This window comes from uncultured Methylovirgula sp. (genome assembly GCF_947646745.1).
Classification (GTDB): Bacteria; Pseudomonadota; Alphaproteobacteria; order Rhizobiales; family Beijerinckiaceae; genus Methylovirgula.
The window spans coordinates 1-41,334 of sequence record NZ_CANSHK010000032.1; the positions used below are offsets into that span (position 1 = coordinate 1).

At 61.7% G+C, this 41,334-nt stretch carries 41 protein-coding genes; 36 read left to right on the forward strand and 5 right to left on the reverse strand.

The annotated features are described in order from the left end of the window. The 10 genes from Q0025_RS10490 to phoB form a co-directional block, all read left to right on the forward strand. A partial coding sequence (locus tag Q0025_RS10490; RefSeq protein ID WP_297298755.1) for a TIGR02302 family protein occupies positions 1-2,451 on the forward strand: 2,451 nt, incomplete at its 5' end. Between the two features lie 61 nt (positions 2,452-2,512). Beyond that, on the forward strand, positions 2,513-2,701 hold the full coding sequence (locus tag Q0025_RS10495) for a twin transmembrane helix small protein (protein ID WP_297298757.1): 189 nt from the start codon (positions 2,513-2,515) through the stop codon (positions 2,699-2,701). Between the two features lie 4 nt (positions 2,702-2,705). Further along, positions 2,706-3,287 carry a cob(I)yrinic acid a,c-diamide adenosyltransferase gene (locus Q0025_RS10500; RefSeq protein WP_297298759.1) on the forward strand — a complete coding sequence of 194 codons (582 nt, stop codon included), beginning with the start codon at positions 2,706-2,708 and terminating at the stop codon, positions 3,285-3,287. A gap of 29 nt (positions 3,288-3,316) precedes the next feature. Next, a complete protein-coding gene (locus tag Q0025_RS10505; protein ID WP_297298840.1) occupies positions 3,317-4,375 on the forward strand; it encodes an ATP-binding protein in 1,059 nt (352 codons plus the stop codon). Between the two features lie 138 nt (positions 4,376-4,513). Continuing rightward, positions 4,514-5,560 carry a phosphate ABC transporter substrate-binding protein PstS gene (gene pstS, locus Q0025_RS10510; protein ID WP_297298761.1) on the forward strand — a complete coding sequence of 349 codons (1,047 nt, stop codon included), beginning with the start codon at positions 4,514-4,516 and terminating at the stop codon, positions 5,558-5,560. Between the two features lie 210 nt (positions 5,561-5,770). Further along, entirely contained in the window at positions 5,771-6,736 is a 966-nt protein-coding gene (gene pstC / locus Q0025_RS10515) for a phosphate ABC transporter permease subunit PstC (protein ID WP_297298763.1), read from the forward strand. Positions 6,737-6,738: 2 nt separating this feature from the next. Continuing rightward, complete coding sequence (gene pstA / locus Q0025_RS10520) at positions 6,739-7,578, forward strand: phosphate ABC transporter permease PstA (RefSeq protein WP_297298765.1); 840 nt, start codon at positions 6,739-6,741, stop codon at positions 7,576-7,578. Then, a complete protein-coding gene (gene pstB / locus Q0025_RS10525) occupies positions 7,575-8,369 on the forward strand; it encodes a phosphate ABC transporter ATP-binding protein PstB (RefSeq protein ID WP_297298768.1) in 795 nt (264 codons plus the stop codon). The genes pstA and pstB overlap by 4 nt, the downstream gene beginning before the upstream one ends. 26 nt (positions 8,370-8,395) lie before the next feature. Then, positions 8,396-9,109, forward strand: coding sequence for a phosphate signaling complex protein PhoU (gene phoU, locus Q0025_RS10530; protein ID WP_297298769.1), 714 nt, complete (start codon positions 8,396-8,398; stop codon positions 9,107-9,109). Between the two features lie 7 nt (positions 9,110-9,116). Then, positions 9,117-9,905, forward strand: coding sequence for a phosphate regulon transcriptional regulator PhoB (gene phoB / locus Q0025_RS10535; RefSeq protein ID WP_297298771.1), 789 nt, complete (start codon positions 9,117-9,119; stop codon positions 9,903-9,905). Positions 9,906-9,992: 87 nt separating this feature from the next. Here the strand turns inward: phoB and Q0025_RS10540 are convergent, their stop codons facing one another. Next, positions 9,993-10,508, reverse strand: coding sequence for a GcrA family cell cycle regulator (locus Q0025_RS10540; protein WP_297298773.1), 516 nt, complete (start codon positions 10,506-10,508; stop codon positions 9,993-9,995). Positions 10,509-10,963: 455 nt separating this feature from the next. Between Q0025_RS10540 and Q0025_RS10545 the strand changes: the two genes are divergently transcribed. The 3 genes from Q0025_RS10545 to Q0025_RS10555 are packed head-to-tail and all read left to right on the forward strand — an operon-like array spanning position 10,964 to position 14,087. Next, a complete protein-coding gene (locus Q0025_RS10545; protein WP_297298775.1) occupies positions 10,964-12,169 on the forward strand; it encodes an aspartate aminotransferase family protein in 1,206 nt (401 codons plus the stop codon). Continuing rightward, positions 12,169-13,119 (forward strand): ornithine carbamoyltransferase, encoded by a 951-nt coding sequence (gene argF / locus Q0025_RS10550; protein WP_297298778.1) that lies wholly within the window; start codon positions 12,169-12,171, stop codon positions 13,117-13,119. The genes Q0025_RS10545 and argF overlap by 1 nt, the downstream gene beginning before the upstream one ends. Continuing rightward, the gene (locus tag Q0025_RS10555) at positions 13,116-14,087 is read left to right on the forward strand and encodes an Hsp33 family molecular chaperone (RefSeq protein ID WP_297298781.1); all 972 of its coding nucleotides are present in this window, start codon (positions 13,116-13,118) and stop codon (positions 14,085-14,087) included. Before argF ends, Q0025_RS10555 begins: the two co-directional genes overlap by 4 nt. Here Q0025_RS10555 and Q0025_RS10560 read toward each other — a convergent pair. Both Q0025_RS10560 and serB read right to left on the reverse strand, forming a co-directional pair. Further along, entirely contained in the window at positions 14,074-14,655 is a 582-nt protein-coding gene (locus Q0025_RS10560; RefSeq protein WP_297298783.1) for a glutathione S-transferase family protein, read from the reverse strand. The genes Q0025_RS10555 and Q0025_RS10560 overlap by 14 nt on opposite strands. A gap of 16 nt (positions 14,656-14,671) precedes the next feature. Then, positions 14,672-15,553 carry a phosphoserine phosphatase SerB gene (serB, locus tag Q0025_RS10565; RefSeq protein WP_297298784.1) on the reverse strand — a complete coding sequence of 294 codons (882 nt, stop codon included), beginning with the start codon at positions 15,551-15,553 and terminating at the stop codon, positions 14,672-14,674. 11 nt (positions 15,554-15,564) lie between these two features. Between serB and miaA the strand changes: the two genes are divergently transcribed. The 17 genes from miaA (at position 15,565) to Q0025_RS10650 (ending at position 32,701) form a co-directional block, all read left to right on the forward strand. After that, positions 15,565-16,488, forward strand: a complete 924-nt coding sequence (gene miaA / locus Q0025_RS10570; RefSeq protein ID WP_297298787.1) for a tRNA (adenosine(37)-N6)-dimethylallyltransferase MiaA — start codon at positions 15,565-15,567, stop codon at positions 16,486-16,488. A gap of 82 nt (positions 16,489-16,570) precedes the next feature. Next, positions 16,571-17,410, forward strand: a complete 840-nt coding sequence (locus Q0025_RS10575; protein WP_297298789.1) for an aldolase/citrate lyase family protein — start codon at positions 16,571-16,573, stop codon at positions 17,408-17,410. 9 nt (positions 17,411-17,419) lie between these two features. Beyond that, positions 17,420-18,160, forward strand: a complete 741-nt coding sequence (locus Q0025_RS10580) for an SDR family oxidoreductase (protein WP_297298791.1) — start codon at positions 17,420-17,422, stop codon at positions 18,158-18,160. Continuing rightward, complete coding sequence (locus tag Q0025_RS10585) at positions 18,144-19,247, forward strand: 3-dehydroquinate synthase family protein (protein WP_297298793.1); 1,104 nt, start codon at positions 18,144-18,146, stop codon at positions 19,245-19,247. The genes Q0025_RS10580 and Q0025_RS10585 overlap by 17 nt, the downstream gene beginning before the upstream one ends. Continuing rightward, positions 19,244-20,998: a thiamine pyrophosphate-binding protein gene (locus Q0025_RS10590; RefSeq protein WP_297298795.1), complete on the forward strand. Its 1,755-nt coding sequence runs from the start codon at positions 19,244-19,246 to the stop codon at positions 20,996-20,998. The genes Q0025_RS10585 and Q0025_RS10590 overlap by 4 nt, the downstream gene beginning before the upstream one ends. Before the next feature lie 56 nt (positions 20,999-21,054). Beyond that, the gene (gene rfbF, locus Q0025_RS10595) at positions 21,055-21,870 is read left to right on the forward strand and encodes a glucose-1-phosphate cytidylyltransferase (protein WP_297298842.1); all 816 of its coding nucleotides are present in this window, start codon (positions 21,055-21,057) and stop codon (positions 21,868-21,870) included. Next, complete coding sequence (gene rfbG, locus Q0025_RS10600; RefSeq protein WP_297298797.1) at positions 21,867-23,021, forward strand: CDP-glucose 4,6-dehydratase; 1,155 nt, start codon at positions 21,867-21,869, stop codon at positions 23,019-23,021. The genes rfbF and rfbG overlap by 4 nt, the downstream gene beginning before the upstream one ends. Next, positions 23,018-24,376 (forward strand): lipopolysaccharide biosynthesis protein RfbH, encoded by a 1,359-nt coding sequence (rfbH, locus tag Q0025_RS10605; protein ID WP_297298799.1) that lies wholly within the window; start codon positions 23,018-23,020, stop codon positions 24,374-24,376. Before rfbG ends, rfbH begins: the two co-directional genes overlap by 4 nt. After that, the gene (locus Q0025_RS10610; protein WP_297298802.1) at positions 24,376-25,356 is read left to right on the forward strand and encodes an NAD(P)-dependent oxidoreductase; all 981 of its coding nucleotides are present in this window, start codon (positions 24,376-24,378) and stop codon (positions 25,354-25,356) included. The genes rfbH and Q0025_RS10610 overlap by 1 nt, the downstream gene beginning before the upstream one ends. A gap of 17 nt (positions 25,357-25,373) precedes the next feature. Beyond that, complete coding sequence (locus Q0025_RS10615; protein WP_297298803.1) at positions 25,374-26,480, forward strand: hypothetical protein; 1,107 nt, start codon at positions 25,374-25,376, stop codon at positions 26,478-26,480. A 672-nt stretch (positions 26,481-27,152) separates the two neighbouring features. Beyond that, the gene (locus Q0025_RS10620) at positions 27,153-27,335 is read left to right on the forward strand and encodes a hypothetical protein (RefSeq protein ID WP_297298805.1); all 183 of its coding nucleotides are present in this window, start codon (positions 27,153-27,155) and stop codon (positions 27,333-27,335) included. 119 nt (positions 27,336-27,454) lie between these two features. Further along, entirely contained in the window at positions 27,455-28,609 is a 1,155-nt protein-coding gene (locus tag Q0025_RS10625; protein ID WP_297298808.1) for a hypothetical protein, read from the forward strand. A gap of 104 nt (positions 28,610-28,713) precedes the next feature. Beyond that, on the forward strand, positions 28,714-29,880 hold the full coding sequence (locus Q0025_RS10630) for a glycosyltransferase (RefSeq protein ID WP_366939450.1): 1,167 nt from the start codon (positions 28,714-28,716) through the stop codon (positions 29,878-29,880). Positions 29,881-30,016: 136 nt separating this feature from the next. Then, positions 30,017-30,685: a phosphoribosyltransferase gene (locus Q0025_RS10635; protein WP_297298812.1), complete on the forward strand. Its 669-nt coding sequence runs from the start codon at positions 30,017-30,019 to the stop codon at positions 30,683-30,685. Between the two features lie 117 nt (positions 30,686-30,802). Continuing rightward, a complete protein-coding gene (locus Q0025_RS10640; RefSeq protein WP_297298814.1) occupies positions 30,803-31,279 on the forward strand; it encodes an NUDIX domain-containing protein in 477 nt (158 codons plus the stop codon). A gap of 89 nt (positions 31,280-31,368) precedes the next feature. Next, positions 31,369-31,782 carry a DUF3775 domain-containing protein gene (locus Q0025_RS10645; protein ID WP_297298816.1) on the forward strand — a complete coding sequence of 138 codons (414 nt, stop codon included), beginning with the start codon at positions 31,369-31,371 and terminating at the stop codon, positions 31,780-31,782. A gap of 82 nt (positions 31,783-31,864) precedes the next feature. Next, the gene (locus tag Q0025_RS10650; RefSeq protein WP_297298818.1) at positions 31,865-32,701 is read left to right on the forward strand and encodes a universal stress protein; all 837 of its coding nucleotides are present in this window, start codon (positions 31,865-31,867) and stop codon (positions 32,699-32,701) included. 91 nt (positions 32,702-32,792) lie between these two features. Here the strand turns inward: Q0025_RS10650 and Q0025_RS10655 are convergent, their stop codons facing one another. Next, positions 32,793-34,001 (reverse strand): YbfB/YjiJ family MFS transporter, encoded by a 1,209-nt coding sequence (locus Q0025_RS10655; RefSeq protein ID WP_297298820.1) that lies wholly within the window; start codon positions 33,999-34,001, stop codon positions 32,793-32,795. Positions 34,002-34,029: 28 nt separating this feature from the next. Next, the gene (locus Q0025_RS10660; protein ID WP_297298824.1) at positions 34,030-35,088 is read right to left on the reverse strand and encodes a nitronate monooxygenase; all 1,059 of its coding nucleotides are present in this window, start codon (positions 35,086-35,088) and stop codon (positions 34,030-34,032) included. A 381-nt stretch (positions 35,089-35,469) separates the two neighbouring features. Here Q0025_RS10660 and Q0025_RS10665 point away from each other — a divergent pair, with 381 nt between their 5' ends. The 6 genes from Q0025_RS10665 to groES form a co-directional block, all read left to right on the forward strand. Then, on the forward strand, positions 35,470-36,450 hold the full coding sequence (locus Q0025_RS10665; protein ID WP_297298826.1) for a catalase family peroxidase: 981 nt from the start codon (positions 35,470-35,472) through the stop codon (positions 36,448-36,450). A gap of 143 nt (positions 36,451-36,593) precedes the next feature. Continuing rightward, positions 36,594-37,106: a dihydrofolate reductase gene (locus tag Q0025_RS10670; protein ID WP_297298829.1), complete on the forward strand. Its 513-nt coding sequence runs from the start codon at positions 36,594-36,596 to the stop codon at positions 37,104-37,106. Between the two features lie 58 nt (positions 37,107-37,164). Continuing rightward, positions 37,165-38,274: an FtsH protease activity modulator HflK gene (gene hflK / locus Q0025_RS10675; RefSeq protein WP_297298831.1), complete on the forward strand. Its 1,110-nt coding sequence runs from the start codon at positions 37,165-37,167 to the stop codon at positions 38,272-38,274. Beyond that, a complete protein-coding gene (gene hflC / locus Q0025_RS10680; RefSeq protein WP_297298833.1) occupies positions 38,271-39,173 on the forward strand; it encodes a protease modulator HflC in 903 nt (300 codons plus the stop codon). Before hflK ends, hflC begins: the two co-directional genes overlap by 4 nt. Positions 39,174-39,281: 108 nt before the next feature. Continuing rightward, positions 39,282-40,793, forward strand: a complete 1,512-nt coding sequence (locus Q0025_RS10685; protein WP_297298835.1) for a Do family serine endopeptidase — start codon at positions 39,282-39,284, stop codon at positions 40,791-40,793. Positions 40,794-41,051: 258 nt separating this feature from the next. Next, positions 41,052-41,334: co-chaperone GroES (gene groES, locus Q0025_RS10690; protein WP_297298837.1), on the forward strand; the 283-nt coding region annotated here is incomplete at its 3' end.

The following is a 41,334-nucleotide window of genomic DNA, read 5'->3' on the forward strand; positions in this document are numbered from 1 at the left end:
GGCCTCTGGCTCGAACTCGGCCCCCTCTGGCGCGAGATCGGCGTCGGGCTCTTCGCCATTGCTTTTGTTGCCTCGCTCGTCCCGCTTTTCGGCCTGCGCAATCCGGCCCGCAAGGCCGCCCTCGCGCGGATCGACAAAAGCTCGGACTTCACCCATGGCCCCGCCTCGGGCCTCGATGACGCATTGGCCAATGCCAATGCCGATCCGGCGACGCAGGCGCTGTGGGCCCTGCATCGCAAGCGGCTCGCGGCGCGGATCGGAGCGCTTCACGTCGGCGCGCCCTCGCCGCGCGTTGCCGATCTCGATCGCTATGCTCTTCGTGCCGCCGTCCTCGTCCTGCTCGTCGCAAGCGCCTTTATGGCGGGGCCGGAGAAATATGCGCGGATCGCCGCCGCCTTCGACTGGCGCGGTGCGTCGCCTGTCGCGGCGAGCTATCGCATCGATGCTTGGCTCGATCCGCCAGCCTATACTGGCAAGCCGCCGGTGCTGCTGCAACTCGGTCGGCCCGATCAGGCCACCAAAGTCGAGGCGCCGATCAATTCGACGCTGATCGTCCGCGCGGCGGGGGGTGATGTCGGCATCGAGACGCAAGGCGGCCTCCAGGCGGCGCCCAAAGAGGCCAATGCGCCGCAAGCGCCGGGCGAAAGCGAGCATCGGCTTACCCTTCGCGGCGATTCCGAACTCACATTGAAGCACGCTGGCACGCCGGTCGGCGTCTTCGACATCGCCGTCATTCCCGACCGTCCACCGCAGATCGAACTGACCGATGCGCCGCGCTTCAACGTCCGCGGCTCGCTGACGCTTGCCTATAAAATCGACGACGATTACGGCGCCGTTGCCGCCGAGGCCGTGTTTGCCGATCCGCATGTCGACGGCGCGAGCGGGACGGTGCGCTCTCTCGTGGCGCCGCCGCGGCTTTCGCTGGTTCTGCCGGCGGGCGGCGTCGGCACGGCGGAGACGACAGGCGACCTTTCCGACCATCCATGGGCCGGGGCGCGGGTCAAGATGACCCTCGTCGCGCGCGACGAAGGCGGCAATATCGGCCGCAGCGATCCGATCGAGATCACGCTGCCGCAGCGGCCTTTCGTCAAGCCGGTTGCCAAGGCGCTGGTCGAACAACGCCGCAATCTCGTGCTCTACCCTGAGTCGCGGGACAGGGTTCAGACGGCGCTCGACGCCTTGATGATCGCGCCCGACATGTTCGGCGTTTCGAATTCGATCTTCCTGGGCCTCTCCTTCGCCGCCAATCTGCTGCAGGACGCGCAGAGCGACAAACAGCTCGTCGGCGTCGCCGATTTTCTCTGGGCGATGGCGCTGCAGATCGAAAACGGCAGCCTTGCCGATGCCGAGCGCGATCTGCGCGCCGCCGAACAGCATTTGCGCGAAGCCTTGCAGCGCAACGCCTCGCCCGACGAAATCCGCAAGCTGACCGATAGCCTGCGCGCCGCTCTGGACAAGTTCCTGCGCGAATTCGCCGCCCGCCAGGCGCAGCGGCACGCGCAGGAAGCGCCGCGTTCACCCAACGCTCCGCAATCCGTCACACGGCAGGATCTGCAATCGATGCTCGACCGCATGGAGCAGCTGGCCAATGCCGGCGACCGCGAAGATGCGCAGAAAATGCTCGAGCAATTGCAGAACACGCTCGAAAATCTGCAGATGGCCCAGCAGAACCAAAGTCCTGCAAACCAGGCCATGGCCCAGGCGATGCGCGATCTCGACCGGCTGACGCACGATCAGCAGAAACTGCGCGACGAGACGCAGCGGCTGGCGCATGCGCAGGATTCCGATCAGCCGGACCAGAGCGGTGCGCAAAAGCCGATGACCGCGCAGCAATTGCACGATCTGCAGCAAGAGCTGCGGCAGCGTCTGCAAGACCTGCAGAAGCAGCTTCAAAAACTCGGTCAGGATCAGCCCGGCCTGAAAGATGCGCAAAAGGCCATGCAGGAGGCCGAGAAGTCGCTGAACGCCGGCCGCCAGCAGGGGCAGGATCAGCAGGGCGAGAGCCAACAACAAGGCCAGGGCCAGCAGCAAGGCCAGGAGGGACAGGGCCAGCAGGGCGGAGCGGGACAGGGCGACCAGCAAGGTCAGCAGCAAGGCCAGGGCCAGAGCCCCGGCGATTCCGCGGTCGCGGCGCAGGGCCGGGCTTTGGAGGGTCTGCGCAAGGGCGCAGACCAGCTTGCGCAGGCGATGCAGCAAGGCCAGGGGCAGGGTCAGCAGGCCGGCAATCAGCAGGGTCCGGGCCAGGCTGAAGGCGCCGGCGACGAGGACCCGCTTGGCCGGCCGATGGCCGACGATCCGGTGCTCAATCCGAATTCGCGGCTGAATATGGAAGGCTTGCCGGCGGCCGAACGGGCGCAGCGCGTGCTTGAGGAACTGCGCCGGCGGCTCAGCGACCCCTGGCGCTCGCAGGAAGAACTCGATTATCTCGAGCGGCTGCTGAAGCCTTATTGAGCGGAAACAAAGTTTGTGACGCGCGGTTGACATCGCGCCCCGGCAAGCTCAAGAGGCAAATATGCATAGGTTCGGCAATGCGCTTGTAGGCGTGGCGGTTTTCGCTGTCTTCGCGGTGCTCGTCGCCGGCCTCGTGAACATGCTGCGCGGCGGCAGCCCGAATTTGTCGCAGAAGCTGATGCGCTGGCGCGTCGGTTTGCAGTTCGTTGCTATTCTGATCATTCTCGGCGTACTGTTGCTTCGGAAGTAGGCCGATGGTCACGCTCAGTAAGATTTATACACGCGGCGGTGACGCGGGTATGACCTCGCTCGGCGACGGCGCGCGCCGTCGCAAGGACGATCTGCGCATCGAGGCCTATGGGACGGTCGACGAAGCCAATAGTTTCATCGGCCTCGCGCGCGCGGCGTTGAGCGAGGCTCCGAACGAACGCAGGCTCGCCGCGTTTTTTGCCGCGATCCAGAATGACCTCTTCGATCTCGGCGCCGATCTTTGCGTGCCGGAGCAGGCGCAGGCGCCGGCGCGTTTGCGGATGCGGCAAGATCAGGTCGACCGGCTGGAGCGCGAGATCGATGCGCTCAATGCCGATCTTTTGCCGCTGACCTCCTTTGTCTTGCCGGGCGGTTCGCAAGCTGCGGCGGCCGTGCACGTCGCGCGCGCCGTGGCGCGCCGGGCCGAGCGGCTGATGGTGGCGCTTGCGGCCGAGCCGGGCGAGACGGTCGGCATGCCGGCCTTGAAATATATCAACCGTTTGTCGGATTTTCTCTTCGTCGCGGCGCGGCATCTCAACCGCTTCGGCGAGGGCGATGTGCTTTGGACGCCGGGCGGCGCGCGATGACTTTCGAAGAAGATCAATTTCGAAACCTGATGGACGAGAAGACGCGCAATCGCGACCGTTCGCTCATCCGCAGTTTTGCTGAAGCGATGCCGCAGGCGGTCGTCGTCATCAACCGGCACGACCGCATCGTCGCCGCCAATTCCGCCGCGCATGCGATCCTGCCCGGTCTGCAGACCGATATTCCTTTGGCGCGCACGCTGCGCTCGCCCGACGTGCTCGATGCGATTGACCGGGTGCGCGACGCCGGCCGCAGCCAGCGCGTCGTCTGGTCGGAGAAATTTCCGGTCGAGCGCCTGTTCGAGGTCAATATCGCCCCGCTCGCCGACGAGATGTTCGAACAGGCGCTGATCCTCTCGCTGCACGATCTCAGCGATGCGCGGCGGCTTGAGCGCATGCGCGTCGATTTCGTCGCCAATGCGAGCCACGAATTGCGCACGCCGCTCGCCTCGCTGCTCGGCTTCGTCGAAACGCTCGAAGGGCCGGCTAAAGAAGATGCCGAGGCACGCACCCGCTTTCTTGCCATCATGCGCGAACAGGCCCAGCGCATGTCGCGCCTCGTCGACGACTTGCTCTCGCTGTCGCGGATCGAGCAGCACCTGCACGTGCGGCCGGAGACGCCGGTCGATCTCGTCGGCATTTTCCGCCATATCGCCGATACGCTCTCGCCGGTCGCCGAGGAACGCGGCGTCGAACTTGTCATCGAAGCGCCGACCGAAATCGTTGTACCGGGCGACCGCGACGAGCTTCTGCGTGTCGCCGAAAACCTGATCGAGAATTCGATCAAATATGGCGCCTCCGACTCCGGCACCGTCGATCGGCGCGTCGTCGTCGATTTGAGCGAGCATGGCCGGCAGGCGCATATCGCGGTGCGCGACTTCGGCCCGGGGATCGCGCCCGAGCATCTGCCGCGGCTGACCGAGCGCTTCTATCGCGTCGATGCCGGGCAAAGCCGCGCCAAAGGCGGGACCGGCCTCGGCCTGGCCATCGTCAAACATATTGTCGCACGTCATGGCGGCCGCTTAAACATTGAATCCAAATTGAAAGAGGGCGCGACCTTTACGGTCACGCTGCCGCTTTTCGAAGGTTGAGCGGGACCGTTTATGGTCCGTCATGTAAACGTCATCCAGCTGTCGTAAATGCGTTGCTCGCCGTTTCTAGGGTGCGGCCCGCGTGCTCCGGCAAAGGCCGGGATGCAGTGCTATTTCCTCAGTTTCGAGAGGCTAAAGATGAGTTTCAAGACCCTCGTTAGGACGGGTTTGATTGCTGGCGCGATTGTTGGCGCCGTCGTCGCCGCCCGCGCCACCGACATCTCCGGTGCCGGGGCCACGTTTCCCTACCCGATCTATTCGAAATGGGCGGCCGCCTATAAAGCCGAGACCGGCGACGCGCTGAACTATCAGTCGATCGGTTCCGGCGGCGGCATCAAGCAGATCGAAGCCCGCACGGTGACTTTCGGCGCGAGCGACAAGCCTCTGTCGGTCGCCGATCTCGACAAGAACGGCCTCATCCAGTGGCCGCAGGTCATGGGCGGCATCGTCGCCGTCGTCAATCTCGATGGTATTACGGCCGGCGCGCTCACCCTCGACGGTCCGACCCTCGCCAAGATCTTCATGGGCGAGATCAAGACCTGGGACGATCCGGCGATCGCCAAGCTGAACGCCGGCGTCAAGCTGCCGTCGACGGCGATTGCGGTCGTTCACCGCGCCGACGGTTCGGGCACGACGTTCAACTTCACCGACTACCTGTCGAAGGTTTCGCCGGATTGGAAGGCGAAGGTCGGTTCTTCGACGGCCGTCCAATGGCCGGCTGGCATCGGCGCCAAGGGCAATGAAGGCGTTGCCAATAACGTCATCCAGACCAAGGGCGCCATCGGCTATGTCGAATATGCCTATGCGTTGCAGAACAAGCTGACCTACACCAAGCTCATCAACAGCGCCGGCAAGGTCGTTGCGCCGACGTCGGATGCTTTCGCTGCCGCGGCGGCGAACGCCGATTGGGCGCATGCCCCAGGCTTCCACCTGATCCTCACCAACCAGCCGGGCGATGCCTCTTGGCCGATCACCGCCGCGACCTTCATCCTGCTGCCCAAACAGCCGAAGGATGAGGCGGCTACGAAGGCGGCGCTGAAGTTCTTCGCTTGGGCGTTTGAAAAGGGCGGCGCGGCGGCCGAATCCCTCGACTACATCCCGATCCCGGCTTCGGTCGTGACGCTGATCGAGAAGACCTGGGCGGATCAGGTCAAGGGCGCCGACGGCAAGGCTTTGATGAACTAAGCCGTTCCGTTCGCGGAAATTCCGGCGCGGCGGTCGCCGTCGCGCCGGCAGGACGATAGACTGCTGGCCGGTAAAGGCCGGATTGACGGACTGAGCTGCTGACGCGGCGGCCAAGCCTGCCTCATTGATAAACGGAGTGCGGTCCGCAGATGATCGCGCTCTCAGTGGCGGAGACGACGTTTGGCGGACATAGCGGTAAAGGGTGGCCGAGTGGCCTATGATGATGCCGCGCGCCGCGCGCGCGCGCTAAGCGGCTTCAAAGTCCGCGATGCCGCGTTTCACTGGCTGACGTTCGCCGCGGCCGTCGCTGTCCTGCTGCTCCTCGGCGGGGTTATCGCGTCGCTGATCCACGGTTCTATTCCGGCCTTCCGGGCCTTCGGTTTCCGCTTCTTTGTTACGAATGTTTGGAATCCGGCGATCGATCAATACGGCGCTTTAGCTGCCGTCTACGGGACGCTGGTCACATCTTTTATCGCGATGATCATCGCCATCCCCATCGGCCTCGGCGTGGCGATCTTCCTGACCGAACTTTGCCCGCACGCTCTGCGCCGTCCGATCGGCACGGCGATCGAGCTTCTCGCCGGCATTCCCTCGATCATCTACGGCATCTGGGGCCTGTTCATACTCGCGCCCTTCCTGCAAGCGCATGTCCAGCCCGGATTGATTGCGCTCTTCGCCAAGGTGCCCGGCCTCAATATCCTCTTCGCCGGACCGCCCTATGGCATCGGCCTGCTGACCGCCGGGTTCATCCTGGCAATCATGGTCCTTCCCTTTGTCTCCGCGGTTGCGCGCGACGTCTTCGATACGGTGCCGCCGCTGCTCAAGGAGGCAGGCTATGGCATGGGTTTCACCACCTGGGAGGTGATCAAGAATATCGTCATCCCCTATACACGGGTCGGTGTCTTGGGCGGTGTGATGCTCGGCCTCGGCCGCGCGCTCGGCGAGACCATGGCGGTCACCTTCGTGATCGGCAATGCCGATACCATCCCCAGCTCGCTGCTGGCGCCCGGCACGACCATTTCGGCCGCCATCGCCAACGAGTTCACCGAGGCGGTCGGCGATCTCTACACCTCTTCGCTGATCGAGCTCGGCCTCATCCTCTTCATCATCACCTTTGTCGTCTTGGCGATCTCGCGGCTGATGCTGATGCGGCTCGAAAAGCAAGGGGGGCGATAGCCGTGGCGCTGTACAATACCCGCAAGCGCGCCAACGCGATCTGGCTCAGCCTCTGTTACGCCTCCGTGGCCTTCGGCCTCGTGTTTCTGGCATTCATTCTCATCACTCTGTTTTGGAACGGCTTTGCCGGCCTTTCGCTCAAGGTCTTCACGCAGAACACGCCACCGCCTGACAGCGTCGGCGGGCTCCTCAACGCCATCGTTGGCAGCCTGATCATCACGGTGCTCGGCGTGGCGATAGGAACACCGCTCGGCATTCTCGCCGGCACCTACATGGCCGAATATGGCCGCAACTCGAAGCTCACCACCGTCGTGCGCTTCATCAACGATATTCTCCTCAGCGCGCCTTCGATCGTTATCGGCTTGTTCGTCTATCAGGTGATGGTGACCCAGATGGGCCATTTCTCCGGCATCGCCGGCGCCGTTTCCCTGGCGGTGATCGTCATCCCGATCGTCGTGCGGACGACCGAGAACATGTTGCTGCTTGTGCCCGGTGCCTTGCGCGAGGCGGCGAGCGCACTCGGGCTGCCGCGCGCGACCGTCGTGCAGCGGATTGCCTACAAGGCGGCGCGCGCCGGCCTCATCACCGGCGTGCTGCTCGCGATCGCCCGTGTCAGCGGCGAAACCGCGCCATTGCTCTTCACCGCGCTCAACAATCAGTTCTACTCGACCAATCTCAACGCGCCGATGGCGAGCCTTCCGGCGATCATCTTCCAATTTGCGATGAGTCCCTACAAGACCTGGCAGGGCCTGGCTTGGACGGGTGCGCTTCTCATCACGCTTGCCGTGCTTGGCCTGTCGATCCTGGCACGGTCCCTCAGTTCTGAAGGACGTACACGATGACCGCCGTGGCGACGACAGTATCGGCCAGAAACGAGCTTCCGACGAAGATCGCCGTCAACAACCTGCAATTTTACTATGGCCAGAATCATGCGGTGAAGAACGTCAACATTCCGCTCTACACCAACAAGGTGACGGCGCTGATCGGCCCCTCCGGCTGCGGGAAATCGACTCTGCTGCGCGTGTTGAACCGGATGTATGATCTTTACCCGGGCCAGCACGCCGAAGGTGAGGTGCTGCTCGACGGCGAGAATATCCTGGCGCCGGGGCAGGATCTCAATCTGCTGCGCTCGCGTGTCGGCATGGTGTTCCAGAAGCCGACGCCGTTTCCGATGTCGATCTATGACAATATCGCTTTTGGCGTGAAGCTTTACGAGCGTATGTCGCGGGCCGATCTCGATGCCCGCGTCGAGACGGCGCTGCGCGGCGCGGCGCTTTGGGACGAGGTGAAAGACAAACTCACGGCGAGCGGCCTGTCGCTCTCCGGCGGCCAGCAGCAGCGCCTGTGCATTGCCCGCACGGTCGCCATCCAGCCGGAAGTGATTCTCTTCGACGAGCCCTGCTCGGCGCTCGATCCGATTTCGACAGCAAAAATCGAAGAACTGATCGACGAGCTCAAGGAGAAATATACGATCGCCATCGTCACGCATAATATGCAGCAGGCGGTTCGCGTCTCGGAATATACGGCGTTCATGTATCTCGGTGAGCTGGTCGAATTCGGCACGACGACGCAGATTTTCACCGCTCCCGAACAGAAGCGGACACAGAACTATGTCACCGGCCGTTTCGGCTGACGTTTCCGATTTCAGGGCCTTTCGCAATGACCGATCATACCGTCAAAGCTTACGACAACGAGCTCGAAGTCCTTGGCCGCAAGATTGCGGAAATGGGCGGCATTGCCGAGCAGATGTTGAGCAATGCAATGGATGCGCTCGCATCGCTCGATTCGGACCTCGCCCGCACGACCGTTGCCATGGATGTACGGCTCGACGTGCTGCAGCGCGATGTCGAAGAGCATGCCATCATGACCATCGCCAAGCGCCAGCCGCTGGCCGCGGATTTGCGCGAGATCGTTGCCGCGATCCGCATTTCGGGCGATCTCGAGCGCGTCGGCGACCTTGCCAAAAACATCGCCAAGCGGGCGCTGAAACTTTCCGGCGAGACGCGTTTGCCGCGCGCTATCGTCGGTTTGAAGTCGATGCACGAAGCGGCGGCCATGTTGTTGAAGGACGCGCTCGATGCCTATGCGCTGCGCGACGTTGAGCGGGCGCGCATGGTCTGGACCCATGATGTCGAGCTCGATGCGCTGGAAGATTCGGTTTTCCGCGACCTGCTGACCTTCATGATGGAAGACCCGCGCAATATCTCGTTCTGCGCCCACCTCTTATTCTGCTCGAAGAACATCGAGCGGATCGGCGACCATTCCACCAACATCGCGGAGACGGTGGTTTATCTCGTCACGGGCGAAACCCTGCCGATGGACCGGCCGAAAGGCCCTTCACCCGCAACAGATTATTTGCCCCTTCCCAAGTGAGCCATAGATGAACAACCAGATCATCTCTGTTCCGGATTCCCGACCCGCGCAGGAGGCCCGCAATGCGCCGCCGCGGCCGAATTCCGCGGCGGTGGCGCCGCCGCGCATTCTCGTCGTCGAGGACGAGGCGGCGCTGAGCCTGCTGCTCAGCTATAATCTCGAAGCCGAAGGCTTTGTCGTCGAGCGTGTCGAGCGCGGCGACGAGGCGGAATTGCGGCTCGTCGAATCGCCGCCCGATCTTGTCATTCTCGATTGGATGCTACCCGGCGTCTCCGGCCTTGAAATCTGCCGCCGTATGCGGGCGCGCGACGCGACGCGCAGCCTGCCGGTCATCATGCTGACGGCGCGCGGCGACGAGAGCGAGCGGGTGCGCGGCCTCTCGATCGGGGCGGACGATTATATCGTTAAGCCGTTCTCCGTGCCGGAATTGATGGCGCGCGTGCGCGCTCTGTTGCGGCGGGCGCGGCCGGATCGGGTTGCGGCGCTGCTCGTCGCCGGCGATCTGGCGCTTGACCGGGAAAATTGGCGGGTGAGCCGCGGCGATCGCAACGTTCACCTCGGGCCGACCGAATTTCGCCTGCTCGAATATCTGATGGGCAAGCCTGGCCGAGTCTTCTCGCGGTCGCAATTGCTCGACTCGATCTGGGGCTTCTCCGCCGAGATCGACGAGCGCACCGTCGATGTTCATGTCGGCCGCCTGCGCAAGGCCTTGTCGCTTGCCGGCGAGCGCGACCCGATCCGCACGATCCGCGGCGCCGGCTATTCTTTCGACGAGACCTTCGGCAAGAACGAATGATCGCCCCGCTCTGCGAGCGGCAGCGTGCAACGCATCGGCAATGAAGCAATCCGGAACGGATTGCTTCGCCTAGTCCCCGATGGCCGATTAGGCCGATTGCGAGCGCCGCTCACGGCGCCGGTCCTGGACCGGCTGGTACGCGATGCGGCTGTGATAGGTGCAATAGGGGCCGCTCTGATTGGCGTTCTTCTTGCCGCCGCAGAAACGGAATTCGCCGGAGGCCGGATCGCCCATTGGCCAGCGGCACATGGATTCCTTCAGATCCATGATCGTGACCATTTCCGACATCGGGATCACCACGTCTTCCTCGGGCGTCGGCAAAAGTGCTTCGACCGGTTGTGATCTTATGGCGAGCGCCGTATTGCCGCGCACGATCGGGGCGCTCATGCGCTGATGTGCGGCGGCCCGGGCCGTCTTCACCCGTGGCCGGGCAACAGCCGGGGCGGCGGCCTTGACCCGCCCGGACATGCCGAGCCGGTGGACCTTGCCGATCACCGCATTGCGGCTGATGCCATTGGAAAGCTCGCGCGCGATTTGGCTGGCGCTGAGCCCTTCAAGCCAGAGTTTGCGTAGAAGCTCTACCCGTTCATCGGTCCAGGACATTCAGTCCTCCTCGATTTGGATCGGAAAATTAGCCTGAACGCGGCTGACGCGACCTGGTGCCGGCGGCGCGATCGATGGAATCCGGAATCGACGCTGCGCCGGAAAACCGGCGTCGTATAAAAGGTTACGCATTTTGAATGGCCCGCCGCACGAGATGTCGTAGTCGACGTCTGAAAGGCTACACTAGCCGTTGAATCTTGCGCAAGAGTCGCCATGTCTTGCGCGGCCGCGTTTTCAACAGTCCATCGGGTTGGTCCACAGGCCGCGTCATTGTGACTCGGGGGTAATCGTGGCCGTTGGGTCCTCGGCGCAGTATTTGACCGCCGCGCCTGTGCCCCCTACAATAGATTTTCTTGTTGCCGCTCCCGCCGGAGCGGCACTTTTCGTTGGGGGATCGCCCTGTGCCGGCTGCGGGCAAAATCGCCGCTGCCGGGCTATTTGCTGGAGCTTTTGCCGTGACTTCGTCGCTTCTGCCCACCTATGCGCGTTTCAACCTCGCTTTCGAGCGCGGCGAGGGCGCTTGGCTCTATGCGGCGAATGGCGACAAATATCTCGATTTCGGGGCCGGCATCGCCGTCGTCAGCGTCGGCCATTCGCATCCGCATTTGGTCGGCACGCTGATCGATCAGGGCCGCAAGTTGTGGCATGTCTCCAATCTTTTCGAGATTCCGCAGGCCGAAAAGCTCGGCGCGCGGCTGGTCGCGGAAAGCTTCGCCGATCTCGTCTTTTTCACCAATTCCGGCACCGAGGCGATGGAAGGGGCGATCAAGACGGCCCGTCGCCATCAATTCGTCAGCGGCCATCCGGAGCGTACCCGGATCATCACCTTCCAGGGCGCCTTTCACGGCCGCACGCTCGCCGCCGTCGCGGCCGGCGGCAATCCGAAATATCTCGAAGGCTTCGGCCCGCCGCTCGATGGTTTCGATCAGGTCCCCTTCGGCGATCTTGCCGCCGCCGAGGCTGCGATCACGCCGCAGACGGCGGCTATCCTCATCGAGCCGGTGCAGGGCGAGGGGGGCATTCGGGTTGCGGCCCCGGACTTCCTCGAAGCGCTGCGCGCACTCTGCGACCAGCACGGACTGCTGTTGATTTTCGATGAGGTGCAGAGCGGCATGGGCCGCACTGGCAAGCTGTTCGCTTATCAGCACTCGCGCGCCACACCCGACATTATGGGCCTCGCCAAGGGTATCGGCGGCGGCTTCCCGCTCGGCGCCTTTTTGACGACGCGCGCCGTCGGGCTGTGCATGACGCCCGGCACGCATGGCACGACCTATGGCGGCAATCCGCTGGCGACCGCGGTCGGCAATGCCGTGCTTGATGTCATCCTCGCCGCTGGATTCTTGGGCCACGTGGCGGAGACGGGCGCGGCGCTCGGCCGGGGCCTCGGCGAATTGCAGACGCGCTACCCCGATGTCATCGAGGCGGTGCGCGGGCAGGGTCTGATGTTCGGCCTGCGGGTGGTCGGTCCCGTCGGCGAATTCGTCAAGGCCGCGCTGGCCGAGAAGCTGATCACCATCCCGGCGAGCGATAATGTGGTCCGCCTTCTGCCGCCGCTGACGGTCGACGAGGCCGAGGTGGCGCTGGCGCTCACCCGCCTGAATGCCGCCGCGGAAAAACTCTCCGCCGAGCGGGCGAAGGCGGCGCAGCGGGGAGCTGCCTGATGAGCACGGGCTTACGCAACGTGGCGCCACCGAAGCATTTTCTCGACCTATCGGAAGTCTCGGCCGAAGAACTGCGGCGGATTCTATCGCTTGCCGGCACGATCAAGAGCCACCGCCGCAAGGGCCAGCTCGCGGCGCAGCGGCCGCTGACCGGCAAGATGTTGGCGATGATCTTCGACAAACCTTCGACCCGCACGCGCGTCTCCTTCGACGTCGCGATGCGCGAGCTGGGCGGCGAGACGATCATGCTGACCGGCAAGGAAATGCAGCTCGGCCGTGGCGAGACGATCGCCGATACGGCGCGGGTACTGTCGCGCTTCGTCGATGCCATCGTCATCCGCATGCTCGACCACAACGAGCTGAGCGAGTTGGCGCGGAACGCGGAAGTACCGGTCGTCAACGGCCTGACCAAGAAGTCGCATCCCTGTCAGGTGATGGCGGACGTGATGACCTTCGAAGAGCATCGCGGCCCAATCAAGGATCGGATCGTCGCCTGGGCGGGCGATGCCAACAATGTGCTCGCGAGCTGGATCCACGCGGCGCAGCGCTTCGACTTCACCATCAATGTCGCGACGCCGGCGGAACTCGATGTTCCGTTGGAGATTAAGTCTTGGGCCAAGGCCAATCAGGCGCGGCTCAACATCACGCGCGATCCCTATGAGGCGGTGCGCGGGGCCGATGCGGTGATCTCCGATTGTTGGGTGTCGATGGGCGACAAGGACGAGAATTTCCGTCACAATCTGCTTGCGCCTTATCAGGTCAATGCCAAGCTGATGAAGGCAGCGGCCAAGGACGCGATCTTCATGCATTGCCTGCCGGCGCATCGCGGCGAGGAGGTCACCGACGAGGTGATTGACGGACCGCAGTCGGTCGTCTTCGACGAGGCCGAAAACCGGCTGCATGCGCAGAAGGGCATTCTGGCCTGGTGTTTCGATGCGGTGGCCGGATGAGCGAGGCGGATACGCCTCTGCGCCCGGTCTCCGACCAAGTTCACGACGACATGGTTCTGCCCTTTGCTGTCGAGCCTCTCGATGTGCGCGGCCGCATCGTGCGGCTTGGGCCGGCGGTCGATGAAATTCTCACGCGCCATGCTTATCCGCCGGCCGTCGCACGCCTCGTCGGCGAGGCGGCGGCGCTCACCGTCCTGCTCGGTGCGGCGCTGAAATCGGAAGGCCGGCTGCAATTGCAGACGCGCAGCGATGGCGTCGTTGATATGATCGTCGTCGATTTCGATGCGCCGGACCGGGTGCGCGCCTTCGCTCGGTTCGATGAGGCGCGTCTCGCCGAGACGGCGCCGGGCGCCGAATTGCTCGGCCGGGGCCATTTGGCATTGACGATCGAGCAAGGCAGCGATGTCGCGCGTTATCAGGGCGTCGTCGCGCTCGATGGCCAAGGGCTGGAAGAAGCCGCGCATCAATATTTCCGCCAGTCCGAGCAGATTCCGACCTTCGTCCGGCTGGCCGTCGCCGAAAGCCTGACGGGCGCGGCGACGAACTGGCGTGCCGGCGGCCTGATGCTGCAATTCCTCCCCGCCTCGGTCGAGCGCCAGCGGCGCGCCGATCTTGCGCCGGGTGACATACCAGAGGGCGCGTCTGTCCCCGAGATTCTCGAGGACGATGCTTGGGCGGAGGCGAAGGCGCTCGCCGGTACGCTCGAGGACCATGAACTGGTCGATCCGAACCTTTCGAGCGAACGCCTGCTTTACCGGCTGTTCCACGAGCGTGGCGTCAGAGTCTTCGCGCCGCAGCCGATCCGCGCAGCCTGCCGCTGTTCGAACGAACGCATCGCCGCCATGCTGCGCAATTTTACCCAGCAGGAGCGCGACGACATGGTCGGCGACAACGGCAAGATCGGCGTCACGTGCGAATTCTGCTCGACCTACCGCGAATTCGATCCGGACGATTTCAAGGCAGAGTGAGGCCCGCCTTTTCCGCGATGGCCGATTCGACCGCGAGCGTTTTGATGACGGCGGGGCGCGCCAGCATCCGCGCGCGATGCGCTTCGAGATTTGGGAATTCGTCCGGCGTGAATTGGAACCGCGCGGCGAAGCGCCAGAAGAGCCGGAAAAGAAAAATATCGACGACGGAATAATCGCCCAGCGCCCATTCGCCCGCGCCGAGCCTCTGCGCCGCCAAAGCAAAGGCGGCCCGTCCCTGCGTCGCATCGGCGCGAGCGCCATGCACGGTCGAGGCGAGAAACGACATCCAAGACAGCGCTTGCGCTTCGCCTTCGATGTCTCCGGGCAAGAGCTTCGCCTGCGGGTAGGCCCGGCCCAAGTAAAAGAGAATGGCGAGCACTTCGGTCAAAAGCCGTCCGTCGATCAGCAGACTCGGCACTTTGCCTTCGGGATTGATCGCCAGAAATTCCGGCTTGCGGGTTCCTGTGGCGACGAGAACCGGCCGCGCCTCGAAAGGCGCGCCGGTCTCATTGAGTGCGATATGCGCGGCGAGCGAACTTGAACCTGGAGAGAAATAAAGAACGAGCACGAAATTCCCCTTTTGATCAGATTGAAAAGTCTTCGCGCCGGAAACCTTGCGCATAGAGCAAGGCCGTGAGGTCGGCGTAGTCGAGGCGGGCGGCGACCTTCTCGGCGAGCACAGGCTTTGGCCGGAAACCGACGCCGAGGCCGGCCTCCATCAGCATGTCGATATCGTTGGCGCCGTCGCCGACGGCGAGCGTCTCGGCCGGCCGCAAGGCGTGCTGCCGCCGCAGAGACAGAAGGGTCATCCGCTTGGTTGTCCCGTCATGGATCGGTTCGGCCACCTCGCCGGTGAGCCGCTCGTTCTCGACCACAAGCTCGTTGGCGACGCTTTCGTCAAATCCGACCTGTTCCGCGACGGGCGCGGCAAAATGGGAAAAGCTGCTGGAGACGAGAGCCGTGTAGGCGCCATGGTCGCGCATGGTCTTGACCAATGTCTTTGCGCCCGGTGTCGGACTGATGCGCTCGGCGAGGATCTTGTCGAAGACGCCGATATGAATGCCGGCGAAATGCGCGACACCGGCACGCACGGCCGGAGCGACCGCAACCTCGCCGCGTACGGCACGCTGCGCCGCCGCCGCAATCTCCGCCCGTTTGCCGGTGAAATCGGCCAGTTCGTGGACGCTTTCTTGCGCGATGATGGTCGAGTCCATGTCCGCGAGAAGCAGCTTCTTGCGGCGGTCGGCGACGGGCTGGGCGATCATATCGATTGGCCGATCCGCGATCAGTTCGATTAAAATCCCGCCGATATCGGAATCTCCGGGCGCGAAGAAAATATCCGCAGCGATCTCCGGATCGAGCCATTCCGCCCGCACGCCCGAGAGCCGCCGGACGATGCGCGCAAGCAAAGCCTCGTCCAGCGCCGGCCGCAGGGGATCGCAGACAAGTGTCGCGACATGAGTCATAGGAATATCGTATGGCCGACAACAGGATTTCCGCACTTCTCATTGCAGGCCCGACGGCGAGCGGCAAGTCGCACCTTGCGCTCCGCCTCGCCGAGCGTCTCGGCGGCACGCTTGTCAATGCTGATTCGATGCAGGTCTATCGCGACCTCACCATTTTGACGGCGCGGCCGGGGGCCGCGGAATTGGCACGCGCGCCGCATTTGCTCTTTGGCCATGTGGACGGCGCGGTCAATTATTCCGTCGGCCGTTATGTGGAGGACGTGTGCAGAATTCTCGGAGAATTGCGTGACGAGGGCCGATTGCCGATCATCGTCGGCGGCACCGGGCTTTATTTCAAGGCGCTCACGCAAGGGCTTTCGGAGATGCCGCGGGTGGCCGAGCCGATCCGCGCCGAATGGCGGGCGCGGGCCCAGACAATGTCGGTCGCCACGCTTCACGCCGAGCTTGCAGCGCGCGATCCCGTCATGGCGGCGCGGCTCCGGCCGAGCGATCCGCAACGTATCTTGCGCGCGTTGGAAGTCCAGGCGGCGACGGGCCAAAGTCTTGCCTTCTTCCAGGCGGCAAAGGCAAAGCCTCTGCTCGATAGTGACACTTTTATGGCAATTTTCCTGGCGCCCGATCGCGCCGCCCTGAACGCGGCGATCGACCGTCGCTTTGATATGATGCTCGAATCGGGGGCTCTTGACGAGGTCGCAGCACTCGGTCGCAGAGGCCTTGATCCGGCCCTGCCGGTGATGCGCGCACTCGGCGTGCCGCAAATTCTGCGCCATCTCAGAGGCGAAATCGATCTCGCGACGGCGGCGGAACACGCCAAGCGTGATACGCGCGCCTATGCCAAGCGGCAATTCACCTTTGCGCGGCATCAATTGCCGCGCTTTAAGTGGATGACGTCTGACGAGGCGGAAGAATTTTTGCAAGCAAGTAAACTGACGTGAGCAAAGCCTGTCCCGATTCAGCTTGCCAAGTTTGCGGTACGTTGTTTAGATGACAGACCCCTCCAGCCACATGGATCTATGTATGAATCAGCGCGAACGGCAGATGCTCGAAATCCTGAAACGCGGCCGTGATGAATCCGGTTATGTCGCTGTGAAGGCAGAATTTGAGGCCGAAGGAACCCGCATCGAAGAGCTGTTGAGGCTGATCGAGATCGCGCGCAAGGCCAACCTCAAGGTCGGGCTGAAAATCGGCGGCTGCGAAGCCATGCGGGATTTGATCGAAAGTCAGCAGATCGGCGTCGAATATATCATCGCTCCCATGATCGAAAGCGTATATGCGCTGTCGAAATTCATCGATGCGAAGAACAAGATCTATTCCGACGAGACTCAGGTCGATACGGACTTTCTCTTCAATCTCGAGACGGAAGGCGCGTTTAAATCGCTCAATGGCTTGGCGACGGAAGCGGCCAAGCCGCGTGGGACGCAAGGGATCGTTTTCGGCCGCGTCGATTTTTCCCTGTCGAAAGGTCTGTCGCGCGACGCGATCAACGACAACGTCGTCACCCATGACGTGTGCGAAACGGCAAGGGTGTGCAAGGAAAAGGGTCTCGATTTGGTCGTCGGCGGCGGTGTTTCTGTCGATGCCGTGGCGGCGCTGCGCGAAGTGAAGAAAATCCATCTGACGCGTTTCGAGACGCGCAAGGTCGTTTTTGCCGCGGCGGCACTTGAGCAGGAGCATGTCAAAACCGGTCTCCTGAACGCTGTTCATTTCGAGCTTCTTTGGCTCTTGAACAAGCGCGACTATTACGGCGCGATTCAGAGCGAAGACGCCAAGCGCATCGACATGCTCGAGAAGCGTTGGCACGTCCTGCAAGCCGACGTCGAGAAGAATCGCGCTACCATGAAAGTCGTCGGCGGTTAACCGCTGTCAATGCCCGACAAAGTAAACGCTTCTCAGAAGGGTGCCGAATCCGAGCGCATTCTTCTTTTCGGTGCGAATGGCGCGATCGGCGGCGCGATCGCCAAGAGATTCTTGTCCGAGGAATGGCATGTCGTCGGGACGGCACGCCGGCGCGTCAGCGAAAACGAGCGGATCGACTGGCTTGAGGTCGATCCGTTCGATGCGCAGTTCGACGGCTCGGTACTTCGTGCGTCTGGCCCCTATTCCGCTGTTTGCTGGGCGCAGGGCGCCAACCTGAACGACAGCATTTACGACGTCTCGCTCGAAAGCCATATGGAGCTTTATCGCGCCAATTGCCTCTATATCGTGGCGACCCTGCAAAAGCTGCTGACGTTCGATCTTCTCAAACCGGCGTCGCGGCTCTGCGTCGTCAGTTCGATTTGGCAGAACATGGCGCGGCAAAACAAATTCTCCTACACGGTAACCAAGGCCGCCTTGCAAGGGCTCGTTCTTTCGGTTGCAGCCGATATCGCGGCCAATGGGCATCTCATCAATGCGGTTTTGCCCGGCGCGCTCGATACGCCGATGACACGCCGCAACCTTGGCGCCGACCAAATTGCGCGGCTCGAAGAGGCAACCAAGTTCAATCGGTTGCCCGCGCTCGCCGACGTTGCCAACCTTGTGTTCTACCTCTGCTCCTCCTATAACACCGGCGTCACCGGCCAATTTATCGCAGCAGATCTGGGATTTAGCCATGTCCGCCTTGTTTGACATCACGGCTTTGGCTGGGCGCTATTCGGTTGAACTGTCGCCGGACCTTTATCGACAAATCCTGAATGCCCGCGAAAATGCTTTCGTCATCTGCGACGAGCGTTTTTCTTCGGATTGCGAAAAAGCCGGCATCCGTTACCTGCCGCTGAAGTCGATCGAATTGACGAAAAGCCTTTCGGCTGTTCCGGACGTTATTTCGGCTCTGCGAAAGATGGGCGTGACGCGTAAGACGCGCCTTGTTGCCGTCGGCGGCGGGATCGTCCAGGACGTCGCGGCGTTCTGCGCGGCGATTTATATGCGGGGTCTCGAATGGCTCTATGTGCCGACCACTTTGCTCGGCATGGTCGATAGCTGCATCGGCGGCAAATCCTCGATCAACGTCAACGAATATAAAAATCTAGTCGGGACCTATAATCCGCCGCAACGCGTGATCATCGATACCCAATTCATCGCGACTTTGTCGGACGAGCAAATCGCGGCCGGACTCATCGAGGCGGCAAAGATCACCTTTTGCCGAAACTCGGAGGCCTGGCAGGCCTATTTGGCCTATCAGCCGTCGCCGCGCCTCACGCCGGAGGGTTTTGCTGGAATTATCGCTGCGAGCCTCGCCGCGAAAAAGTGGTTCATCGAACGCGACGAGTTCGACCAGAACGAACGTTTGTTGCTCAATTTCGGTCATACGTTCGGTCACGCACTGGAAGGTTCGTCCGCTTACCGGATTGCACATGGGATCGCCGTCGGTCTTGGCATACTTTGCGCGCTGGCGCTCGGCCGGCTGCAGAACATCCGTTACGAATCACTCCCCGAGGTCGGCCAGCTGCAGGCGCATATCCGCGATCTCCTCGGTTTCGTAACGGATCTGCCCGAGGCGTTGCAGCCGGTGACGTCCAGCGCGTTATTCGATCGGTTCGCCTCGGACAAAAAGCATACGCCCGATAGGTATCGCGTCGTCATGGTGAATAGCGCCGGGCGGACCGAGCTGACGGCGCTGCCGAAGACCGAGGACATTCAGCGTCAGATCATCCTTGCTTTCGAGGAGGTGCTCGACGAATTCAGGGCGCGTGTGCCGGTAGGAGTGGCTTCTTGAAATATAGCGATCTTCTCGTCGATTGGCTGAAGGAAGCAGGATACACAACGTGTTTCTTCGTGGCCGGCGGCAATATCATGCACATCCTGGAATCGTGCGGCCGCAAATTGCGCACGATTCCGGTCGTCCACGAAGTCGCAGCCGGGATCGCGACGGAATATTTCAATCAGGTGTCTTCGGGCGAGCGCGCTTTCGCCCTCGTCACGGCCGGCCCTGGACTGACGAATATTTTGACGGCCTTCGCCGGCGCCTGGCTTGAAAGCCGCGAACTCCTGGTCATTGGCGGTCAGGTCAAGACGGCGGATCTCAGCCGCGGGGAGGTGCGCCAGCGCGGCATTCAGGAAGTGGATGGCGTCGCCCTCGCGCGGCCCGTCAGCGCATTGTCCGTTCTCATGGAAGATGCGATCGACCAGGCGCAGTTTACGGCTTGGATTCAGGCCGGCAGTTCCGGCCGCAAAGGGCCGGTGTTCATCGAATTGCCGCTCGATATTCAGGCACGCAACGTGGCCGAAGACGCCTTCAATCGCGCGCCATCGCCGCTGCCGGCCATACCGCCGATCGCTGCGGCCGATCTTGAGCAGGTTGCCGCGAGAATAAGGCAGGCCGAGCGGCCGATCGTTCTGGTCGGCGGCGGCGTCGATCGCGCGGCGGCTGCGCGCACGCCGTTTGATGCGATGGCGATTCCGGTGATGACCACTTGGAACGGCGCCGATCGGATCGCGGCCGACTCGCCCGTCTATTTCGGGCGACCCAATACGTGGGGTCAGCGTTACGCCAACGTTCTCATCCAGCAGGCCGACCTTCTGATCGCGCTCGGCACGCGGCTCGGGATGCAGCAGACCGGCTTCAATTGGCAAGAATTCCTGCCGCATGGCGACATCATCCAGGTCGATTGCGACAAAAGCGAATTGCATAAGGGGCATCCGAAGGTCGATTGGCCGCTCTGCGGCGACGCCAATCAGGTTCTCGCTTATTTGGCGAAGGCTGATCTCGGCGATCATCGATCCTGGCTTTCCTTCTGCCGCGAGGTGAAAGAGCGCCTGCCGCTCGCCGAAGACTGCAACACGACCGGCCCCGGCTATATTTCGCCGTACGAATTCGCGGGGACCCTGTCGCAGCTCTGCCGCGCCGACGACATCATCATTCCCTGCAGCAGCGGCGGCGCCTTCACGACGATGCTTCAATGCTTCGCCAACAAGGCCGGGCAGATCATGGTGTCGAACAAGGGCCTGGCCGCCATGGGCTATGGCCTTTCCGCCAGCATCGGCGCGGCATTTGCCGGCAACGGCCGGCGCACCGTCCTCGTCGAGGGCGACGGCGGCTTTGCGCAGAATCTTCAGGAGATCGGGACGGCCGCGGTCAATCGGTTGAATCTGAAAATTTTCATCTATGACGACAACGGCTATGCGTCGATCCGGATGACCCAGAGCAATTATTTCGGCGGCCGTTATCTCGGGTGCGATATTGCCACAGGTCTCGGTCTGCCCAACTGGGAGAAGATTTTCGCGGCTTGGGATGTGCCGGCCATGCGGATCAAGCCGGGTTTCGAGACCGATGCGGCCTTCCATAAATTGTTTGCGGCGGAGGGCGTGGCGGCCTTCATCGTCCCCATCGATCCGAAGCAGACCTATTTTCCGAAGATTACCAGCAAAGTCACCGAGAGCGGCGGAATGGTCTCAAATCCGTTGCATCGGCTTTCTCCCGATCTCGACGAGGAATTATATCGGCAGGTCGCCCGCTATCTGCTTTGAGACCTGTCATCGGCCGGACGTAGCCTTAATAAGGATCGCGCATGTCAGTCCAAAATATCAAAGCGGTCATCCTGGCTGGCGGCAAGGGGTCGCGTCTCAGCGAGGAGACGGTCGTCACGCCGAAGCCGCTGATCGAGATCGGCGGCCGGCCCATCCTTTGGCACATTATGAAGATCTATGCCGCGCACGGCATCCGGCGCTTCGTCATCTGCCTTGGCTATAAGGGCTTCAAGATCAAGGAATATTTCCTGAATTACGGGTTGCACAACGTCGACGTCACGATCGAGACGCGGGGCGGCCTGCATATTCATCAGGAGCCGGCCGAAGATTGGGAGATCACGCTTGCCGAAACCGGCGAGGAGACGATGACGGGCGGCCGCATTCGCCGCATCGCGCGGTATCTCCAAGACGATGATCTTTTCTGCCTGACCTATGGCGACGGCGTCGCCGACGTCGATATCGCCGCGAGCCTTGCGTTTCATCGCAGCCACGGCAAGCTCGCGACGGTGACGGCCGTGCGTCCGCTGGCCAGGTTCGGCTCGCTCGACATCGAAGCCGGTGCGGTCAGGCGCTTTGTCGAAAAGCCGGTGACCGAGGGCGGCCTCATCAACGGCGGATTTTTCGTCCTTTCTCCGAAGGTCATCGATTACATCGCCGGCGACGAAACCTTGTGGGAGAAGGAGCCGCTCGAAAACCTGGCGCGCGACCAGCAGTTGATGGCTTTCGAACACGACGGATTCTGGCAGCCGATGGATACGCTGCGCGACCGGCATCATCTCGAAGAACTATGGGCCAAGGGCCGCGCCCCCTGGCGGATCTGGGACGACGTCGCGCCGCGCGAAATCGCCGGCGGCAAAAGGCGGCTGGCATGACGATCGAGCCCGGCACCGCGCCGGTTTTGGACCGTGCATTCTGGAACGGTAAGCGGGTCTTTCTGACAGGGCATACCGGGTTTAAGGGGAGCTGGCTCGCGCTTTGGCTCCGCCGTCTCGGCGCGCATGTCTACGGCTATGCCTTAGCACCGCCGACCGAGCCCAACTTGTTTTCTCTGGCGCGCCTCGAAGACGGGCTGATTCATCAGACAGCCGATATTCGCGATGCTGGCGCGCTGAGCGCCGCCGTACAAGGCTTCAAACCCGATATTGTTCTTCACCTCGCTGCGCAATCGATTCTGCGGCTCTCCTATGACGCGCCGGTCGAGACTTACAGCACCAATGTCATGGGCACGGTCAATGTTCTCGAAGCGGTCCGCAGCACTGCATCCGTGCAAGTCGCGCTCGTGATCACGACCGACAAATGTTACGAGAATCGCGAGCAGATCTGGCCGTATCGCGAAATCGATGCGATGGGCGGCCACGATCCTTACAGCAGCAGCAAAGGCTGCGCGGAGCTTGCCGTCTCGGCCTATGGCCGTTCTTATTTCAACAAGGGCCAGACGATCGTCGCCTCGGCCCGAGCCGGCAATGTCATTGGCGGGGGCGACTGGGCGAAAGACCGGCTCATGACCGACCTCGTCGCCTCTTTGACCCATAATAAAACGCTGATCATTCGGTCGCCCCGCTCCATCCGGCCCTGGCAGCATGTGCTGGAGCCGCTTTCGGGATATTTGCGCGCCGTCGAACATCTGTGGGCGACGCGGCCGCGGGGCCCGGAATGCTGGAACTTCGGTCCGGAGAGCGAGAGCGAGGCGCGCGTTTTGGACGTCGCGCAGGAAGTCTGCCGCCTATGGGAGAGTAAGATCGGCATCGAGGTCATCGCCGATCCGCAAGGCCGGCACGAGGCGAATTTGCTGCGGCTCGATTCGAGCAAGGCACACCTGGAGCTTGGCTGGAGGCCGCGCCTTTCGCTGACGAAGGCGCTTGCCATGACCATCGATTGGCATAAGGCCAACCTTGCCGGCGCGGACATGCAGCGCTTTACCTTTGCCCAGATCGAAGCCTATGAGAACAGCGCGCCGCCGGGAGCTGCAAAGACCCAGGAGGCGTACATCACCGATTATCCCGCCAGAAAGGGCGTTGCATGAGCGACAGCGTCGCTGCCGATTATTCCATGATCGCTGACGAGCGCGAAGAACTGCGTGCGCAGATTCTGGCGTTGACCGCGCGCTATGCGGAGGTTGCGCATGCGCCGAAACCCTTCGTCGCGGGTCAATCGCCCATTCCGGTCTCGGGCCGTGTCTATGACGCGCGCGATATGGTGTCGCTCGTCGATAGTTCGCTCGATTTCTGGCTGACGACCGGCCCGTTTAACGATCGCTTCGAGGCCCGTCTCGCCAAATTCCTCGGTGCCCGTTTTGTCCTGACGTGCAATTCCGGCTCGTCGGCCAATCTTCTCGCCGCGACGGCGCTGACGAGCCCGTTGCTGGGCGACCGCGCGCTGAAGCCGGGGGATGAAGTAATTACCTGCGCGACTGGGTTTCCGACGACGGTCAACCCGCTGCTGCAAAACGGCTTGGTGCCGGTGTTCCTCGATGTCGATATCCCGACCTACAACATTCGCGCCGATCTGATCGAAGCTGCCGTCACTAACCGCACGCGCGCGATCATGGTGGCTCATGCACTCGGCAATCCGTTCGACCTCGATACGGTCATGAAGGTTGCCAAGAAGCACGATCTTTTCGTCGTGGAAGATACCTGCGACGCGCTCGGCGCGACTTACGACGGCAAAATCGTCGGCACGTTCGGCGATATCGGGACGGTCAGCTTCTATCCCGCGCATCATATCACGATGGGCGAGGGGGGCGCCGTTTTCGCTACCCGCTCCATCATCAAGCGAGCCCTGGAATCATTGCGTGATTGGGGCCGCGATTGCTGGTGCATGCCGGGGCATGAGGATACGTGCAAGAAACGGTTCGGCTGGCAGCTCGGCGAACTGCCGTTCGGCTACGATCACAAATATACCTATTCGCATCTCGGTTATAATCTGAAAATCACCGACATGCAGGCGGCCGTCGGCCTTGCGCAGCTCGACCATCTCGAAAGCTTCATCGCGTGTCGGCGCGCCAATTTCGCGCGCCTGAAAGCCGGGCTGAAGCCGTTCAGCGAATTCCTGATCCTGCCCGAGGCAACACCGAAATCGGACCCTTCCTGGTTCGGCTTTCCGATGACAGTACGCGCCTCGGCGCCGTTTGCGCGCGACGATCTTATCAAACATCTCAATGCGAAGAAGATCGGCACGCGACTCCTCTTCGCCGGCAATCTCGTCCGTCAACCCTATATGAAGGGGCGCGCCTACCGCGTCTTCGGGGAGCTTGCGAAGAGCGATCAGGTCATGCGCGATACGTTCTGGGTCGGCGTCTATCCCGCGCTCGGCGACGGCGCGATCGATTACATGATCGAGACGATCGCCACGTTCTGCGCGAGCGGGGGCAAACCCTGATGGCGGAGGGCACCCGCCTTTCCTTCCCGCCCTTCGTCACCGAGAGCCTCGCCGCATCCGGTTATCATTGCGTGGTGACCGGCGGCGGCGGCTGGATCGGCCAGGCGGTGCTCGAAATGCTTGACGGCGCTTTGGGTCAGCAAATTTACGAGCGCGTGCGGGTTTTTGGTTCGAGCGCGCGCGCGATCCATTTGCGCTCCGGCCGCGCCGTCAAATGCCAGACGCTCGAACATATCGAGGGGGCTTCGCATGCCCCGACGCTCTTCATTCACTGCGCGTTCTTGACGAAGGACCGGTTACAAAACGTGAGCACGTCGGACTTCGTGGCGGCGAACCGGACGATCGCTACGCGAGTTGCGGCGGCGATCGAGCAATCCGACGCACGCGGCATTTTCGTGCCATCGTCGGGCGCCGCCTATAAGCGCGGCACGCATCTGCTTGAGGATGACCTTGCGGCCAATCCTTATGGCGTGATGAAACGCGAGGACGAGGAGCGTTTCGGCGCGCTTGCCGCCGCCCGCGGGATTCCGCTTTGCCAGCCGCGGCTCTTCAATCTTTCCGGCCCTTTCATCAACAAGCATGAGCTTTACGCGCTCGCTTCGATGATTAACAGCGCGCTCGCCGGCATGCCGATCAAGATCGTCTCGCCGCCGCGGGTCGTGCGCTCTTATGTTGACGTGGGCGATCTGGTCACGCTTGCTTTTGCCATGCTTCTTACGCCACAAAAGGGAAACAAAGCCGTGTTCGATACGGCCGGCGAAGAGGCGCTCGAGATCGGCGATCTCGCCGCGCTTGTGCTTGATACGCTCGGCCGACGGGATTTGCGGATCGAGCGCGCCGACGCAGAAGAAAAACAGAACGATGTTTATGCGGGTGATGGCCGGGAAATGGCGCGCATGATGCGGAGCTACAGTCTAACTCCGAAGAGCATGAGCCGACAGATCTTGGATACAGCAGCCTATCTTTCCGACATCAGATAACTTGATCGCGCCCGCCCATGACCGCACACATCTCCAACGATATTTATCCTGCCCCGGGCAGCCCCTATTACATCGTCGCGCCGCATTACATCCGGACCTCGGCAGGGATTCGCGTCCTCCACTTGCTCTGTCACAGCTTAAATCGAAGAGGCCAGGTCGCTTATATGATCCTGGTCGGCGAGCCCAATCATGGAGGTGCTCTCTGCATCGATCTTTCGACGCCGGTGCTGACGTTGGATGCTTTAATGGAGCATTATCGCCGCGGGCCGGCTCCGATTGTCGTCTATCCTGAGACCATCAGCGGCAATCCCTTCGCTAGTCCCTGCGTCGTTCGCTATATATTGAATTTTCCCGGCTTGCTCGGCGGAGAAAAAGATTATTCCTCGGACGAATTGTGTTTCAGCTATTCAAAGATCCTCGCCAATGCGACGCGTTCGCCCGAAAATGTTTTGTATTTGCCTCCCATCGACACGTTCACCTTTCACCCGCCTGCTTCGGAGCAAGAGCGTAGCGGAAGCTGTTTCTATGCGGGCAAATACAAAGCCATCCATAAAGGAAAACTGTTTGACGTGACGCGTCATAGCGAGGAAATCACGCGCGATCTTCCGACCTCGCAAACACCGCAGGAAATCGCTGAATTGTTCCGTCGTTCGGAAGTTTTCTATACCTACGAAAATACCGCGCTCGCGACCGAGGCTGTTTTATGCGGATGTCCGGCTGTCTTTTTGCCGAATCCTTATCTCACTCATATCATTGCCGAGGAGGAATTGGGAGTTGACGGCTATGCCTGGGGCGATGCCCCCGCTGAAGTAGCGCGCGCCAAGGCGACGGTGCAACAAGGCGCTGAAAGCTACAAGAAGCGCACCGCCAAATATTGGCACGAGCTCGATCGCTTCATCGAGCTGACCCAGAAACATGCCAAGGGCAGGCAATACCTGCGGCCGATCAATGTTTTGAGCGTGACGAATACGGTGAGTCAAAAAGATGTAATGCCCACGTCCAGCGCCGTCAGCCTCACGCGTGAAACGATCCACGATATCGCGCGCGAGGTCTGGTATGAGCGGCAGCGTTGGAGCCTCGCTTACAAACTTGGACGGCGGCTGACTCGGACACAAGATAGATAGATAGCGGGTCCCGCATCCTGCGCTTTATCTGAAGATGGCCGGCGCGCGCCGAAGCGCTCGCGTCATATCATTGAGACGGAGATCTTGCCGCGACGTCTCGTTTCATGCCGCGCCCGGACGATTTGCGCATAAAGCAGAGAATCGGTTCTTGCGTAAGCCGACGCCGTGGTGATGGATCAGGGTTCCGCGTTGCCGCTCCGATTTGGCAAGACAGAACGGAAGCCCTGAAAGAGCTCTTCGCTCATGTCCGGTCGGGCGCCGCGCCTCATAATGAAAATCGAGACTCTCCCAATGCATACCGAGACGGCGGACAAGATGATGCCGGAGCGTCGAGCCGCGCCTTCATGGCACATGTATAAAAACAGCCGGTTTTATGGATCATCTCTTCCATAACGCGTAAGACCTCGATCATTTCTTATTGCATCGGTCTCCTTTCCGGCCATTCAGTGAAAAGCCGGTTCTCTTCTTCGAACTGACGTAAAAGCGCGCGCGTGTTGTTTGGTCATTACTACTTAAGAGAAGCAACATGTCCGCCGAGCCCGCTGAGATATTCTGACCGAAAAAGGCCGTTACTGGAGGATAGATGAGGAAGCGTGTTGAAAATCCCGTTCCGCTCAAGCGAAGACAGCAGCCGGCGGCGGTTAGAGCGGGCCAAATCTTGCGCAACGTTCGATGGCTGATCCGGCGGAGCTTCTTAATGTCTCCAAAATTCGTTCCTATCGCTTCGGCTTCGAATTGTTTCGTCGCGAAGATTTGACCATTATCCTGGCCCGCCCGTCGCATGGTTGTCGCGAAGCTCGGCGCGTGCATGGCGCGCCTTTCCTGGCGGCGGCGATTGCACTATCCGAGGGTTGAATGAAAATCGAGGCGCAACTCAAATATTGAACGGCTGGATTCGGGGGCAATCTCTGCAGCGGGCGAATCGATTTTGATCGCCCGGAATCAAATCGATTTCAAACCGTCAGGCTGATCACGTGCGACTTATCTATCCGGAAACCGGCGATCCTTACTACATTGTCGCGCCGTCTTATATTGGAACCTCCGCGGGCGTGCGCGCCCTGCACCTGCTTTGCCATAGCCTGAATGTCAGCGGGCGCTCAGCCTATCTGCTTCCTGATCCGGCTTCGCTGCATCTGCCCTTCCACACGCATCCCGACCTGCTTACCCCCTGCTTGACCGAAGATCGCGTGCGGCGGCACTTGGAATTGAGGAAATTGCCGATTGTCGTTTACTCCGAGGTTGTATCGGGCAATCCTTATGGCGCGGCCTGCGTCGTCCGCTATGTCATGAACTTTCCCGGTCTTCTTGGCGGCGACAAAAGCTATGCCGATGACGAATTATGTTTCGGCTACTCCAAGTCGCTGGCGGCGGCTGCGGGCTTTCCGGACAACGTGCTCTTCCTGCCGGCGATGGACACGCGTATTTTCAAGCCACCGCCGCCGACGCAGCGCCGCTCGGGCGCCTGTTTCTATGCCGACAAATACCGGAAGGTGCACGGCGGGCGGCTGTATGACATCACCCGCGGATGCGTGGAGATCACCCGCGATGAGCCCGGTTCTCCCACCCCCGAACAGATTGCCGCGCTCTTCCAAAGGTCGGAGGTCTTCTTCACCTATGAAAATACGCTTCTGGCGACCGAGGCCGTGTTATGCGGTTGCCCGGCGGTTTTCATCCCCAACCCTTATCTGCATGAAATCATCTCGGTGAACGAACTGGGGATGGAGGGCTATGCCTGGGGAACGGACGCAGATGAGATCGCCCGCGCCAAGGCGACCGTCGCGCAAGGCGCGCAAAACTATCTTCGTACCTTTGATGTTTATTGGGCGGATCTTCAGCGCTTCATCACGCTCACCCAGGAGCACGCGGTCGCGCGCCGCGAGGTGCCGCGGGTTTTCAGCGACGATGGCGTGAAGCTTGAGAAGACCCTCAGGTCGGATTCCTGCCCGTATTTCCTGTCGCTGCTGCCGCAGACGCTCGAGCGGGAGATCGCAAAGTTTCTCAGTACGATCGGCTTTGAACGGCTGGGCATGCGCATCTGGAATGATTCGCTCGATCGGCGCAGACGCGGCGAGAAATTCGATGATTCCATCCACCGGATCATCGCCTTGCTGCGATCGGTCAATCACTGATGAAACGGCTGATCGATGGGGAGCTTGCATGCGTCAACGATCGCGCCCCAGCCCAGCGAAGATCGTAATATGCCGAACCATAATCGGTTGCTTGGATTGTCAGAATGACCGGAAGTTCCCCGCAGCTCGCCATCATTATTCCGACCTATCGCTGGAATGCGCTTGCAAAAGACGTTTTGACGCAAGCGGCGTCGATCGGATCGGATGAGATCGCCGTTCACATCGGCGATAACAGCGCCAATCCGGAAAAACACGCCTTTCTGCAAGAGCTCGCCGCCCGAAGCACAAACGTGACGGTTACCTGCCATCCGACGAATTTGGGTGCCGATCGCAATTGGCTACATCTCGTCAAGGCGCAAACGGCGCCATTCATTTGCATGGCGGCGGACGATGATTGCTTTGGCGGTGCATACTACCGATCGGCACTCGCGCTCATCCGCGAAGATCAGAGCTGCGGTGCGTCGGCGGGACTGCTTGTGTCCATCGCGCATGTTCCCGGGCACACGATGCCCGTCGTCTTGCCGGCGACCGAGCGCCTCGAAGCGGATCCGCTCGAAAGAATCCGCAATTATCACGGCAATAACGTTCTCTGTTACGCGATTGCCCGGCGGCCGCTGATCCGAAAATTTGCCGAATATGTCGAAACCAATCCGCTGCAATGCCCGTTCAACGATTACATACTGGCGTTCCATCTATTGTCGACGGGAACCTACCGAAGAGACCAGATGGGTTACGTCTATTTGTTCGACAACTCGCATTGGCAGCTCAACGACTGGTTTATCGAGTCGAACTCGCGATGGTATAAGGGATATGATCTTCCTGAAAAATTCGGCTACTTGACGCGGCTGCATTGGGCCGTTGTCGCGGTGCATTTCTTTTCTTCGATTTTCCGTTCCCCGGCGCTGCCGGCTGAGCGGGCAAAAGCCATTGTCTCATACCTTTTCAATCGTCAGCGCAGCGAATTCGCCCAGGATTTCCAGATATACAGGCCCGTGATGGAAGAGCTGTTTGCGGGAAATGCCGAGGCGGCGGCCGCATGCGCGCGTCTGATGAAAAATAGATACGAATGCGTTGAATCGATTTTCGACGATTTCTCGCTTATCGTCGCGGTCTTTTCGCCAGATGTCGCTCGCCGATATCGCGAGTTTCAAAGCGCGACGCTTCTATCAAAATCAGAGCCCGTGAGCTTTCCTGCCATCGCCTCCCGCTCCACCCTCGGGCGCATGAAAGAAGCCACGCTGCGCGTTCTCGGCCTTGCCCCTGGCCGTTGACCTCTAGCCAACGGTAAGCATCGGCCGCTGCATTTGGTCGCATCCCTGGGCGCGAAACCAGGAAAGCCAATAAAATTGATTCAGCTCAAAGGGGCGCTGCGCTCCCATGCTATTTATTGTCTTATGGGAGGCATTTATGCCATTTCGCGATCGTGAAGAGGCCGGCCGCCGGCTTGCCCAGGCATTGCAAGTTTATCGGAGCCAGACGCCGATTATTATGGCGCTGCCGTGCGGCGGCGTTCCGGTCGCGACGGAGGTGGCTCGCGCGCTCAGAGCGCCACTCGATTTGGTTCTCGCGCGGAAAGTCGGCGTCCCGCACCATTCGGACCTGGCGATGGGAGCCGTGGCCGATGGCGTTGAGCCCGTCGTCGTGCGAAATCAGAATGTCATCGCGGCGGCCGGGGTTTCCGAGGACGCCTTTGCGTCGGCCTGTCAGCAAGAACTCGCTCAAATCGAGCGTCAGCGCTGCCGTTTTGTCGGCCACCGGCGTCGTCCAGAGTTAAGGGGGCGTGTGGTTATTCTGGTCGATGACGGGATCGCGACCGGCGCAACCACGCGTGCGGCCCTGCGTTCGATACGCAAACAAAGGCCGGCTGAGCTGATCCTGGCAGTCCCGGTTGCGCCGACGATTTCGCTCAAGGATCTTCGCGGCGAAGCGGATACGATCATATGTCTTGAGAATTACGAAAACTTCGGCGTGGTCGGATTTTACTATTCTGACTTTCGGCAGGTCGGCGATGAGGAAGTGCGTCAAATATTCGCCGAACGGCAAGTGCCGGATCGGGTGTATGCCCTTCAAGGCTAGCGGAATCGCCTTTGAGCACGATCTCATAAAGCACATCCGGCGTGCCTGCTCTCATTTCAACGGCGTTTTGGACAGGGCTTCGCAGCCAAGCGCCGTTCGCCCAATCGCGTAAGCCGCATGGCCGTAACAAGCGCTGGCATTGTTTTGTATAAGGCCGCGGCCGACGATCTTTGGGTTTTGCTGGTTCATCCGGGCGGACCGTTCTGGCATCGTAAAGATGAGGGTGCGTGGTCGATCCCGAAGGGCGAGGTCGAGGCCGGGGAAGATCTCGCTGCGGCAGCGCGGCGCGAATTTGCCGAGGAACTCGGCGTGCCGCCGCCCGGGCCGCTTGAGCCGCTCGGCGCCGTTCGGCAAGCCGGCGGGAAATGGGTCGAGGCTTTTGCAGCGGCCGGCGATCTCGATCCTGCCGCGATCACAAGCGATCACTTCGAGATTGAGTGGCCGCCGCGCAGCGGACGCCTGCGGGCCTTTCCGGAAGTCGATCGCGCGGCCTGGTTCGCGCTGTCTGTGGCGCGGCAAAAAATTCTTGCGGCGCAGCGCCCGTTTCTCGACCGGCTCGAAAGCCTTCTCACGGACCGAAATCGACAAGCCTAAGCGAGGCGATGGAGCAGCGTCGGCCTTGACCTATTTCCATTTCCGTTCACGGTTCAATCCGCGGGACGCATTTTCAGGATGAGGATGTCATGCTCAAAGACGAACAAGAACCGGTCGAACTCGCAATTAACGTCGATACGGTGCGCTGGCTCATCGAAAAGGCGCGCGAATTCGACGCGAAAGTTGCACCGGTCGAACCGGATCCCGGTTCAAATCCTACCGATGACAACGAAGCTGAAATTCTCGAGGATTACGCCAATGATGCGACGGCGCAAGAATTGCGCGCCGGGATCGACCGGCTCGACGAAGACGAAATTGTCGATCTCATAGCCTTGGCCTGGGTCGGGCGCGGCGATTTCGATCGTGCGACATGGCAAGAGGCGCGAGCCCTGGCCGCCGAGCGGCATCGCAGAAGATCCTCGCGGTATCTGATGGGCATTCCGGCGCTCGGCGATTATCTCGAGGAAGGCTTAGCCGAACTCGGCTATCCGGCGGCAGACTGAGGCGGCCGATCCGCGGTTGAGCAGGATCAATGTTCCTTGGCGCAAAAAGGCTTCCTCTCTCCTTCCAAGGATGGCGAGAGGAATGGCGATGCTCAAGGACATTATGGCGCATCTCGACGGCAGCGCGAATGACGCGGTCCGGCTTGCGCATGCTACGAAGATTGCCTCGCTTCACGGCGCGCGGCTGATCGGGCTCTACACCAATCCTCTACCAGAATATGCTTATGTGCTGGCCGTGCAGTCGGGTCTCGCACCGATGGAGCCGGTCATCGAGGGAGAGGAGCGGATGCGCAAAAACGGCGACCGCGTCGTCGCCGATATCGAGCAGAAACTGGCCAAATTGCCGGTTCCGAGCGCCATCCGGCGGCTCGACGTGGGTGCAAGCCAGATTATCGCGCAGTGCGTCGCCGAAGCGCAATGGGCCGATCTTTTCGTGGCGGTCGCGCCCTACCGGCACGAATACGCTCTCTATTGGGATGACCTCGTCGAGGCAGTCATGTTCGAATCGGGGCATGGGATTTATTTGATTCCTGACACCGGCCATCCCGCGCCGGATTTCGAAAATGTCTTGATCGCCTGGCAGCCGACGCGTGAGGCGGCGAGAGCCATCCATGAAGCGCTGCCGTTCCTGAAGACGAGCAAGACCGTGCGGCTTGCAATCGCCAACCCGGATTGGACATTCCAAGCTCCGGTCATTGTCGATTACTTTCACCGTCACGGCGTGAGCGTCGAGATCGCGATCTTGGAATCGAAGGAGAAGTCGGTGCCGGACATTCTCCTGGACGAAGCGCACGGCATGAAAGCCGGCCTGATCGTTCTGGGCGCCTATGGCCATTCCCGTTTTCGCGAATGGGTTTTAGGCGGCACAACCCGCGAAATGATCGAGCGCTCCGATATTCCTTTGCTGATGGCGCATTGACGTCAGGAATTGCAGCCGCGATTTGCGCGCCGCAAATCGCCTGTGTTCGGAGCGAAGATCCATCGGCGGCCGCGTGCGCGCGCAGTCTCCGCTACGGCTCATCGCGGGCGGCGAGTCCCGTAACGAGGTCGATGGTGAGCGCCAGCAGCAGAGCGGCGCTGCCGATCACGAAAAGCAGCTGATAGCTGCCGCTGCGCGCAAAGACGAACGAGAGGCCATAGGCAGCGCCGGCTTGCAGCACGGCAAAGCTGACGGTTGCCGTGCTCCAGGCGGCTCTTTGCTCATTCGGGTGATGCGCGAGCAATTCATGCACGCGGCCCAGCACGAGCGGCACGATTCCCGGTGTAAAGGCGCCGACGACCAGGCTTGAAACGACGAGCGATAGCGGGCCAAGCCCCAGCGCCGGCAAGATCACGGCGCCGGCTTGCACAAGATAGGCGAACCGTAAGGCGGGACCGAAGCCGGTGCGATCGGCGAGATGTCCGCTGACGAGCGGCCCGACGGCCGCGCCCAATCCGAAAAGCACCCAATATTCGGCGCCGGTCGCGAGGCCTTGGCCGAGCCCGCGGGCGATGAAATCGACGAGAAAAATCATGTGCGGCACGAGGCCCGCGGCGTTGAGCGCATATTCGATATAAAGTGCCCGCAGCGTCGCGGCCCGATGCGGCCGCCGGTGCGCAGGCGCGCTTGCAGCCTGTATTGGATCCTGCGGCCAGCCGCCCCAGGCGATAAGCGTCAGCGCCAGCGAGAGAATGCCGAGCCCGAGCCACGTCGCGGTGAGCCCTTGGTGCAGCAGGAGCGGCACCAGCGTTCCGGACGCGACAATGCCGACGCCGACCCCGACGAAGATAAGGCCGCCGGCAAGACCACGGCGCGCCGCCGCGACATGCGGCAGGACGCTCGGCGCGGCAAGCACCATGAGCACCCCGCCGGAGAGGCCGGCGATGAACCGCCAGACGAAGAACCAAAGAAACGAGACGGGATAAGCGCAGGCGAAAAAAGCTGCGGTCGCCAGGCCCATCATGAACCTCAACGCGGTCGCGGCCGGCATCCGCGCCGCGAGCGGGCGGCCGAGCAGGGCGCCGGCGAGATAACCCGCCAGATTGGCGGCGCCAAGATAAGCGGCTGCGGACGCCCCGAACCAATGCGCATTGACGATCACCGGCAGCAGCGGCGTATAGGCGAAGCGCGCGAGACCGATGCCCACGAGGCTGGCGCAGAACGCCGAGAGGATCGCCCATTGTGTGCGGCGCGCCGATATGTCGTGTTGCTGTTGGCGGGGGGCAACCTTCTTATCCATTCCGCTTCCTTCCAACGTGCCGGCGGGATCAGCTGCGTGCGAGTTCCGCCGCGAGGGTCGCGACCAAATCTGCTGCCGGCAGGGCGCGCGCCAAGGGCGCGCCTTGACCGGCCCATTGCGCGCCGAAACCGAATTCGCCTTTGGCCTTGCCGGCGCTATGCAGCGCTTTGCCGAGATCGTAGGCGATCGGATAATCGGGGATGTCGGTCGCGGCAATGTCGCCGAGGTGCGTAAAGCGGTTGGCGAGGCAGCGCGCAGGGCGGCCGGAAATGGTGCGCGTCATGACGGTATGATGTGCGGCGTCGCTGAAGAGCGCGGCGCGGTAACCGGCATCGGCGAGGCTCTCGTCGCAACCGACGAATGCGGTGCCAAGCTGCGCCGCCGCCGCGCCGAGGTGCAGCGCTGCCGCAATTCCGGCGCCGTCCATGATGCCGCCGGCGGCGATGATCGGCCGATCGATTTGTCGCGCCAGCAGACGCGTCAGCGCCATGGTGCCGAGTCGGTCGTCGGCGCCCTCCGCATCGAAAAGGCCACGATGGCCGCCGGCTTCATAGCCTTGGGCGATGATCGCATCGACGCCGGCCGCAGTGGCTTGGCGTGCCTCGGCGAGGCTGGTCGCGGAGGCGAAGACAATAATTCCCGCCGCCTGCAACGCGTCGATCCGCGCCGCGGATGGCAGGCCGAAATGCAGGCTCACCACCTGCGGCCGCGTGTCGAGAAGAACGGCGAGCATGGCGTCGTCTTCGACGAAGCTGCGGTAGATTTCGCCAAGAGCTGCGGGCGGCGTGGCTTCGAATTTTTTGAATTCGGGCGCGAAACGCGCGATCCAGGCGCTTTCGCGTCGCGGGTCGGGGCGTGCCGGGCGGTGGCAGAAGACATTGACGTTCAGCGGCCCGTTAGAGCGCGCGCGGACCTCGGCGATCATCGCGCCGGCGCTTTCGGCATGCGTCGCGCCGACACCGATCGAGCCAAGCCCCCCCGCGCCGCTGACGGCTGCCGCCATGGCCGGCGGCGATATGCCGGCCATCGGTGCTTGAATGATCGGCAGATCGAGGCCGATACGGTCGAGCAGCGGATTGCGGGTCATCGCATTGAAGCTCCTGTCGGCAGCGCGCCGATTTCGTCAGCGTTGCATTCCGGTGCCCTCATCTCGGTCATTCGAAGGCCGATGCGGAAGTTGGAATAAGAGATGTCTGATATGCCGATTTGACGGGGCAAGGCTCGATCCGCACGATTTTAATCGACAGCGGCGATACCTCGAACATCGCTGCTGCATCGTTTCATTGCGGCCCCGGTTCATTATGACATCTTTGTCATCGAGGCACTATGCCGCATGAGTTGTCGCCGCTTTGCGCGCATGGTTTTGACGGCGAATTGTTCTAGTAGGTTTCGCAATCCTCGTTTAGCTTTCGTTACGCATCTTGTTCTTCGGCACGAAGATTCGCGCCGATGTTGAAAGAGTGGAATCATGTTGCGAAAAAGTGCTGCGTTCTCCGCCGGCCTGGCGTTGCTTTTCAACTTCGGTTGCGGCTTTGCCGGGGCGCAATCCCTGCCGGAAGACATCGTCAACGCCTTGAACAAAGTTTCTGGCGTACATCCGGGCTTTCGCGCCAATCATGCCAAGGGCATTGTCGGCCAAGGCACGTTCAAGGCTTCGCCGCAGGCGGCGACACTCAGCAAGGCGGCGATCTTCACCGGCGATGCGATTCCGGTGACGATCCGTTTTTCCGATAGCGGCGGCGTGCCGACCGTCCCCGACGGGTCGCGCTTGGCCATGCCGCATGGGCTCGCCATCAAATTCCATCTGAAGGACGGCAGCGAGACGGATATCGTCATCAACTCGTTGAAGTTCTTTCCGGTCGCGACGGGTGAGGACTTCCGCGATCTGTTGCTGGCCGTTGCCGCAAGTCCGCCCGGCGCGCCGAAGCCGACGAAGCTCGATCTTTTCTTCAAGACGCATCCGCGCGCACCGTTGGCCTTGGGCGACCAGCAACAGCCCGATAGTTTTGCCGACGAGCAATATAACGGTGTCGATGCGTTCGTCTTCGTCGACAAGAGCGGCAAGAAACAAGCGTTCCGCTATATCGCCGCGCCGGAGAAACTCGTTCTCATCAGCAAGGAGGAGGCGGCGAAGAAGTCGCCGAACTATCTCTTCGACGAGATTGCCACGCGCGTCGCCAAAGCCCCCGTGACTTTCCATCTCGAAGCGCAGCTTGCGGCGCCGGGCGATGTCACAAAGGATCCAACGATTCCGTGGCCCGCCAATCGCAAAGTCGTCGATCTCGGCGTGCTGACGATCGATAAGATCGACGCCGACAGCCTCGCTGAGCAAAAGAAGCTCCTGTTCCTGCCCGGCGCGCTCACCTCCGGCATCGAGGAATCCGACGATCCGCTCATCGACGTGCGCGACGGCGCCTATGCCGTCTCTTACGGCCGACGCAGTCAATAGTTGCGTTAAGTGCGCTTCTGTGCGCTAAACGGCGCCATGGCGCCGGACGCTCCAACACGTTTCGGCCCCGCGACGCGCGGCGACGCGGGGTTAAACTTTGCTTTTAGCCGTGAAGGTGCCGCAAAATTTGCCGGCGCGCTTGCATGAGCCTGCCACTCGTCGCAATTGTCGCCGTCGCCGACAACGGCGTCATCGGCCGCGGCAATGCGCTGCCTTGGCATATTTCTGCCGATCTCAAGCGCTTTCGCGCGCTGACGCTCGGCAAGCCGCTCATCATGGGCCGCAAGACCTTTGCCTCGCTCGGCCGGGCGTTGCCAGGCCGCGAAACGATCGTCGTCACGCGCGATCCAAGCTTTAAACCACCGGCCGGAGTCTATACGGCCTCGGATATCGACACCGCTCTGGCGCTGGCGGAGATTCGCGCCAAGGCCTTGGGCGCGGCGGAGATCGTCATCGCCGGCGGCGGCGAGATCTACGCAGCCGTCATCGACCGGCTGGACCGGCTTCATGTAACCTATGTTCATTGCAGGCCCGAGGGCGATGCCTTCTTTCCGCCTCTCGATTGGTCACATTGGCGCGAAATCTGCCGTGAAGATCATGCGGCCGAACAGGACGGGGATGCGGGTTATGCGTTCGTGGATTATATCCGCTCCTAATCCCTTTCGCCGGCGCGCAAAGCCGACTAAGAGATGCGCGGCATCGAGGATATTTTGAATGCCTTGGAGCAATGACGGCAAGGGCGGCGGCTCTTGGAAGCCCGACAATCCGGGTCCCTGGGGCCAGCCGCCGCGGCCCAATCCGGTCGATTTCGAGGACTGGCTGCGCCGCGCGCAGGCGCGCCTGCGAAGCTGGCTGCCGGGCGGCGGCCTTGGCGGACGCGCGCTCCTGGCGCTCGGGCTGCTCGGCGTGCTGCTGTGGCTGCTCTCGGGCTTCTACACGGTCGGGCCGAATGAGGTCGGCCTCAACATGATCTTCGGCCGCTATACGGGCAAAACGAGCTCGGGCCTCAATTACAATCTGCCCTATCCGGTCGGTTCGGTCGAAAAGCTCGCGGTCACAGATCGCAATACGATCAACATCGGCTTCGTTTCCCGCATGGATGACCGTACCGGCGAAGAGGCGACGTTCGATCTGCCGGAAGAAAGCCTGATGCTGACCGGCGACCAGAACATCGCCGATGTAAAATTCGTCGTGATCTGGCAGATTGATCCATCGCATCCGGAAGATTATGCGTTCAATGTCGCCGATCCGGACGATACGGTGAAGGCTGTGGCGGAGAGCGCGATGCGCGCCGTGATCGGCCGCAGCCTGATCCAGAATATCCTCACCGCCGACCGCAAGGTGATCGAGCCGGCGGTGCAGGACGGGATGCAGAAGATTCTCGACAATTACAAAGCCGGCGTTCTCGTGCTGCAAGTGCAGTTGCAATCGGTCGATCCGCCGCAGGAAGTCATCTCGGCCTTTCGCGACGTGACGGCGGCGCAGCAGGATCGCGACCGTATGCGCAATGAAGCTGAAACCTATGCCAATAACGTCGTGCCGGTGGCGCGCGGCCAGGCTGCGGCGCTGGTGCAGCAGGCGGAAGGCTATCGCCTGCAGACGATCGACGAGGCGACCGGCCAGGCTTCGCGCTTCGCCCAGGTCGAAGCCCAATATAAGAACGCCCCGGCAGTAACGCGTGAGCGTATCTATCTCGAAACGATGGAAAAAATTCTCGGCGGCAGCGACAAGGTGATCGTCGACCCGGGCAGCGGCCAGGGCGTGCTGCCCTATCTGCCTTTGCCGCAATTGGCGCCGAGCAATGCCGACGGGGCCTCGAAATGAAGGGCGCGAGCGGCTTTTTCCTGGTTTTGCTCGCGATCGTCGCCGTCGTCGTCGCGGCGGCATCGGTGTTCACGGTCGGCCAGACCGAACAGGCGCTGGTCTTGCGCTTTGGCGATCCGGTCGCCGGGCGTGGCCTTGTCACCGAACCCGGATTGCATTTCAAAATTCCGTTTATCGAAACCGTCGTCCTGCTCGACAAGCGCATTCTCGACGTCGAGACGCCGACGCAGGAAGTGCTTGCTTCCGACAGTACGCGCGTCGAAGTTGATTCCTTCCTCAAATATCGCATCGTCGATCCGCTGAAATTCTATCAATCGGTCGGCAACACCGATCGCGCCGGTGAACAGCTCGGCTATATCCTCAATTCGGCGGTGCGGCGGGTGCTCGGCGATGCCGATCTCAGCCAGATCGTCAGCGGCGAGCGCGAAGCCCTGATGGGCGCCATTCGACAACAGGTGAACCAGCAGACCGCCAAGCTCGGCGTCGTTGCCGTCGATGTGCGGATCCGGCGCACCGACCTGCCGCAGCAGATTTCTGAAAAAGTATTCAGCCGCATGCAGAGCGAATGGGCGCGTCAGGCGGCGCTTTATCGCGCCCAAGGCAGCGAGCAATCGCAGGAGATCAAGGCCAAGGCCGATCGCGACGTTGTCGTCCTGCGGGCCGACGCGCAACGCGACGCCGACAAGATTCGCGGCGCGGGTGATGCGGAGCGGGCACGGATCTTCGCCGCCGCCTTCAGCAAGGACCCCGACTTTTTTGCCTTCTACCGCTCGATGCAGGCCTATGTGGCAGGCCTGAAATCGTCCAATACGCGCTATGTCCTGAGCCCGAAATCGGCTTTCTTCCGGTTTTTCTCGCCGGCCGAGGCCGCACCTCTAGCGGCCGCGCCGGCGCACTAGCGCCGAGTCTCAGCCAGGTTTGTGATTTTTGCCGCGGTTCCAATGCAAAATCGGCGTGAACTTGCCTGGCTGATGGGCTAGTTTCCGCAGCTCAAACAGGAGAGGTGAATGACAGTGTTCCCGCATGCGGCATCCGCTTGCGTCCAGGCGCGGAAAATTTTGCTGGCGGGAGCCTTGGGCTTGGCGGTGATGGGGCTTGGTGCTGTAGCGCCGGCGCTCGCCGACCAAAGGCCGGATTCCTTCGCCGATCTTGCCGCGGCTGTCAGCGACGCCGTGGTCAATATTTCGGCGACGCAGGCCTATGAGGAAAAGGACGCCGGCAACGGCGCCGACGTCGATCCTGGAACGCCATTCGACGACCTCTTCGACCAATTCCTTCGCCATCATCAGCAGGGCGGGGGCGACGGCAGCCTCGGCACGCGCGAGCGCAGTTCGAATTCGCTCGGCTCCGGCTTCGTGATCGATCCATCGGGCATTGTCATCACCAATAACCACGTCATCGCCGATTCCAATGAAGTAACGGTGATCTTCACCGACGGCACGAAGCTGAAGGCACGCGTAATCGGCAAGGATAGCAAGGTCGATGTCGCGGTTCTTAAGGTCAATCCGACCCATCCGCTGAAGGCGGTGAAGTTCGGCGACAGCGATAAAATGCGCGTCGGCGATTGGGTGATCGCGGTCGGCAACCCGTTCGGGCTCGGCGGCACCGTCACGGCGGGCATCGTTTCGGCCCGCCACCGCGACATCGATTCCGGTCCCTATGACAATTACATCCAGACCGACGCCGCCATCAATAAAGGCAATTCCGGCGGTCCGCTGTTCAACGAGCACGGCGAGGTGATCGGCATCAACACTGCGATCCTGTCGCCGTCGGGCGGTTCGATCGGCATCGGTTTTGCGACTCCTTCGGATACGGTGGCGCCGATCATCGATCAATTGCGCACTTACGGCGAGACGCGGCGTGGCTGGCTCGGCGTGCGTATCCAGTCGATCGATGATTCGATCGCCGAAAGCCTCGATCTCGGCAAAGTGCGCGGCGCGCTCGTCGCCGGCACCGACGTCGGCGGGCCGGCCGCTGCGGCCGGCATCGAGACGGGCGATGTGATCGTCAAGTTCGATGGCGTGGATGTTGCCGAATCGCATGATCTGCCGAAGCTCGTCGCCTCCGCTCCCGTCGGCAAGGAGGTCGCCATCGTCATCGTCCGGCAGGGCCATGAGCTGACCAAGATGGCCAAGCTCGGCCGGCTGGAAGACGCTGCGCAGAAAGCCTCGTTGACGACGGGCGATCTGGGGCAGGGCAAGGCTTTGTTGTCGACGCCGCTCGAACGGGCGCTCGGCATGGCGCTGGCGCCGCTCAACGAGACCTCGCGCCTCAAATATGCGATCAAGGACAGCGTGACGGCGGGCGTCGTCGTCACCGGCGTCGATGCCAACTCGCCGGCGGCGCAAAAGAACATACTGCCGGGCGAGGTAATCCTTGAGATCAATCAGGATCCGGTGCATGCGCCGGCCGACATCGCCAGAAAAATGCGTATCTTGAAGACCGCCGGAAAGAAATGGGTTCTGCTCCTCGTCTCGACGCCACAGGGCGAGGAGCGCTTCGTTGCGGTCAATCTTTAGGCCGCCGGGCGATGCGCCGCGGCATCAATAACGCGCTGCGGCATTAACCAAGCTGAGAACCGGACACGATCCTCGACGCCGGCAGGAACGATCCCGACTGCGGCCGTCCTTGACAGCACAAGAGGCGCCGCCTATGTCCAGGCCGCCGTTAGCACTCACTGAGTTCGAGTGCTAACGGGCCCTCATTTTCCAGGTCCGAGCGGCGCCGGCGTTTCGTTACCCAGGGCGCTGTTCTCGAAACGTTCAAGGAAGCAGCGCATGACTTTCCGTCCTCTGCATGACCGCGTCGTCGTCAAGCGCCTCGAAGGCGAGGAAAAGACGAAGGGCGGCATCATTATCCCCGATACGGCGAAAGAGAAGCCGCAAGAGGGTGAGATCATTGCCGTCGGCCCGGGCGGCCGCGACGAGACCGGTAAGCTCGTCCCCCTCGATGTGAAGGCCGGCGATCGCATTCTCTTCGGCAAATGGTCCGGCACCGAGGTCAAGATTGATGGCCCGGATCTCCTCATCATGAAGGAGAGCGACATCCTGGGCGTCGTCG

Bases quoted from the DNA above. Each gene is read 5' to 3' on its own strand.
- Q0025_RS10495 (WP_297298757.1), top strand. From the start codon at position 2,513: ATGCATAGGTTCGGCAATGCGCTTGTAGGCGTGGCGGTTTTCGCTGTC.
- Q0025_RS10500 (WP_297298759.1), top strand. From the start codon at position 2,706: ATGGTCACGCTCAGTAAGATTTATACACGCGGCGGTGACGCGGGTATG.
- Q0025_RS10505 (WP_297298840.1), top strand. From the start codon at position 3,317: ATGGACGAGAAGACGCGCAATCGCGACCGTTCGCTCATCCGCAGTTTT.
- pstS (WP_297298761.1), top strand. From the start codon at position 4,514: ATGAGTTTCAAGACCCTCGTTAGGACGGGTTTGATTGCTGGCGCGATT.
- pstB (WP_297298768.1), top strand. From the start codon at position 7,575: ATGACCGCCGTGGCGACGACAGTATCGGCCAGAAACGAGCTTCCGACG.
- phoU (WP_297298769.1), top strand. From the start codon at position 8,396: ATGACCGATCATACCGTCAAAGCTTACGACAACGAGCTCGAAGTCCTT.
- phoB (WP_297298771.1), top strand. From the start codon at position 9,117: ATGAACAACCAGATCATCTCTGTTCCGGATTCCCGACCCGCGCAGGAG.
- Q0025_RS10540 (WP_297298773.1), bottom strand. From the start codon at position 10,508: ATGTCCTGGACCGATGAACGGGTAGAGCTTCTACGCAAACTCTGGCTT.
- argF (WP_297298778.1), top strand. From the start codon at position 12,169: ATGAGCACGGGCTTACGCAACGTGGCGCCACCGAAGCATTTTCTCGAC.
- Q0025_RS10555 (WP_297298781.1), top strand. From the start codon at position 13,116: ATGAGCGAGGCGGATACGCCTCTGCGCCCGGTCTCCGACCAAGTTCAC.
- serB (WP_297298784.1), bottom strand. From the start codon at position 15,553: ATGACTCATGTCGCGACACTTGTCTGCGATCCCCTGCGGCCGGCGCTG.
- miaA (WP_297298787.1), top strand. From the start codon at position 15,565: ATGGCCGACAACAGGATTTCCGCACTTCTCATTGCAGGCCCGACGGCG.
- Q0025_RS10575 (WP_297298789.1), top strand. From the start codon at position 16,571: ATGAATCAGCGCGAACGGCAGATGCTCGAAATCCTGAAACGCGGCCGT.
- Q0025_RS10580 (WP_297298791.1), top strand. From the start codon at position 17,420: ATGCCCGACAAAGTAAACGCTTCTCAGAAGGGTGCCGAATCCGAGCGC.
- Q0025_RS10585 (WP_297298793.1), top strand. From the start codon at position 18,144: ATGTCCGCCTTGTTTGACATCACGGCTTTGGCTGGGCGCTATTCGGTT.
- rfbG (WP_297298797.1), top strand. From the start codon at position 21,867: ATGACGATCGAGCCCGGCACCGCGCCGGTTTTGGACCGTGCATTCTGG.
- rfbH (WP_297298799.1), top strand. From the start codon at position 23,018: ATGAGCGACAGCGTCGCTGCCGATTATTCCATGATCGCTGACGAGCGC.
- Q0025_RS10610 (WP_297298802.1), top strand. From the start codon at position 24,376: ATGGCGGAGGGCACCCGCCTTTCCTTCCCGCCCTTCGTCACCGAGAGC.
- Q0025_RS10615 (WP_297298803.1), top strand. From the start codon at position 25,374: ATGACCGCACACATCTCCAACGATATTTATCCTGCCCCGGGCAGCCCC.
- Q0025_RS10620 (WP_297298805.1), top strand. From the start codon at position 27,153: ATGGCTGATCCGGCGGAGCTTCTTAATGTCTCCAAAATTCGTTCCTAT.
- Q0025_RS10630 (WP_366939450.1), top strand. From the start codon at position 28,714: ATGACCGGAAGTTCCCCGCAGCTCGCCATCATTATTCCGACCTATCGC.
- Q0025_RS10635 (WP_297298812.1), top strand. From the start codon at position 30,017: ATGCCATTTCGCGATCGTGAAGAGGCCGGCCGCCGGCTTGCCCAGGCA.
- Q0025_RS10640 (WP_297298814.1), top strand. From the start codon at position 30,803: ATGGCCGTAACAAGCGCTGGCATTGTTTTGTATAAGGCCGCGGCCGAC.
- Q0025_RS10645 (WP_297298816.1), top strand. From the start codon at position 31,369: ATGCTCAAAGACGAACAAGAACCGGTCGAACTCGCAATTAACGTCGAT.
- Q0025_RS10650 (WP_297298818.1), top strand. From the start codon at position 31,865: ATGGCGATGCTCAAGGACATTATGGCGCATCTCGACGGCAGCGCGAAT.
- Q0025_RS10655 (WP_297298820.1), bottom strand. From the start codon at position 34,001: ATGGATAAGAAGGTTGCCCCCCGCCAACAGCAACACGACATATCGGCG.
- Q0025_RS10660 (WP_297298824.1), bottom strand. From the start codon at position 35,088: ATGACCCGCAATCCGCTGCTCGACCGTATCGGCCTCGATCTGCCGATC.
- Q0025_RS10665 (WP_297298826.1), top strand. From the start codon at position 35,470: ATGTTGCGAAAAAGTGCTGCGTTCTCCGCCGGCCTGGCGTTGCTTTTC.
- Q0025_RS10670 (WP_297298829.1), top strand. From the start codon at position 36,594: ATGAGCCTGCCACTCGTCGCAATTGTCGCCGTCGCCGACAACGGCGTC.
- hflK (WP_297298831.1), top strand. From the start codon at position 37,165: ATGCCTTGGAGCAATGACGGCAAGGGCGGCGGCTCTTGGAAGCCCGAC.
- hflC (WP_297298833.1), top strand. From the start codon at position 38,271: ATGAAGGGCGCGAGCGGCTTTTTCCTGGTTTTGCTCGCGATCGTCGCC.
- Q0025_RS10685 (WP_297298835.1), top strand. From the start codon at position 39,282: ATGACAGTGTTCCCGCATGCGGCATCCGCTTGCGTCCAGGCGCGGAAA.